The 57,671-nt window shown below is 34.9% G+C and carries 42 protein-coding genes (1 of these 42 only partly in view); 29 read left to right on the top strand and 13 right to left on the bottom strand.

Going from position 1 to position 57,671, the window contains the following annotated elements; all coding sequences use genetic code 11:
* From AC1Q7L_RS20175 to AC1Q7L_RS20165, 3 genes are all read right to left on the bottom strand, one after another.
* Positions 1 to 850 carry the 5' portion of a beta-helix domain-containing protein gene (locus AC1Q7L_RS20175; protein ID WP_492307536.1) on the bottom strand. 317 nt of this gene lie to the left of the window's left edge, so the window shows 850 of its 1,167 coding nt (coding positions 1-850); the start codon lies at positions 848 to 850; its stop codon lies off the left edge, out of view.
* Positions 851 to 1,145: 295 nt separating this feature from the next.
* Positions 1,146 to 2,357 (bottom strand): beta-helix domain-containing protein, encoded by a 1,212-nt coding sequence (locus tag AC1Q7L_RS20170; protein ID WP_492307537.1) that lies wholly within the window; start codon positions 2,355 to 2,357, stop codon positions 1,146 to 1,148.
* 24 nt (positions 2,358 to 2,381) lie between these two features.
* On the bottom strand, positions 2,382 to 4,850 hold the full coding sequence (locus AC1Q7L_RS20165; protein ID WP_492307538.1) for a TonB-dependent receptor domain-containing protein: 2,469 nt from the start codon (positions 4,848 to 4,850) through the stop codon (positions 2,382 to 2,384).
* Between the two features lie 186 nt (positions 4,851 to 5,036).
* Between AC1Q7L_RS20165 and AC1Q7L_RS20160 the strand changes: the two genes are divergently transcribed.
* The 4 genes from AC1Q7L_RS20160 to AC1Q7L_RS20145 all read left to right on the top strand — a co-directional run bounded on the left by AC1Q7L_RS20160 (position 5,037) and on the right by AC1Q7L_RS20145 (position 9,529).
* Positions 5,037 to 5,717, top strand: a complete 681-nt coding sequence (locus AC1Q7L_RS20160; RefSeq protein ID WP_410692435.1) for a response regulator transcription factor — start codon at positions 5,037 to 5,039, stop codon at positions 5,715 to 5,717.
* Between the two features lie 45 nt (positions 5,718 to 5,762).
* Complete coding sequence (locus AC1Q7L_RS20155) at positions 5,763 to 6,794, top strand: sensor histidine kinase (RefSeq protein WP_410692436.1); 1,032 nt, start codon at positions 5,763 to 5,765, stop codon at positions 6,792 to 6,794.
* A 134-nt stretch (positions 6,795 to 6,928) separates the two neighbouring features.
* Entirely contained in the window at positions 6,929 to 7,525 is a 597-nt protein-coding gene (locus AC1Q7L_RS20150; RefSeq protein WP_066759753.1) for an IS1096 element passenger TnpR family protein, read from the top strand.
* 654 nt (positions 7,526 to 8,179) lie between these two features.
* Positions 8,180 to 9,529, top strand: coding sequence for an alpha-amylase family glycosyl hydrolase (locus AC1Q7L_RS20145; protein ID WP_492307539.1), 1,350 nt, complete (start codon positions 8,180 to 8,182; stop codon positions 9,527 to 9,529).
* A gap of 74 nt (positions 9,530 to 9,603) precedes the next feature.
* Here the strand turns inward: AC1Q7L_RS20145 and AC1Q7L_RS20140 are convergent, their stop codons facing one another.
* The gene (locus tag AC1Q7L_RS20140; RefSeq protein WP_492307540.1) at positions 9,604 to 10,536 is read right to left on the bottom strand and encodes a phage tail-like protein; all 933 of its coding nucleotides are present in this window, start codon (positions 10,534 to 10,536) and stop codon (positions 9,604 to 9,606) included.
* Between the two features lie 275 nt (positions 10,537 to 10,811).
* On the opposite strand from AC1Q7L_RS20140, the gene AC1Q7L_RS20135 reads away from it, so the two are divergent.
* From AC1Q7L_RS20135 to AC1Q7L_RS20100, 8 genes are all read left to right on the top strand, one after another.
* Positions 10,812 to 11,252: a hypothetical protein gene (locus tag AC1Q7L_RS20135; RefSeq protein ID WP_492307541.1), complete on the top strand. Its 441-nt coding sequence runs from the start codon at positions 10,812 to 10,814 to the stop codon at positions 11,250 to 11,252.
* Between the two features lie 130 nt (positions 11,253 to 11,382).
* Positions 11,383 to 12,132 carry an SDR family NAD(P)-dependent oxidoreductase gene (locus tag AC1Q7L_RS20130; protein ID WP_492307542.1) on the top strand — a complete coding sequence of 250 codons (750 nt, stop codon included), beginning with the start codon at positions 11,383 to 11,385 and terminating at the stop codon, positions 12,130 to 12,132.
* A gap of 120 nt (positions 12,133 to 12,252) precedes the next feature.
* On the top strand, positions 12,253 to 13,047 hold the full coding sequence (locus AC1Q7L_RS20125) for a thymidylate synthase (protein WP_410692442.1): 795 nt from the start codon (positions 12,253 to 12,255) through the stop codon (positions 13,045 to 13,047).
* 84 nt (positions 13,048 to 13,131) lie between these two features.
* Positions 13,132 to 13,362 carry a hypothetical protein gene (locus AC1Q7L_RS20120; protein WP_492307543.1) on the top strand — a complete coding sequence of 77 codons (231 nt, stop codon included), beginning with the start codon at positions 13,132 to 13,134 and terminating at the stop codon, positions 13,360 to 13,362.
* Between the two features lie 13 nt (positions 13,363 to 13,375).
* Positions 13,376 to 15,886: a M1 family metallopeptidase gene (locus AC1Q7L_RS20115; RefSeq protein ID WP_492307544.1), complete on the top strand. Its 2,511-nt coding sequence runs from the start codon at positions 13,376 to 13,378 to the stop codon at positions 15,884 to 15,886.
* Positions 15,887 to 16,026: 140 nt separating this feature from the next.
* Positions 16,027 to 17,355 carry a hydroxymethylglutaryl-CoA synthase family protein gene (locus AC1Q7L_RS20110; protein WP_492307545.1) on the top strand — a complete coding sequence of 443 codons (1,329 nt, stop codon included), beginning with the start codon at positions 16,027 to 16,029 and terminating at the stop codon, positions 17,353 to 17,355.
* A gap of 475 nt (positions 17,356 to 17,830) precedes the next feature.
* Positions 17,831 to 20,644: a SusC/RagA family TonB-linked outer membrane protein gene (locus AC1Q7L_RS20105; protein WP_492307546.1), complete on the top strand. Its 2,814-nt coding sequence runs from the start codon at positions 17,831 to 17,833 to the stop codon at positions 20,642 to 20,644.
* Positions 20,645 to 20,661: 17 nt separating this feature from the next.
* Positions 20,662 to 22,143, top strand: coding sequence for a RagB/SusD family nutrient uptake outer membrane protein (locus AC1Q7L_RS20100; protein WP_492307547.1), 1,482 nt, complete (start codon positions 20,662 to 20,664; stop codon positions 22,141 to 22,143).
* A 56-nt stretch (positions 22,144 to 22,199) separates the two neighbouring features.
* On the opposite strand, the gene AC1Q7L_RS20095 is transcribed toward AC1Q7L_RS20100, so the two are convergent.
* Positions 22,200 to 23,117 carry an AraC family transcriptional regulator gene (locus AC1Q7L_RS20095; protein ID WP_492307548.1) on the bottom strand — a complete coding sequence of 306 codons (918 nt, stop codon included), beginning with the start codon at positions 23,115 to 23,117 and terminating at the stop codon, positions 22,200 to 22,202.
* A gap of 180 nt (positions 23,118 to 23,297) precedes the next feature.
* Between AC1Q7L_RS20095 and AC1Q7L_RS20090 the strand changes: the two genes are divergently transcribed.
* The 13 genes from AC1Q7L_RS20090 to AC1Q7L_RS20030 all read left to right on the top strand — a co-directional run bounded on the left by AC1Q7L_RS20090 (position 23,298) and on the right by AC1Q7L_RS20030 (position 43,682).
* A complete protein-coding gene (locus tag AC1Q7L_RS20090; RefSeq protein ID WP_492307549.1) occupies positions 23,298 to 24,827 on the top strand; it encodes an aldehyde dehydrogenase family protein in 1,530 nt (509 codons plus the stop codon).
* A 394-nt stretch (positions 24,828 to 25,221) separates the two neighbouring features.
* The gene (gene adhP / locus AC1Q7L_RS20085) at positions 25,222 to 26,259 is read left to right on the top strand and encodes an alcohol dehydrogenase AdhP (protein WP_492307550.1); all 1,038 of its coding nucleotides are present in this window, start codon (positions 25,222 to 25,224) and stop codon (positions 26,257 to 26,259) included.
* 487 nt (positions 26,260 to 26,746) lie between these two features.
* On the top strand, positions 26,747 to 28,366 hold the full coding sequence (locus tag AC1Q7L_RS20080) for a hypothetical protein (RefSeq protein ID WP_492307551.1): 1,620 nt from the start codon (positions 26,747 to 26,749) through the stop codon (positions 28,364 to 28,366).
* A gap of 514 nt (positions 28,367 to 28,880) precedes the next feature.
* A complete protein-coding gene (locus tag AC1Q7L_RS20075) occupies positions 28,881 to 29,492 on the top strand; it encodes a hypothetical protein (protein ID WP_492307552.1) in 612 nt (203 codons plus the stop codon).
* Positions 29,493 to 29,733: 241 nt separating this feature from the next.
* A complete protein-coding gene (locus AC1Q7L_RS20070) occupies positions 29,734 to 35,283 on the top strand; it encodes a beta strand repeat-containing protein (RefSeq protein WP_492307553.1) in 5,550 nt (1,849 codons plus the stop codon).
* Positions 35,284 to 35,359: 76 nt separating this feature from the next.
* Positions 35,360 to 35,881 carry a phage tail-like protein gene (locus tag AC1Q7L_RS20065; RefSeq protein WP_492307554.1) on the top strand — a complete coding sequence of 174 codons (522 nt, stop codon included), beginning with the start codon at positions 35,360 to 35,362 and terminating at the stop codon, positions 35,879 to 35,881.
* Positions 35,882 to 36,361: 480 nt separating this feature from the next.
* Entirely contained in the window at positions 36,362 to 38,209 is a 1,848-nt protein-coding gene (locus AC1Q7L_RS20060) for a phage tail-like protein (protein ID WP_492307555.1), read from the top strand.
* Between the two features lie 42 nt (positions 38,210 to 38,251).
* Positions 38,252 to 38,908 carry a phage tail-like protein gene (locus tag AC1Q7L_RS20055; protein ID WP_492307556.1) on the top strand — a complete coding sequence of 219 codons (657 nt, stop codon included), beginning with the start codon at positions 38,252 to 38,254 and terminating at the stop codon, positions 38,906 to 38,908.
* A gap of 194 nt (positions 38,909 to 39,102) precedes the next feature.
* Positions 39,103 to 41,151, top strand: coding sequence for a phage tail-like protein (locus tag AC1Q7L_RS20050; protein ID WP_492307557.1), 2,049 nt, complete (start codon positions 39,103 to 39,105; stop codon positions 41,149 to 41,151).
* Positions 41,152 to 41,205: 54 nt separating this feature from the next.
* A complete protein-coding gene (locus tag AC1Q7L_RS20045) occupies positions 41,206 to 41,706 on the top strand; it encodes a transposase (protein WP_492307558.1) in 501 nt (166 codons plus the stop codon).
* An 82-nt stretch (positions 41,707 to 41,788) separates the two neighbouring features.
* Entirely contained in the window at positions 41,789 to 42,115 is a 327-nt protein-coding gene (locus AC1Q7L_RS20040; protein WP_492307559.1) for a helix-turn-helix domain-containing protein, read from the top strand.
* Positions 42,116 to 42,231: 116 nt separating this feature from the next.
* Positions 42,232 to 42,987: an SDR family oxidoreductase gene (locus AC1Q7L_RS20035; RefSeq protein WP_492307560.1), complete on the top strand. Its 756-nt coding sequence runs from the start codon at positions 42,232 to 42,234 to the stop codon at positions 42,985 to 42,987.
* Between the two features lie 311 nt (positions 42,988 to 43,298).
* A complete protein-coding gene (locus tag AC1Q7L_RS20030; RefSeq protein WP_492307561.1) occupies positions 43,299 to 43,682 on the top strand; it encodes a DUF779 domain-containing protein in 384 nt (127 codons plus the stop codon).
* Between the two features lie 168 nt (positions 43,683 to 43,850).
* On the opposite strand, the gene AC1Q7L_RS20025 is transcribed toward AC1Q7L_RS20030, so the two are convergent.
* Positions 43,851 to 45,050, bottom strand: a complete 1,200-nt coding sequence (locus tag AC1Q7L_RS20025) for a dicarboxylate/amino acid:cation symporter (protein WP_492307562.1) — start codon at positions 45,048 to 45,050, stop codon at positions 43,851 to 43,853.
* A gap of 93 nt (positions 45,051 to 45,143) precedes the next feature.
* Here AC1Q7L_RS20025 and AC1Q7L_RS20020 point away from each other — a divergent pair, with 93 nt between their 5' ends.
* The 3 genes from AC1Q7L_RS20020 (at position 45,144) to AC1Q7L_RS20010 (ending at position 46,983) form a co-directional block, all read left to right on the top strand.
* The gene (locus AC1Q7L_RS20020) at positions 45,144 to 46,061 is read left to right on the top strand and encodes a DnaJ C-terminal domain-containing protein (RefSeq protein ID WP_492307563.1); all 918 of its coding nucleotides are present in this window, start codon (positions 45,144 to 45,146) and stop codon (positions 46,059 to 46,061) included.
* A gap of 3 nt (positions 46,062 to 46,064) precedes the next feature.
* Positions 46,065 to 46,367, top strand: coding sequence for a chaperone modulator CbpM (locus AC1Q7L_RS20015; RefSeq protein WP_492307564.1), 303 nt, complete (start codon positions 46,065 to 46,067; stop codon positions 46,365 to 46,367).
* A gap of 88 nt (positions 46,368 to 46,455) precedes the next feature.
* Positions 46,456 to 46,983, top strand: a complete 528-nt coding sequence (locus AC1Q7L_RS20010; protein ID WP_492307565.1) for a hypothetical protein — start codon at positions 46,456 to 46,458, stop codon at positions 46,981 to 46,983.
* Between the two features lie 50 nt (positions 46,984 to 47,033).
* Here the strand turns inward: AC1Q7L_RS20010 and AC1Q7L_RS20005 are convergent, their stop codons facing one another.
* Positions 47,034 to 48,017: a PLP-dependent cysteine synthase family protein gene (locus tag AC1Q7L_RS20005; protein ID WP_066756066.1), complete on the bottom strand. Its 984-nt coding sequence runs from the start codon at positions 48,015 to 48,017 to the stop codon at positions 47,034 to 47,036.
* 473 nt (positions 48,018 to 48,490) lie between these two features.
* A complete protein-coding gene (locus AC1Q7L_RS20000) occupies positions 48,491 to 49,720 on the bottom strand; it encodes an ABC transporter permease (protein WP_492307566.1) in 1,230 nt (409 codons plus the stop codon).
* A gap of 4 nt (positions 49,721 to 49,724) precedes the next feature.
* Here AC1Q7L_RS20000 and AC1Q7L_RS19995 point away from each other — a divergent pair, with 4 nt between their 5' ends.
* The gene (locus AC1Q7L_RS19995) at positions 49,725 to 50,921 is read left to right on the top strand and encodes an exo-beta-N-acetylmuramidase NamZ family protein (RefSeq protein ID WP_492307567.1); all 1,197 of its coding nucleotides are present in this window, start codon (positions 49,725 to 49,727) and stop codon (positions 50,919 to 50,921) included.
* Positions 50,922 to 51,014: 93 nt separating this feature from the next.
* Here AC1Q7L_RS19995 and AC1Q7L_RS19990 read toward each other — a convergent pair whose 3' ends face one another.
* The 5 genes from AC1Q7L_RS19990 to AC1Q7L_RS19970 form a co-directional block, all read right to left on the bottom strand.
* Complete coding sequence (locus AC1Q7L_RS19990; RefSeq protein ID WP_066756071.1) at positions 51,015 to 51,221, bottom strand: hypothetical protein; 207 nt, start codon at positions 51,219 to 51,221, stop codon at positions 51,015 to 51,017.
* Between the two features lie 5 nt (positions 51,222 to 51,226).
* Complete coding sequence (locus AC1Q7L_RS19985) at positions 51,227 to 51,808, bottom strand: DUF3575 domain-containing protein (RefSeq protein ID WP_492307652.1); 582 nt, start codon at positions 51,806 to 51,808, stop codon at positions 51,227 to 51,229.
* A 12-nt stretch (positions 51,809 to 51,820) separates the two neighbouring features.
* On the bottom strand, positions 51,821 to 52,996 hold the full coding sequence (locus AC1Q7L_RS19980) for a thioredoxin fold domain-containing protein (protein ID WP_492307568.1): 1,176 nt from the start codon (positions 52,994 to 52,996) through the stop codon (positions 51,821 to 51,823).
* A 273-nt stretch (positions 52,997 to 53,269) separates the two neighbouring features.
* On the bottom strand, positions 53,270 to 55,597 hold the full coding sequence (locus AC1Q7L_RS19975; protein ID WP_492307569.1) for a T9SS type A sorting domain-containing protein: 2,328 nt from the start codon (positions 55,595 to 55,597) through the stop codon (positions 53,270 to 53,272).
* Positions 55,598 to 55,708: 111 nt separating this feature from the next.
* Positions 55,709 to 57,346, bottom strand: a complete 1,638-nt coding sequence (locus AC1Q7L_RS19970) for a tetratricopeptide repeat protein (RefSeq protein ID WP_492307570.1) — start codon at positions 57,344 to 57,346, stop codon at positions 55,709 to 55,711.
* Between the last annotated feature and the right edge of the window lie 325 nt (positions 57,347 to 57,671).

Genomic DNA, 57,671 nt, shown 5'->3' with positions numbered 1-57,671 from the left:
CAATGAAAGTTACATTTTTGATGGTTGGATTGGATCTTGGCGTTGCATCCGGATTGGTTGCGTTATTACTGCCTTTGATTCCTGTATTTCCGGTTCCGTTGGCTCTTCTTTTTGTGTAGATTCCGGTTGCAGTTCCGTTCCAGCCGTCTGTCCATTCGAAAGCGTCGTCTTCATTGCCTAAAGAAACAATGTTGGAAAGACTTACTGTTCCACCATAAATTTGAATACCATCGTCTGAACCATTAAGCAAAGCAATATTGTTTACTACCGTTGCGTTACCAACACCGAATAAAGACAGCCCGTTGAATTCTGTAGTCCCTGTAAAAATGGCTCCTGCATATTCAATTCTTACAAAGGATAAAGATCCCGAATTATCAGTTGCTAATGTTCCTCCATACGTTGCATTTCCTAATTCGGATGTTGCAGTTGTTCCTGTATTGATTGGCGCTTTACCGCAAATAACGATTCCGCCCCAGCTTCCCGGAGTGGCAGCACTTGAAGTGAATAAAACCGGAGATCCCGCGGTTCCGTTTGCAAAGAGCTGACCGCCCTGTTCAACGGTAACATAACAAGAAGCTCCACTGATGGCAACAATTCTTGTTCCGGCCGGAATGACAAGTTTTCCGCCATCTTTAATAATGACAGATCCTGTTAATTTATATACTTTGGTAGGGTCTAACGTTACCGTTTGCCCGCTTGGAACTTCACCTTTGAAATTATTAAAATCTACAGCAATCCCCACAGGAGTTATTGTTGGAGTTTCATCATCATCTTTACTGCAAGAATATATTGTAAACGTAGTGCTGATGAACAAAGCTGCGGCAATTAATTTTAAGTAGTTCCTTTTCATATATTTTTAGATTTTGTACTGATCTTTTATTTAATAATAATCTTTGTTAGCCTTAATTCTTTCGAAAGTGATAGCTTTTTAAAAATTTAAAGATTTAATGTTCAAATATAAGAATAAGCAATTAAAAATTCGAAATTATAACTTTTCAATTTATTTTCCGAATCGAAATTTAATGTTGTTGATAATTTATTATAATTTAAATGTTCAACAGAATTTTAATAATAAAAAATACCCTTGGAAAAAATATTTTCCCAAGGGTATTTGATTTTGATATGAAGAAACTAATTACTATTTTTTAGTTCATAGAATCAGCTACGTCGAAACTAGATAAACCAGTCCAACCTTTTGCCCATTCTGGCAAAGCAGTTCCGTTTCCGGCACCTAATGCAGAAGCATTTTCAGTGAAGATTCCAGAGATATCTACAGCCGTCTGCGCTGTGTTTTTAGCTTTAGACTTAGTTGTAACGTTTACAAATCTTACATTTTTAACATAAGAACCGCTTTGGAACCAGCTTAAAGTTCTGTCTGTTTCAAGATCTAAACCTGTAGAATAGTTTGCTAAAACGATATTGTCAAACTGACCATTTGATCCAGCTCTTACTTTTAACCCGTTAGATTCAGGACCTGCAGTATTTCCTAAGAAAGTTGCGTTAGTGATCGTTGGGTTAGAAGCACCGTTTCCGAAAGTTGTATTAGGGTTTGTATCCTGAGTATCAGCTTCGATACCCCTGTTTCCAGGCTCAGTATTTGTCTGATATTGTTTTTTTCTAGCAACATATAAGAAACTAGCACTTCCTTTGTAACCTTCTGTCCAGTCAAAACCGTCATCTCCAACTCCTGTTACTACAATGTGATCTACATTCGGGCTACCTCCGAAACACTCAACACCGTCATCAGCACCGTCTGTTACGTATACATAAGAAATTGTAGTTCCGCTACCAACACCGAATAAAGAAAGTCCGTTGAATTCTTTTTCAGGGTTATATTTGAATCCACTGTCTTTGATTACTACATATTTAATAACACCAGAGTTATCGTTGTTATCCGAACCTCCGTATGTCATATCACCTAATTCTGAAGTAGACGTTCCCGCAGCACTTCTGTTTGTTGGAGCATTACCTAAAAGTACAATACCTCCCCAGTGACCTTGCTTGTGCGAAGTTCCTTCAAATAAAACAGGGCTAGAAGCTGTACCGTTGATGTAAAGTTTACCACCTCTGTCTACGATAAGATAATTTGCACCTTCAGCTACGGTAATTCTTGTACCTGCAGGGATGATAAGGCTTGCACCGTTCTCTACTAAAACTTTTCCAGTGATCGTATATACTTTTGTTGGGTCTAAAGTTACGCTCGTTCCTGCAGCAATTTTTCCTTGAAAGTTATTTGGGTCTACAGCAGATGCTGTGTCCTCCGTATCGTCATCAGAAGTACTACAAGAGATTGCGGTTGATGAAAATGCCGCAGCTAATGATAAGAAAAGAGCAGCTTTAAAAAATGTCTTTTTCATAACTATTATTAGATTTATATTTTATTAAAATTTATATGATAAGCTTAATCCAACCTGACGACCCATTGTATAGTCTCTGTTGATAAGTGTTTGAGTTTTGTTTTCCTGCTCGATTTTGTTGTGAGGATTTAACAGGTTTTTAGCAGAAATACCAATTCCTATTTTGTCTAATGTAAAGTTTAGGTTAAGATCCAAAAGATCTCTGGCAGCTTCGTAAAAGTTTCCGATTTCTGTAGTTCCTATAGAATAAAGGTTTTTCCCGATATGAGAATAAACTACTACAAAGTCTAGGCTATTTAAGTTATTGCTCCATTTGTAGTTATACCCTAAGTTTACGTTGGCGATAAAATCTGCAGCTCCCTGAAGATCAGCTTTAGGATTAGTGAACACAACTCTTTTACCTCGGTTTTCTTTTGCAATCTGATCCTCAGATTTAAACTTCTGCTCAGAATGCATATACGTTCCATTGATGAAAGTATAGATTTTAGAAGTATTCCAAGAATAAATATCTTTTCTCACTTCAACCTCTGCTCCTACGATATATCCGTAGTCTGAAAGGTTAAAATAAGTCATATCACTTGGTGCAGAACTTGCGTAAGTAGTTCTTGCAATCGGGTTTTTAATATACTTCCCGAAAGCTGCTACTGAAATAAGCTCACCCGATTTAGGAAATAATTCCCATTTCAAATCTGCATTATAGTTATCAGATGGAGTAAGCTCCTGGTTACCGTATACATTCGTATTTACATCATAATATGCAATCGGAGAAAGTTCTTTGGCTTGAGGAAGCGTGTATGTTTTAGAGACAGATAATCTTAAATTTTGTTTGTCACTAAGACTGTATTTAGCATTCAAGGCTGGTAAGAATTTGTTGTATTGCTTATTCTTTTTACCTTTTTGTAAAACAGAGTCAAACCAGTTTAACTGCATGTCGATATAATCGAAACGACCACCAACTTGTACAATAAATTTATCAGTAAGATTAATATCTACATTCGCTAGTCCTGACTGAATATTTTGCTTTATATTAAAATAGAAAGGGTCAAATAGCTTTGAACTTGGCTGGAATGTCTGATAAGAGAATAAACTATTGTTTCCGGCATTAATAAATCCATCGATATTATTAGGATCTATCTGAGGCGAAAGACTGAAGTTCATACCAATCGTTGTGTTGTCGAATTTTCTGTCCTTATATTGCCCGTCGTATCCTACAGTTATTTTAAATTTATCTAAAGTTTTAGAAAGGTAAGCATGACCTAAAACCGTATTTTCTTTTAACTCATCAAAATACCTGTGATTATTGATTGCACTTCCTGTAATAAGCTGCATTGTAGAAGCATCAATCGTATTCTGCAAACGATCCGGTCTTTTGCTGTTTAGCATATTGTAACCAACTGCCCAATCTGCATTCCAGGTATCACCAAGCTTATGAGTACCAAATAATTGGTTGATCCAAGTACTTGTAATCTTGTTGTCTCCTCTGTTGATGATCACATTTTTGTCGACATCATAAGAATATCCAGTGAATATTTTAGCAGTCTGCTCAGAAGAATGGATGAAATTTGAAGTGAAATTAATTTTATTATTAGCATTGAATTTATATCCTAAATTAACCAATGCTGTTGTATTAGTCTTATATTTAGAACGCTCAACATCAAATTTTTTGTTTGGAGTATTATCTGCAAAGTAGAATCCTTCCTGCCCTTTACTGTATTCGTAAGAGTTTTCAAATCCTGCATACGCAAAGAATGAGAATTTTCCGAAGCTTGCTCCTCCTTCAATATTTACATCTGTATTGAATGGGTTATCAGCATTTTTAAAGTTCCATTTTGATGTGAATGGATAAGCCTGATAAGGATTTCCTTTGTTGAATTTAGTTTCCTTGAATCCGAAGAATCCCGGAGCTCCATCCTGTAGCTTGAAATTGTTATTATCAAACGTCTGAAGGTTAATGCTGCTTCCTAAACCTATCTTAAAATAAGGCTTTCCTGTAAATTCTTTTGAAACAATACTTATACTTGCTCCTCCGAAGTCACCCAGCATTTTCGGGTTATAAACTTTATCCAATGAAATATATTCAATCATTGAAGTTTTGAAAATCGAAAGATCAACGTTTCTGTTTTCCGGATCATCCGATGGGATTGGCAGTCCGTTCAAGGTTGTGCTGTTATATCTATCACCAAGACCTCTTACGAAGATCTGTCCGCTTCCTTCCTGTTTTATTGTTCCGGTAGCTTTCGTTACCGCCGTTGCAGCATCTCCTACACCTTGTTTGGCAAGCTGTACAGAACCTACACGTTCTATTACTTCAACAGACTTTTTTTGGAAATTAATAAGGTTCGCTTCCGTTCCTTTCTTAGTAGATCCTTTGATTACAACTCCTTCAATCTTTTTTTCGTTCTTGATGGTGTCTTTTTTCGTGTCTTGTGCGTATATTACTGCTCCTGACGTTGTCAAAAACAAAACTGCGATACTCAGTTTTCTAAAATTCATTTCTTTTACTATATTCTTTCGGTGCAAAGGAATAAAACATTAGTGGTGAAAATGGTTTAGCGAAATTTAAATTTTCCTTAACTAAACATTAACAAAATGCCATTATTGTTAACTTTATGTGAACGATAGTTTATTTATTAATCTATGCTTTAAAAATTGTTAACTTTGACTCAGTAAAAATTAAAAATGAACCAAAAGAAAATACTCTTAATAGACGATGAACTGGATATTTTAGAGATCCTGTCTTATAACTTAGAAAAGGAAGGTTATGATATCTCCACTGCTACCAATGGTAATGAAGGGATTGAGAAAGCTAAACAAATTATTCCGGATCTTATCTTATTAGATGTAATGATGCCGGAAAAAGACGGTATCGAAACTTGTCAGGAACTTCGTAAAATAAAAGAACTTCATAAAACACTGATTGTTTTCCTTTCTGCAAGAAGCGAGGAGTTCTCACAGTTAGCAGGTTTTCAGGCAGGAGCGAATGATTACATCGTAAAACTAATCAAACCGAAAATTCTTATTTCTAAAGTTAATGCTTTATTACAGTTAACTTCTCAGGTTTCAGATAATGCTAAATTAATTGAAATTGGAGATTTAATTATTGATAAAGATAACTTCAGAGTATCAAAAGCTGGGCAGCAGTTCTTACTTCCGAAAAAAGAATTCGATCTTCTTTATCTTTTAGCTTCAAATACAGAGAAAGTATTTAAAAGAGAAGAGATTCTGGAGAAAGTTTGGGGGAATGATGTTATCGTTGGAGAAAGAACGATCGATGTTCACATTAGAAGACTAAGAGAAAAACTGGGAATTAATACCATTCAGACTCTAAAAGGGATTGGGTATAAGCTGATCGTTTTATAGCTTAAAAAACCTAACTTTACATAAACCAATAAAAACTTTGTAAAATTGAAATTTTACAGACTTACCCTCGTCGCATCATGTCTATTGACATTGGTGATGTTCTTTCTAGTAATCGTTTTTGATTCACTAAAGGATATCTATTACAAAACCCCATTCTTTAAAATTGGACTGTTTATATGTCTCATCCTTATTTTTATCATTAATTATTTGGTTTTAGAACTATTGTTTAATTATTATGGTAAAAAACAGGTTCGTGGACTTTCTTTGCTTTTGCCGCAGGAAATTGTTCATGATAACGATGAAAATATTACCATTAAAGAATTGGGAGAAAGATTTTCAGATCTTAATCAGCAAAAAGTCACTGAACTTGATATGATGAAAGAAATGGAAAGCTACCGTAAAGAATACATCGGAAACGTTTCTCATGAGCTTAAAACGCCACTTTTTTCCATTCAGGGATATGTGGAGACGTTGAGAGATGGCGGAGTCGATAATCTTACGATTCGTGATAAATATTTAGAAAGAATAGATATTTCGGTTGAAAGATTAATTGCCATCGTTACAGATCTGGATATGATCAACAGACTTGAAGCGGGAGAAATTAACCTTACTGTTTCCAGATTTGATGTCAATTTATTGATTAAAGAAATTTTCGATCTCCTAGACCTCGAAGCTGAAAAACACAACACAACATTACAAATTCAGACCTTAAATCCTCAGATTTTTGTGGATGCCGATAAACAGAAGATCTCGCAGGTTTTTATCAATTTAGTTTCTAATGCGATTCATTACGCGAACAGACAGGAAGCAAAAGTTGTTGTAAAGACAAGCGTTCTGAAAAATAAAGTTCTGATAGAGGTCATCGATAACGGAATGGGAATAAAATCAGAAGTTTTATCAAGAATTTTTGAGAGATTCTACCGTGTAGAAACCAGCAGAAGTAGAAGAGAGGGTGGTTCAGGATTAGGATTGGCCATCGTAAAGCATATCCTTGAGGCTCATAACGAAAACATTACGGTAGAGAGTGTCTATCTCGAAGGTACGAAGTTCAGTTTTATGCTTGAGAAAAGTAAATAATTTCTGCAAAATGTAAGAAAAAAAAATATTTTAAAAAATTCATAAATATTTTTTTGTCACATGTCATTTATTATATATTTGCAACAGAGATTAATCATAATAACAAAGGCAAAAAAGTAATTTATAAAACTGATATGGTTTACAAAATCCGCGTAATATTAGATGCAAAAGAAGATATTTTCCGTGATATCGAAGTTAAAGGAAAACAGACGCTATGGAACTTACACTTAGGAATTAAAAGTGCGTTCAGCCTTCAGGGCGAGGAACTATCAACTTTTAATTTATTGGAAGATGACGGTACAATCGTAAAAACTGTTCCGTTAGAAGATATGAGTGATGATGGTGATGGGGAGATTATGTCGGATGTATACATTGATGAGGCGTTTGAAAGTGCAGGTAAAAAGGCGCAGTTCCAATACGGATTTCTGGATCTTTGGGAATTCTTCTGTGAGCTTGTTGAGGTGATCGACGAGACAAAAGGAGTTAATTATCCGATCACAGTCTACAGATTTGGAAACGTTCCGTTGAAAGCACCAAGCAAAAACGGAAGTGCAGGAGGTAAAAAGAAATCTGCAATGCCTTTAATGGAGGACGATTTTGCTTTCGAGGACGACTTTGCAGGAGGAAGCAGTTTTGCAGATGAAGATGATGACAACTTCGATGATGAGGAAGAAGAAAACTATGACGACGATGTTTTCGATGATGAAGATGACAACGACGACGAAAGATAATACTTAAAATATACAGCCCTGAATGAAAATTCGGGGCTTTTTTTATTCAAAAAATCAACGTAATATTTGTCATTCCGACGAAGGAGGAATCTGTCACATGATAAACTTCCAGCTTCCTTCTTCTAACTTTCTTTCTTTCTTTCTTTCTTTCTTTCTTTCTTTTTCAGGAGCTATTTCCCGCTATCCACTCATACTCCTCACGCCAACGCGCTCCAACACCATTCCCTCCAACTCCCCAACTCCTTGTTGCGGGGTAACCGTTACTATCGTGGCTAGGGTATTGTCGCCTTTTTCAATTTTTCCCGTCATTGCGAGGAGTGTAACGACGAAGCAATCTCAAAACAATAAGATAACAGACACTTTGTCATTCGTAAGAATCTAAACATGGAATCTCAAAAAAGCTATTAATTAACAAAGATTGCTTCGTCGCTACGCTCCTCGCAATGACCCCAATCTTCGCTGAGTGAAACGCCTTTGCGATCTTAAAAACACAACGAAAATCAAAAAAAACCTTGCGAGCCTTGCGTTAAAAAAAATAAAATTCACCTATTTACTTCTTCATTTCACTAAAAAAATTCACTTTCAAAGCAAAATTCACCATTAACAATTCACTCACTTACATTACGATTCATTATTTTTGTTAAAACTTGATTAATGAAAAAATTATTTTTACTCGCTGTAATTGGTCTGGGAATTGTTTCCTGTACCACTCAAAATATAAATAAAAACACTATGGATTTGCCGAAAGAATGGAAACACTCTACTAATATTTACGAAGTCAACGTCAGACAATATACCAAGGAAGGAACTTTTAAAGCATTCGAAAAAGAAATGCCGCGCTTAAAATCAATGGGAGTAAAAACGCTTTGGTTCATGCCGATCACTCCGATTGCTCAGGAAAAGAAAAAAGGAAGTTTGGGAAGTCCGTATGCGGCATCAGATTACACTTCAATCAACCCTGAATTTGGAACGCTTAACGATTTCAAACATATGGTGAACGAAGCTCACAGATTGGGATTCAAAGTTATCATCGACTGGGTTGCGAATCATACAGGCTGGGATCATGTCTGGACAAAAACACATCCAGAATTTTATTTAAAAGATCCGGACGGAAAATTCCACATCGCATCCGGAATGGATGATATCATCGAATTAGATTATAAAAATCAGGAAATGCGTAAAGCAATGATCGATGCTATGAAATTTTGGGTTAAAGAAACCAATATTGATGGTTTCAGATGTGATCTTGCTTCTTGGGTAGAAGTCGATTTTTGGCAGCAGGCTCGCCCTGAAGTTGAAACTGTAAAGCCACTTTTTTGGCTAGGCGAATTTGATGAACTGGAAACTCCAGAATACGGAAAAGTTTTCGATGCAAGTTATTCTTGGTCTTGGATGCACAAATCTGCCGATTATTACAATAAAAATCTGCCCTTGCAGGATTTAAAAGATCTGTTGATTAAGTACTCAAACATTGGAGATTCTTCCATGAGAGCTTGGTTTACAACAAACCATGACGAAAATTCATGGAACGGAACAGAATACGAAAAATACGGAGTAATCACAAAACCAATGGCTGTATTTTCTGCAACTTGGAACGGCGTTCCATTATTATATTCCGGACAGGAACTTCCCAATATGAAAAGACTGGAATTCTTTGAAAAAGATGTTATAAAATGGACAAATATCTATCAGGTTTCAGATTTTTATAAAACGTTGTTAAGTTTAAAATCATCAAATCCGGCACTAAGAGGAGGTGATTCAAATGTTGGAACCCATCTTTTAAACACAACAGCAAACGATAAAATTTTAGCTTACATTAGAAAAAATGGAAAAGATGAGGTCTTAGTTGTCTTAAATATGTCAAAAGAGCCTGTAAACTTTAGTATTCAGGATGAAAATCTTTCAGGAAGTTTTAAAAATGTTTTTGACGGCTCAAAAATAGACTTCACCAACGGAAAAGATTTCAATTTCAAAGTTTCAGATTACGCTGTATTTGAAAAATAAATTAAAACAGTAGCCAAAAAGTAAAAAAAGCGGACAATTAATGTCCGCTTTCATTATTTTATCAAATCAAAAAATTACAAAGCCTGTAATTTAACATTATCAACAACCCAAAGTTCTGTTGAAGCATTGTTTTTTGCCCCAATTCTTACTTTCAATTGGCTTGAATTCGGAATTCCCGTTACAGACAATTTTGTAATCGCCTGTGCACCTGTAAGTGTAATACCTGAACCTGTTGCTGTATTGGATGAAGCTACCGTAATTCCTGATGCAGAATAGATATTTGTTCCTGTTCCAGTTCCTGAAAATGCCCATCTGGTATTGGTTGCTGTTGAAGAGTTTCCTCCTGTCAATGTCAGTTTTGTATTGTAATTGGCACCGCCATCGGTACTTATTTCTACCGTTATAACATCATTGTTCTCAACACCATTACCTGTACTTCCAATAGAAAATGCAGCAACATCAAAACTCAATGTGATATTACTCGTGTAAGTAGAAGCGTCAACAGTATTAAATTCTATATAAGAATTCGTTCCGCTACTGTTATTGTTTGAGTATCCGAAGCCTCTTGATCCATCAGAAAATAAACTTGATGAAGCGGGAGCATCTCCTGTTACCGTAGAGCCGGTTGTAAAATTAAAACTTGAAGGTGCGAATCCTGTAGTTGTATAGTTTACAGAATCACCGGTTTCAAAACTTTGTGTAAAAATAGTTCCTGTTAATAATGAACCTCCGCCTCCGGTTCCTTCAAATCCTAAATTCTGCCATTTTGTTCCGTCCCAGCCTAAGAATTTCTTTTGGTCTTTATCAAAAACAATAAGTCCTTCACTTGCTGAAGTAGAAAGACTTGTAACAGCGCTCGATGCTAATCTTGGAACGATAAGTCCTTTAGTATCAGATTGTACATCAAGAGCAGAAGAGGTGTGTGGATTCGACGTATTTATTCCAACCTGTGCGAAAAATGTAGCATACATTAAAGTAAATGTAAGAAGAGATAATTTTTTTTTCATGTCGTTTTTTTTATTTAGTCGGCAAATATATATAATATAATTATTCGTTGTATTAATTATATATAAATTATTAATTAACTCTAATGATTGATTATAATTAATTTATTTTATTTAATTAATGAATAAATTGAAATTTTAGAATAGAATTTTGTATTATTCAAATTATGGTGAAAAATTATCTTTTCATAGTGATATTATGTTGACAAATTAAAAAAATGAAAAAAACAGATTTTTTAATGAAAATAAATACATTTGTGTGATGTCAAAATATGAAAATGGATAAATCTAAAATACTGGAGATCATAAAATTGAAGATCTCTGAGAAAATTCAAAACTTTGAAACCCTTATCGCTGAAACCAGAGCATCAAGCAACGATACAAAAAGCTCAATGGGGGATAAATATGAAACGGGAAGAGAAATGTTGCAACAGGAGATCAATAATCTTCAAAGGCAACTGAATGAAATTTTAAATCAACAAGCTATTGTTCAGAAAATAAATGCGGAACTATCTTCGAAAGTTCAAAACGGAGCGTTGGTACAAACAGATAAAGGATTATTTTATATTTCAGCATCGCTGGGAGAAATCGTTTGTGATAATCAAAAAATTATGACTGTCTCTGCTGAATCCCCTTTAGTGAAAGCAATGTATGCTAAGAAAGCTGGAGAAACATTTGCTATAAATAATATTCATCAAACGATTGAGAATATCTGGTAAGCTAAATTTAAATTAACATTTCTCTTTAAAAAATTAAGAAAACTTTATTGCTTACTTTTGAAGCATTAAGAATTTTCATCGTAACTTAGACATAAATATTTAATAAAAAATCATATAAAATTTTATCAATATGGGAATTTTAGATAATAAAGTGGCTATAGTTACAGGAGCAGGTTCAGGAATCGGTTTGGCTATTGCGCTTACATATGCAAAAGAGGGTGCGAAAGTTATTGTTTCAGACATCAATGAAGAACATGGAAAACAGGCTGTAGAGCAGATAAAATCGGAAGGTGGTGAAGCGTACTTTGTAAAAGCAGATACATCGAATCCTACAGAAGTTGAGGCTTTAGTGAAAACAACCGCAGAAATATACGGAAGATTAGATGTCATCTGCAACAATGCAGGAATTGGTGGCGAGCCGGCTTTCACAGGGGATTACAATCTGGATAGTTGGAGAAAAGTTTTAAGTGTAAACTTAGACGGAGTTTTCTACGGTTGTAAATATGCAATCCAGCAAATGGAGAAAAATGGAGGTGGAGTTATTGTTAATATTGCCTCTATCCACGGGACGGTTGCGGCACCGCTTTCATCAGCTTATACAACTGCAAAACATGCTGTGGTAGGATTAACAAAAAATATCGGAGCAGAATACGGGCAGAAAGGAATTCGTTGTAATTCAGTCGGTCCCGCATACATTGAAACACCATTGTTAGATAGTGCAAGTGGAGATATGAAAGAAGCTTTGATTGCAAAACACCCAATGGGAAGATTAGGAAAACCACAGGAAGTGGCAGAATTGGTATTATTCTTAAGCTCTGAAAAATCTTCATTCATGACAGGTGGATATTATCTTGTGGATGGTGGATACACAGCGATTTAAGTAAAATTCACTGCAAATAATATACAGCATCTATGAGAATAGATGCTTTTTTTATGACCTATGATAATAAAAAATCGCTTATATTTTTCTAAATTTGAACCATCAAAATAGCTTTTCAAAATGCAAAATTACTTAGAACTTTTACAACATATTTTAGACAACGGAACCGATAAAACTGACAGAACAGGCACCGGAACAAGAAGCGTTTTCGGATATCAGCTGAGATATGATCTTTCGAAAGGTTTTCCTTTGGTGACAACTAAAAAAGTGCATTTGAAGTCTATTATTTATGAACTTCTTTGGTTCTTGAAAGGCGATACCAACGTTAAATATTTAAATGACAATGGAGTAAGCATCTGGGACGAATGGGCAAACGAAAATGGTGATCTCGGTCCTGTTTACGGAGCGCAATGGAGAAGTTGGAACGGTGCGGATGGAAAAATTGTAGATCAGATTACTGATGTTATCGATCAGATCAAAAAAAATCCAGATTCTAGAAGATTGATCGTTTCTGCATGGAATGTTGCTGAAATTCCAAATATGGCTTTGGCACCTTGCCACGCTTTATTTCAGTTTTATGTAGCAGATGGAAAATTATCACTTCAATTATATCAGAGAAGCGCCGATGTTTTCTTGGGCGTTCCTTTTAATATTGCGAGTTATGCTTTGTTATTAATGATGGTTGCACAGGTTTGTGATCTTGAAGTTGGGGATTATGTCCATAGTTTTGGAGATGTTCATATTTACAATAATCATTTTGAGCAGGTAAACAGGCAACTTTCAAGAGAAACAAGACCACTTCCGACAATGAAATTAAATCCGGAAATTAAAGATATTTTTGATTTTAATTTTGAAGATTTTACACTAGAAAATTATGATCCGCATCCAGGAATTAAAGCGCCTGTTGCGATTTAATTAAAAATAAAATATAAATGAAAGTGAAGCCTACAAACTTCACTTTTTTTGTAACTTTCAAAGCAAATTTTACACTTATCAAATATGAAATATCTAAAAATCAATATTGAGGAAAACGCAGATGCAGAAAAGCTAAAAGAAGTTTTATTTCAGGTAAAAGGAGTGGATTCAATAGAAATCATTGATGATGAAAACCCGGAAAGTGAACTGAAGAAAGCTTTCAATAAAACGAAAGAACAGTTTAAAAAAGGAGATTACGAAACGGTAGTTAATGATATTTTCGATATTCTAACAAAAAATAATTCTAAAAAATAATTAATAAATAAAGATGAAAAAGGCCATTTTATCGATTGCTATACTTGGAATTTTCTTTTCCGCAAATGTATCGGCACAAACCGAAACTTCGGGCAGAGAAAAGGTGTACAGAGCGACTCATACCAAAGTAACGGAACTGAAACACACCAAGCTAAAAGTAAATTTCGATTATCAGAAGGAACAGATGAACGGGGAAGAATGGTTAACGGCTTCACCTTATTTTTATCCTACCAACGAATTAACGCTTGATGCAAAGGGAATGTTGATTCATGAGGTAGCTTTAGATATCAACGGTAAAAAATCTCCTTTAAAATACGATTATAAAAATGATGTTTTAAAGATCAGTTTAGATAAGACCTATCAGAAAAATCAGGATTATACGGTTTATATTAAATATACTTCTCGCCCGAATGAGGTGAAACAGGAGGGAAGTGCAGCTATTAATGATGCAAAAGGGTTGTATTTCATTAATGCACAAGGAAAAGACCCCGATATGCCGACTCAAATTTGGACGCAGGGAGAAACAGAATCTTCTTCTGCTTGGTTCCCGACAATTGATAAACCGAATCAAAAGTCTACTCAGGAAATTTACATGACGGTTCCTGATAAATATGTCACGCTTTCAAACGGAATTATGAAAGATTCTCAAAAAGAATCTAACGGATTGAGAACCGACCATTGGGTGATGGATAAAAGACATTCAACCTACCTTTTCTTCATGGGAGTGGGCGAATATGCGATCGTGAAAGACAAATGGAAAAATATTCCTGTAGATTATTATATTGAAAAGGAATACGAACCATACGCAAAACAGATCTACGGAAATACTCCAGAAATGATCGAGTTTTTCTCGAAAAAAATGGGCTACGATTATCCTTGGGCAAAATATGCACAAATTTCAGGAAGAGATTACGTAAGTGGAGCGATGGAAAATACAACAGCGACTCTTCATGGAAGTGATATTCTACAAAAACCTGGACAATTAATTGATGAAAATACTTGGGAAGACACAATCGCCCACGAATTATTTCACCATTGGTTTGGAGATTTAGTAACTGCAGAAAGTTGGAGTAATCTTACTGTAAATGAGTCTTTTGCCAACTATTCCGAATACCTTTGGAATGAATATAAGTATGGGAAAGATCAGGCCGATTATCATCAATTGGAAGATGTTAACAGATACATTCACAATCCTTCTGATTTCAAGAAAAACTTGGTGAGATTTAATTATGAATCTCGTGAAGATGTTTTCGATTTGGTGACTTATCAAAAAGGTGGCGGAATTCTTCACATGTTAAGAAACTACTTAGGTGACGATGCATTCTTCGCAGGAATGAATGATTATTTAAAAACCAATGAATATCAAAACGCAGAAGCGCATCAGTTAAGATTATCATTCGAAAAAGTTTCAGGAAAAGATCTGAATTGGTTCTTTAATCAATGGTATTTCGGAAACGGAAACCCGAAATTGAACTATTCATCTACTTTTGAACCTGTTAAAAAACAAGTTACGGTAACAATTAATCAAACTCAGGAGCAGCCATTTGAATTTCCTTTGGCGATTGATGTTTATGACAATGGAAAGCCAAAAAGATACAATGTTTGGGTAAATGCTGAAGCGAAAAATACATTCAATTTTGATGTTTCAAAAGCACCAGAGTTAATTAATATTAATGCAGATGGTGTTTTAGTAGCAGATATTACGGATACAAAGACTCCTGAGCAATATTTAATGCAGTTCACGAATTCAAAAGAATTCAAAAACAGATATGCTGCTTTGAACGGGATTAAAGATCAGGTTGGAAAGAATCCTGCTGCAACAAAATTATTGGCTGCGGGAATAAAAGATCCATATTTCAGAGTGAGAATGAAAGCTTTGGAATTAATGGATTTGACCAATCCTGAACAAATGAAAACGTTAGGATCTGATGTTGAAAAAATAGCATCAAACGATCCGAAAACCTTAACTCAGGCCTCGGCTATTGCAGCTTTAGCAAAAACGAAAGATAAAAAATACCTTCCGATTTTTGAAAAAGGAGTGAATGCTGTTTCTAATGCAGTGAGAGGAAACTCGTTGGGAGCTATTTCGGCAATTGACCCATCAAGAATGGCTTCTTTGGCCGATAAAATTGATTTAAGTGGTGCTTCAGAAGATCTGTTGACGCAAATGTTACCGATCGTTGTCAAAAATAAAGTGACTTCTCAAATGGCTAATATTGCTCCGATTGCAGCATTTTATCCTTTCGTTAAATTCCAAAATCCAGAATTGGGGAAATCTGCAGAAGAAGGATTCAACTGGATTATGTCTTCCGACAATTTAAAAGCAACTGAAAGTATCACTAAAATGATAGGTCATGCAAAAAGCCAAATGGGAGATAATCCACAGGCAAAAATGATGATCTCTCAGATATTGAAGGATGGTTTAAGCAAAAAAATGGAATTGTTAAAACAAAATCCTCAAAAAGCATCAAGTATCAATCCTCAAATTGATGCTTTGAATAAAGCGATCGAAGATTTTAAATAATAAAAACAAAATATAAATTTTTAAAGCATCTCATTTTGGGATGCTTTTTTATTTTAAATATAATTAATGATAAAAAATAGGTGATTAACAACCATTTTTTTGAATTATCTTTTATAATTTAGTATTAAAATTACAGAATTATGACTTTTGGAATCGAGGCAGCTAGCTATTATGTACCGTCTTTATATTTGGAAATTAAAGATTTAGCAGAAAAAAGAGGAATTGAACCCGCAAAATTGGAAAAAGGATTAGGGTTACATAAAATGGGGTTTCCGGATGTTCATGAAGATGCAGCTACTTTCGCAGCAGAAGCTTTATTAAAATTAATAAAAGATTATACGATTAATCCAAAAGATATTGCCAGAATTTATCTGGGTACAGAAAGTGCATTAGATGCAGCAAAACCAACCGCTTCTTACGCAATGCAAATGGTCGAAAAGGTCTTAGAAAGTGAATTTGGAGAAAGATGCTTCCGAAATTGTGATGTTGTTGATATGACTTTCGCATGTGTTGGAGCAGTAGATGCTTTACATAATTCGCTGGATTTTGTGAGAGTAAATCCTAATAAAAAAGCAATCGTGATCGCCAGTGATTATGCTAAATACGAATTAGCTTCTTCAGGCGAATATACGCAGGGCGGTGGCGCGGTTTCATTATTAATTTCTTCAAAACCTGATTTGTTGGAAATTGAAAATAATTGGGGAGTAGCTACTGAAAGTGTGTTCGATTTTTTCAAACCAAGACGTCAATATAAAAAAGAAGATTTAACAAATGCTTCAGAAACTTTTCCGGATAAAATTGAAATTTTTACGGATGAACCAGTTTTTGATGGACAGTATTCAAACCAATGTTATCAGGACAGAATTAGAGAAGCTTACCATCATTATAAAGAAATTACAGGGAAGAACAAGCCTTATGAAAATTGGAAATACCTGATTTTCCATCTTCCTTATGCCTTCCACGGCAAAAGAGTTTTCACTGAAATTTACAGCTTGGAAAACGGACTTCCGTATGAAACTCCAGAGGAACAAAAAGCGGTAGCGAAATCCGAAAATTATATTCAGTTTATTAATGATACAATAGAGAAATCGCAACGTGCATCCTCCGAAATCGGAAATATGTACACCGCTTCAATTTTTATGGCGTTACTTTCAGCATTACAGACTTCTTTTAATGAAAATGAAGAATTAAAAGATTCTGAAATTGGGTTTCTAGGCTACGGAAGCGGATCAAAATCTAAAGTTTTCGCCGGAAAAGTTTCTGAAAATTGGAAAAATGTTGTTTCAGAATGGGATCTATTTGAAAATCTTAAAAACAGAAAATCTATTGATTTTGAAACCTATGAAAAGCTTCATAGAAAGCAATTAGAAGAATCTGTTAATCAAGATTACAAAGGATTTGGGTTGCAATCTGTTGAATCGGAAAGTCCTGTTTTGAAAGGAGCGAGGTATTATCACTATCAGAAATAAGAATTAATTATCATAAAATTCAACTGCCACTTCTTAATGAGGTGGTTTTTTATGTTCTGATTTTAACGGTTTTTATCAAAAATTATGAAATTTTTAAAAATAGAGTGTTTTATTTTCGAAATATTTGGTGTCATTATTTTTTATTAACAAGTCCCAACTTATGATTTAATTGATTTTTTACTTGAAAAGATATTATTTAATAAATATCCTATAAGCCAAATTGAAATTTATGAATTGAGTGAAAAAAAATAAAAATTAAAAAAAATTAGTTAAAAGTATTTTTTGAGCAAGATATTTTTAAGCCATTATGAAAAATACAATAGTTAATTGCCGAAATTTAGCTTTGGTTGAAGAATTTTAATAAATTTTAAGTTGTTGTAATTCAGTTTTTTACATTGTGTTTGTTAGTATTTATTAACAAATTTGCTTCCTTAAAAATACTAAATAAAAAAACATGAATGTGAAATTATGCATTATGACAACAGCTGTTTTATTTTTTACAGGACAGGTTGTAAGTGCTCAGAAAAAAACGAAGGATTCTATAAAAGAAGCCAGTATAGATGAAGTTGTAGTTACGGGATATCAGAAGAAAAGCAAGGATGAGGTTACTTCTGCAATCACCGTTGTATCTGGAAAAGCTTTATCTAATTTCTCTTCTTCAACGATGGGATCTAATGCTTTACAAGGAAAGGCTGCTGGTGTAGATATTTCTGCACTAAATGGTAAACCAGGTTCGGGATCAGCAATTAATGTTAGAGGTTTGGGGAATGTTACTACAAAAGTTGGTGCTTCAAATCCATTGTTTGTTATTGACGGTTTTGTTGTTGGAAATGATCAGAGAGCGCAGGATGTTTTCAACTCTATTAATCCGAGTGATTATGAAAATATTTCTATACTGAAAGATGCAGCTGCTGCAGCTATTTATGGTTCGCAGGGAGCAAATGGAGTTATTGTTTTAACTACAAAAAGCGGAAAATCAGGAAAACCAGTTATCACACTGAGTTCCAGAATAGGTTTCTCCGAGAAGATTAAAGATATTAACTTCAGAATGATGAATTCTGCTGAGAAAATTGATTACGAGAGAAAAATGTATGCTCTCGGTATTAGCGGATACACTGCATGGACAGATTCTAATACTTCTGCAGCTCTGGCTTTAGATCATGATTGGCAAAAAGATATTTTAAGAAGATCAGCAATTGAGTCTTATCAAGTTGGAATTAGAGGCGGAAATGAAAAATCTAAGTATACATTTTCACTAGGTTATGATTCTGATAACGGAATTGTCCAGAATATTCATGCTTACAAAAGATATACGGGTAGAATGAAATATGAAGCAGCTCCAACTGATAGATTGAATTTTGGAGTTTCTACCGGTGTTAATTACAGCATGTCTCAGGATATAAGGGACAGAAATAATGAACAGAATCCTTTTAGAGCAATGTATTCTTATAATCCATACGAACCAGTTTTTAATTTAGATGGAAGTTATAATTCTACGAAAAGAGGATTTCCTATTTTAGAAGCGCTCAAAAATAATCCTGAACGTAACAATTCTCTAATTTTTGATGGTAATATTTTTGCCCAATATAAAATTGTAAATGGGTTAAATTTTAAAACACAGCTTGGAGGATATTTTAATAATATAAGATGGAATAGAAAGGTTTTAAGAGGATCCTTTTTAGATAGATCTTTAGGAATAAATGGAAGTGTTGTGGAACAAAATCAAAATCGTTTCAGATATACAAATTCTAATACATTAAATTATACAAAAACATTTGGTAATCACAGTATTGATTTATTAGGTTTGGTAGAATATACCGAATTCCGAAATGATTATCTTAGTGCAACAGGTAGAAACTTGTCGTCGCCAACTTTAAATGAGCTGGATAATGCATCAACCCCTTTTGAAGTTAAAGGTTATGATGAACTTTACAGAACATTTTCTTACGGAGCTTTTTTAACTTATGATTTTGCTAAAAAGTATATTTTAACGGCATCTGTAAGACAAGATAAAGATTCTAGATTTGGGAAAAATAATGTACTGTCTGAACCATTCTGGTCAGTAAGTGGCGCATGGAATGTGACTAATGAAGAATTTTTGAAGGATAATACCATCTTATCACTATTGAAGTTAAGGGCATCCATTGGTACCAGAGGATATAATAATATTGACCTTAATTTAAATAATACATTAATGTCCGGAAGTAGCTATGGCTCTTTTCCTACTATTGCTCCTAATATAATTTATGGAAATCCAGACTTAAAGTGGGAAGTCACAAAATCACAAAACTATGGAGCTGAATTCGGATTTTTAAATAATAGAGTAAGAGGAACTGTAGATTATTTTATTGATCAAAAAAAGGATTTCATATTTACTGTTCCTAATTTTAGCTCAGAAGGAGGAGCTTATGCTACCAATATTAATGCAGGTGACTTAAAAAATAAAGGTCTTGAAATTAGCTTATCTGCAGATATCATAAAATCTGCAGGCTTTAATTGGAGTATCAGAGCAAATACAAGTTTAATGGACTACAAACTTGTTAAACTACGAAATGGCGAAACTGAAAGAACTGTTGGTACAATAAATCAGCTTAAAGAAGGTGAAGAACCGTTTTCATTCTATTTAGTGAGAAGCGCAGGCATTAATCCCGACAATGGGAATGAAATTTATTATACTAAAAACGGAGGTACAACTGAAATATATAATTCTAATGATGCTGTTTTATTACAGGGTAAATCACCACTTCCTAAACTATACGGAGGCTTTGGAACTACTTTATCTTATAACGGATTTGATGTACAGGCAGATTTTACTTATAAATCTGGTAATTATACTTACAATTATATGGCTCTTAATATGTTGAATTATCCTAATGGAGCTACGAATAATATGAGATCTGATGCTGTTAATTATTGGACGACTCCAGGGCAGACAAATGTATTACCAAGACCTAATACTACAACCAATGCACCTGGAGGAATTACAGGAGTACAAACTACTGACAGGTTCTTGCAAGATGCATCTTATATCAGATTAAGAAATGTAAGTATCGGATATACGTTAGACAAAAGAATATTGGGTGAGTCATTCCCTGTAAACAAAATTAGAGTTTCATTATCAGGACAGAACTTAGCTACTTGGACGAAATTTGAAGGAGATCCGGAAATATCAATTGGTTCAGGAGAAAATCAGACAGCTGCAGGACAAACATTTATAAATGGTGCATTTGCATTATATAGTTATCCTGCGGTAAAAACATATTTATTTGGAATTGAAGTAGAATTTTAAAACACATATTAAAACTTATGAAAAAAATAATCAATATATCATTATTATCACTTGCATCTTTTCTTTCATTACAATGCAGCGATGAAAGATTTGATATTCTTCCTAATAGTCAGGATGCACCCGAAATCATCTTTACAACAGAAGCTAACTATAGATTAGTTTTAGATGGAGCTTATGATGCTTTTAAAAGTCCGACATATTATAATGGTGATACAGGAAGTTCTATTATTTTGGGAGATGTATTGGCCGACAATCTTATCTTAAATACTCAGGGAAGGCAGACGAATAAAGCGGCTTATGAATGGTCATATACCCCAATTACACCAGCGGTTACCTCATTGTATTCATCTGCATATTTTGTAATTTCCAGAGCAAATATTGTTTTAGATAATCTAAATAAAGTTCCCTATACAGACTATATGAAGAATATTGAAGCTGAAGCAAAGGCAGTGAGAGCAATTGCACATTTTGATTTGGTGAGAGCATATTCAAAAATACCTACACAAAGCAGTGATGCATCTTCTTCGTTGGGAATAGCTTATGTAACCACTTTTGATCCGGGTATTAAGCCATCAAGAGATGCTACAGTAACAATTACATATGATAAGATCATTGCAGATTTACAAGATGCATTAGCGAAAATAAATACAACCAATGGAACAATTGGAAGATTAAATAAGACTTCTATTATGGGGTTTTTATCAAGAGTCTATTTATATAAAGGAGATTATGATAAAGCAATACAGTACGGCGAGCAGTGTATTTTAGCAAGTCCATCAGTAGGAGCAAATGCTAATTTTGTAAATGTTTGGAGAGATGCATCTGATGATGGAGAATTATTCACAATATTAAATGCAAATGTTAGTAATGATAACGTAAATGTGGGAGTTGCTTATAATCAAAACTCTGTAAATCCCGCAGGTATTCGTTCAGAATATAATGTAAATTATGATTTGTTTACCAAATATGGTTCTACTGATATTAGAAAGGAGGCATATGTTCTTACATTTAATTATGTAACGACACTTTATAATCACGTAATTAAGTATAGAACAAGAGCTGGTTCTCCTGCACCTCCTGCTCAGGTAGTTGATGTTAAATTCCTAAGATCTGCTGAGGTTTATCTTAATGTTGCAGAAGCTTATATGAAATCTGCAACTCCAAATCAGGCAAGAGCACTTCAATTACTTAATACTTTAAGAACTCAGAGATACGCATCATATGTACCAGGAGCAGAAACAGGAACAGCTTTATTAAATGCAATCTATTACGAAAGAAGATTAGAATTAGCATTTGAAAATGACAGATTCTGGACGATAAAGAGATTAGGACAATCAGTTGTAAGATCAGATTATGGCTCATCTGTTGACGGAGGTGGTGGCGATGCTCCTACAGGCGCGTTGAAAACATTACCTGCAAATAATTTTAGATTTGTATTACCAATTCCTCAGGATGCAATTAATCTAAATCCAAACATGGTTCAGAACCCTGGTTATTAAACATAATATTCAAACAATTTTTTTAAGCTCTGCAAAAATGCAGGGCTTTTTTTTATTTAAAGTATAACCTTATCCTGAAAACTTTTCGGAGTTACACCAACTAATTGCTTAAATACTCTCGTAAAATAATTAGTATCAGAAAATCCTGTCTGATAAGCAGTTTCCTTAATACTGTTCTGGCTCGCCAATAATTCCTTTGCTTTATTAATCCTTTCTTGCAAAATAAATTCATTCGGAGAAGTTCCTAGCTCGTCTTTAAACATTTTAAAGAAATTGGATTTACTTACATAAGCCAACTTAGCAATACTGTCAATTGATAATTTTTGATGAAGATTATTTTTAATATAATCCACTGCAAAACCAATTCTGGATTTATTTTTAGCAATATTTTTCTCAACCATACTTCTTGCTTGGGTTTGCATGAGTCTAATCAACAACTCTTTCAAAGCAAAATCTGCCATAATATCCTTTTGAGAATTATCGTCCATCGCGATTCTCATGATATTGTTGGTTGCAGAAGTAAGAGATTGATTATTAAAAAGAAAATACTCATCAAGCTGAATATTCCATTGTGAAGTTTCGTCAACTTTTGGTAAATGATAATTTAAATGATTTAAAGAATTCTCGATAAATTCTGGATTAAGGCTTAAAGAAATGCATTGTGACGGAGTTTCATCGGCTTCAGGAAAATCAATCACCATTGTTTCTCCGGGGGCAACCAAAATACTTTCTCCCGGAAAATAGTCGAAATAACTCGTTTTATTATCCAGTTTCATATGTTTTTTGCCACGGAGCATGGCTGTAAAAGCGATATTTTCAAAATGAAGTTTTACATCAAAAGCAGTCTTGTGAGTTTCATAGATACTAAATTCACAATTGTTTAGATTAAATTTCGTTTGATTTTCAATTAAGTTTAAAAGCTGATTCTCCGTCTTTAATTCAGGAGTATTTAATAAAAATTTATTATCATTCATTTCTAAACATTTTTTATTGCCACTTCTATCAAATATAGAAATTTATACGCTATGCAGTTGTTAATAAAACTATAAAATTAACCATCTGCACTATTTTGATGTTTTTTTGTAGGATTATGCTATACGTTTGTGCTAGGTAAGTGTAATTTGGTTGAACAGAAAAATTAAAATTATACTAATATGAGCACTACTACAGAACAAAAATCAGACACGACTTTACAGTGGCCTGAATTCAAAAGCAAATACGATAACTATATTGACGGAAAATTTACAGCTCCTGTCAATAGTCAATATTTTGACGTAGTTTCTCCGGTTGACGGCAAAAATTTCACGCAGGCAGCACATTCATCTAAAGAAGATCTAGAATTGGCTGTCAACGCAGCGGAAAAAGCATTTCAGACTTGGAAAGACACTTCTTCAACGCAAAGAAGTATTATTTTAAACAAAATTGCAGACAGGATCGAGGAAAATCTTGAATATTTAGCAACCGTTGAAACCATTGATAATGGTAAAGCAGTAAGAGAAACTTTGGCAGCAGATTTACCTTTAGCGATCGATCATTTCAGATATTTTGCTTCGGTGATCAGAGCAGATGAAGGTTCTCACAACGAATTAGATAAAGATACTGTTTCATTGATCGTTCATGAGCCACTTGGAGTAATCGCTCAAATCATTCCATGGAATTTTCCTTTATTAATGGCAATCTGGAAACTTGCCCCGGCTTTAGCGGCAGGAAACTGTGTAGTTTTAAAACCGGCAGAAAGCACCCCAATTTCTATCATGGTTTTAATGGAAATCATCGGAGATTTGCTTCCAAATGGAGTAGTGAACATCGTTAACGGTTTCGGGGCAGAATTGGGAAGAGCGTTGGTTACGAATCCAAAAGTGAATAAAGCGGCATTCACAGGTTCTACGGCTACAGGTCGTCTGGTAATGCAATATGCAACAGAAAATATCATTCCTGTGACATTAGAATTAGGTGGAAAATCTCCAAATGTTTTCTTTAGTTCAGTGATGGATGCAGACGATGCATTTTTAGACAAAGCAATCGAAGGTGCGGTTCTTTTTGCTCTAAATCAGGGTGAAATCTGTACTTGTCCGTCGAGATTATTGGTTCAGGAAGACATTGCAGATGCATTTATTGCAAAAGTGATCGAAAGAGTAAAAGCCATCAAAGTCGGAAATCCTCTTGATAAAACGGTGATGATGGGAGCTCAGGCGTCTCAGATTCAAAAAGATAAAATTCTTTCTTACATCAAATTAGGAAAAGAAGAAGGTGCTGAGGTTCTTGTCGGAGGTGAAGTGAATCATGTTGGAGAAGGTCTTGAAAACGGATATTACATCCAGCCAACGATCTTCAAAGGAAACAACAGAATGAGAATTTTTCAGGAAGAGATTTTCGGACCTGTTTTGGCGTTCACGACTTTCAAAGATGAAGAAGAAGGAATCAAAATTGCGAATGATACAATTTATGGTCTTGGAGCAGGAGTTTGGACGAGAGATGCGCATCAGTTATACAACGTTCCGCGCCAGATCCAAGCGGGAAGAGTTTGGGTCAATCAATACCATTCTTATCCTGCAGGAGCACCTTTCGGAGGTTATAAACAGTCAGGAATCGGTCGCGAAAACCACAAAATGATGTTAGATCACTACCGTCAGACCAAAAACATGTTGATTTCTTACAACAAAAACAAATTAGGTTTCTTTTAATTTTAAATATTAGGGCGTGCCCGTTTGCCTCAGCTTAGGCCGAGGCAAAACGGTCGGGCTATCCAGGGCTCCACTTCGTTTCGGTACTCCGCTTCGCTCCGCACTATCGTTTTTCAAACGAGACCCTTCCTATCCCTCACGCAAAAAGTACGTTTATTTTCACTTATTTGGTATTTTCCGGATGAGCAGGATATCTTATGAGCCTTGTCAAGGTTCAAAACCTTGACAAGGCTTAAAAAATTAAGATAAAACCTTTTGCGACCTTATTTAAGTGAAACGCCTTTGCGGACTTAAAATATACAGTTTACTGACAAAAAATCTTAGCGTCCTTTGCGTTAAAATAATTATCAATTTAAATTAAACAAACTAAGAACTAACTCAAAAAAATCAAAATATGATCCCAAAAACAATGAAAGCCGCAGTTGTTCAAGGCTATGGACAACCGCTACAAATCCAGGAAGTTCCTGTAAAAGTACCGGGAAGATATGAAGTATTGGTAAAAGTAATTGCCTGTGGTGTTTGCCACACAGATTTACATGCTGTAGACGGCGACTGGCCTGCAAAACCCAAAATGCCATTAATTCCCGGTCATGAAGGAGTCGGAATTGTCGTAGCCTGCGGACCGGAAGCGATGGTAAAAGAAGGAGATGCAGTTGGAGTTCCGTGGCTGTATTCTGCTTGTGGCTGTTGTGATTATTGTATCACTGGTTGGGAAACATTGTGTCATGCTCAGCAGAATGGCGGATATAGCGTTGATGGTGGTTTTGCAGAATATGTGATTGCAGATTCAAGATATGTCGGACATTTAAAATCAGATGTCAACTTTTTAGAAATTGCCCCAATTCTTTGCGCGGGAGTAACCGTTTATAAAGGCTTAAAAGAAACCGAAACAAAGCCTGGAGAATGGGTGGCTATTTCAGGAATTGGCGGATTGGGGCACGTTGCCGTACAATATGCAAAAGCAATGGGAATGCATGTTGCTGCAATTGATGTTTCAGATGATAAATTAGAATTAGCAAAAAAATTAGGAGCAGATTTAGTGGTCAATGCAAAAAACACAGATCCTGGAGAATATCTACATAAGGAAGTCGGCGGAATGCACGGCGCATTGATCACAGCTGTTTCTCCAATAGCTTTCAAACAGGGAATTGATGTTCTTAGAAGAAAAGGAACAATAGCTTTAAATGGTCTTCCTCCCGGTTCTTTTGAGTTACCAATTTTTGAAACAGTATTGAAAAGAATCACAGTAAGAGGTTCAATCGTTGGAACAAGAAAAGATCTTCAGGAAGCATTGGATTTTGCGAATGAAGGATTGGTGAAGGCAACGGTAACTTCAGCAAAATTAGAAGACATCAACGAAGTTTTCGATAAAATGAAAGCAGGGCAAATTGATGGCAGGATCGTTCTCGATATTGCGGGAAGTGAAAGTTAAATTATATTGAGTTTAAGAAGTCCGGTAGAGTTTTTCTCCGGACTTTTCTTTGATAAATATTCATTGTGTTTTGTGCGAAATTGGGATTTTCTTACCTCTTTTTCCACTATATTGAAAGGACTTAATTCTTATAATCTTTGACTGTAAAAGTTTGAAAGAGATCAGAAAAAATTACAGTTTAGAGTTGAAGATGCAAGCAATATCTTTAAGTGAACAGTGAGGCAATGTATCTTTAGTAGCTAAAGAATCGGGGATTAAGTAAAAAGTTTTGACCATTTATATAGAAAGTTGAAATTTTTACTTTTTACTATATTAAATATAAAATAAAGTAAATTGTAACTGATTATTTGATGAAAAATTTTCTATTATAAATTGTATTCACTAATAATTGATAATTAAAATGAATTTTTCTGCTAATATTCCATCATTATTGTATTTTTGGCTTTCTTTTTAATCAAGCAAAAAACTAACTGAAAACCATACCCCCATGAACACGAAACTCTACTTATTGTTTATTCTGTTTTCGTTCAAAGTCTTATGGGCACAAAATGTGGAACCTGCGGGCAATACTCCTGAGACAAAAGCTATCGACAAAGAATTAAACAAAATTCTTAAAGACAGTAAAACATTTATTGACCCAAAACATGAGCCACAACTTTTAAAATTAAAATCTGAATCACAAAAATATGCTTACGAAGACGGCGTTCTGCGTAGCGGTGATTATTTAATGGGGTTGTATATGGGGATAGAAAAAGATAAGAAAGTAATAGATCTCGGAAACGAACTAAAAAAAACGGCAAAAAATAAAAAAGATACATACGGCCATATATCCAATATTTATAGACGAAATGCATTAGTATTAGGATATTTTGGACTACCTGATGCAAGTCTAATGGATTTTAGAAAAGCAATTAGCTACGCATCAGAAATTGAAAATAATGATAAAAAAAGAAGATCACTTGCATATACTTATGAAAATATGAATATCTACTATGAAAGTAGAAAAAAAGAAAAAGGTACAATTGACTCCATGTATAGTAATTACATGAAAAGTCTTGAAATGGCAAAAATGATAAGTAACAGAGGAAACATTGTATCTATTGATGAAAAATATGACCTTATCGCTTATAACAATATGCAAGTAGCCATACTATATCTGGATGATATACAAAAAAAAGACAGATTAAGTTTGGCAGAAAAGCATCTTTTGGATGCGTTGGAAATTTATGAAAACAAAAAACTTAACACTGATCCGGTAAACAAAGCACAAACCTATAATGTCATATCTAGACTGTATCTTGAAGAAAAGAAAACAGAAAAATCGATTGAATATAGTGTAAAAGCACTAAAATTTGAAAAACAACATAGCAATCCCAACACAAGGCTGCAATCTTATAAACTTCTTCTTGAAGCTTATTTAGAAAAGGATGATAATGAAAATTCAAAATTTTATCAATCTGCATATACCATTCTTAATGACAGCTTATATTCCGAAGAAAGGAAAGCATCTAATTCTACCATGAAGAAAATGGTCGCTCAAATTGATACGGAAAATAAGGAAAATTATAAAAACCTATGGATCATTACAGGAGCTTTCATATTAATTGCAGGATTAGCAACAATTATTCTTTGGCGAAGAAACAATAAAAAGCTGCATAAGAACTACGAGTTGATGATAGACAAAATTAAAAATGAATCAGTACCTCATACGATAGAAACCAATACAGTACCCAAAAATTTAATCTCATCTGATACGGAAAAAAGAATTCTTGATCAATTGGAAGCTTTTGAAAATTCAGAAGAGTTTCTTAAGCCCAATCTCACCATCAGTTTGCTTTCTACTCAGCTAAATACAAATGCCAAATATCTTTCTGAAATCATAAAGAATCACAAATCTCATAGTTTTAGCAGTTATAGCAATAGTTTAAAGATTGACTATATCGTTCATAAACTCTATAATGAACCAAAGTATCGAAGCTATAAAATAAGTCATCTTGCGGAAATCTGCGGATATGCATCGCCACAGGTCTTTTTTGTAGCTTTTAAAAAAATAAATGGAGTAACACCCGCTTATTTTATTCAGAAACTTAATGAAGACAACATCTAATTTTATTCAGCAAGGATAAAATAAAAAATCTTTTTATCTATAATTTTATCATTTCGAAAACAAATCAATTTTTTGATCTCATTGTAAATCTTCTACATTCAGTCTCTAAAACACAGAATAATTATATGTAGAATTTTTGCTCACAATCATGTTAATATTAAAATCATAAATCCATTGCCTGTTGCGATGGATTTTTTATTTAGATTCCTTAAAAAACAATTGATATTTTTAATTTTAAGAAATTGTTGTTGTACAACTTTACTAGAATGTACTATAATTTCATATCCGTTCTTGATTAAACTAATCATTTTTTCCATTGACAGTTATTTCGTTAAAACAGATAAAGCACTGCAAATCAATTGTATTTATTTGTAAAACAATAATTTTTATCAGAATTACAGAATTGCTTATAGCATCTTTTATTTAACCATAAAATATCACTGTAATATTGTCCAAGATTCCAATAAGGATATTTCCTCTTACTTATTGAAATAAAATCATAAAAACTAAAACTGTGAATGATGCAAAAGGACAAGAATCCAATTTTCCCAAACGTGGCACAAATTACCACGGGAAATTTGGTTTCTTTTTTTCATTATTTCTAATTCTTATTTCTAATTCTGTTTTCGCTTTTCCAGACAAGGCTTCCTCTGAAAATGTTGTAGACTCTTCTATTGTATCCTCGGTTGATCAAACAGCAGCAACGGTAATTCGTGTTGCAGAAGGAACCAGCGTATATGGAATAGAAAATTTTTCACAAACATTTAAACCCTTATCCTCTTCCATTAGTAAAGGTTATAAGAAACATGTGAAGAAAAAAGTAAAAGCAGTTGTAAAGGCGAAAAAGGAAGTTCAGATTGAAAATAAAATTCCAAAGCCGGAAATCACAACACACATATCAAAAGATCCGTCAGACAGTTCTTTTCAAACAGGCGGTGATTCTATTAAAGTTGGAACTATTACAATCAACAATACTTTCAAATCTGCTGAGTTGATCCAAACGTATGATTTTGCAATTTCTAATTTATATAATAAAAAGTTCTACTACACATATTCTTTTCCTTTTATAAAGAGTATTACAGACCGGTATAATTTTACAAGGCCTCCACCTGCCATACTATCTTAATTCATAATTAAATGGAAAATCTGCCAAACTTTATAAATCTTTCTTCTAATAGATTTATTTTATAAGGTTGAAGAGAATATTAATCTCTAATTAATTTTTTCATTTGAGATACTTGCTGTCATTCATAAAGCACATCTCAAGAGAAAATTTGCACACAATTTTCCACGGAATTTTTTCTAATTCAGGTTTAAAGTTAATTACACTTAATCTGAAATGTATAACCAAAATAAATATCGAAAATATGATCCCTCAATATTTTCTAAGAATAATAAGCATTGCATTAATTTGCACAATTGTTCCAATATTCGGACAGTCGCCGGGAGGAGTTACTCCTGCTGCCTGGTACAAAGCTGATGCTTCGGGTACATTGTTTTCAGACGCCGGAGTTACCGGCTCAGCTAATAACTCGACAGTATATCAATGGAATGATGCTCAAGGTAACGGATTCAATCTTTTGCAGGCAACTGCCGGATTACGCCCTACATTTTCAAATAGTACCACGTTAGCAAACTTTAATCCCACTGTTACATTTCAGAGTAAATGGATGGAGTTCCAACCTGGAGCTGGAGTAAATATCATAGACCGTACAAATGGAACATTATTTACGGCAGGATATCTAAATACATTAACACAAGGTGGTATTTTCGGATTCGATTCTACTATGGATTATCCGGGATTACATACTTCTAACAATGGACTGAATAATTTATTGTTTTTTACCGGAGGTCCGGGTTATCAAGGAGTAACTAATAATAGTTTTCAAAGTAATTTTTATTTCACCGCAGGTGCAAACTGGCAAAATGGAGCGGGTACAAATGCTTCATATGCAGCCTCTACAGTATCTCTCAATGGTAGTAGAACAGATTACTCTGGAAGTCAGCTACAAAATGCTGTTCTTGATGTCAATGCAAGAGATATCCGCGTAGGTGGAGATACCAATTATGGTTCTATAAACGGCCAGGTAAACGAAATGTTGATCTTTGAGAATAGACTTAATGCTGATGAAATGGATCGGGTTGAGTCTTATTTGGCAATAAAGTATGGAACTACTTATGCTCAGGGAACCAGAGATTATAAAAATTCAGCTAGTGGTGTAGTCTGGAGTGCTTCAGGAAATACAGGCTATAACAATAATATTGCAGGTATTGCTAGAGACGCTACGGGATTGAACCAAAAACAGTCTTGGAGTACGAATTCGGGCAAGCAAGTATTAATTTCAACAACCGGATTAGCAAATACTAATGTGGCGAATGCAACTTCTCTTAATAATGGACAGTATTTAATCTGGGGAGATAATGGTTTAAAACAAAGTCTTGCTGTTCCTATTAGTGGAATTACAGGAGTTAACTATCGTTTCGAATCTATCTGGAAAGCTCAGAATACAGGAAGTGTTGGTACGGTACGTATTGCTTGGCCATCAGGATTAACTAATTTAAGACTTATTCAGAGTGCTGACGCGGTGATTAACAATACAGATACAGTAACGGATATGTCTGTCAATACTCAGACTGTAAATGGTGTTATCTATAATTATGCAGATGTAACATTGGCAAATGGCCAGTATTTTACCTTTGCAGCGTATGTGCAGACTCCTGGAGGAGTTGCTTTACCAGCAGTATGGCTAAGAGCAAACGATGGAACCAACACAACTACAACAGGAAGTAATGTAACTTCATGGGTCAACTATGGCCTATCTGGCGGTAAAGCAGTACAGGCTTATACAGGATCTCCTGTTTTTCAGAATGCAATTCATAATTTTAATCCTTCTGTTACAGATAATACTTTATCAACACATGATGGATTAGTTTTGGCTGATGTTTTCCCGGACTTTTCACACAGAGACTTGAGTACTTTTGTATTGCAGAGTCAGGCTAATCTTGCACAACAACTAACGATGGTGTCTTTTGGGAATAATGTTGTTCCGGGAAGCAGCTTAGATGTGCCCTGGTTTGCGAGTCAATCTGCAACTGAATCCTATTTCTTCTGGCAGGACAATTATCAGGCAACGCCTAACTATCCTAATTCTTTAGCGAGATTTAGTAATATCCCTACCATTAATTCTTATTATCTGCCAAAATGGATATCTGGAACCCATACCACTACTTTGAGTATGAATGGAGCTACATCAACTGCATCCGGAGGTGTGAATGCTAACAGGGGAATTGGGAATAATTTATTTATCCATGAAGATGGTGGTACAAATAACTCTTCAGGAGGAAATATCTCAGAAGTTATCAGTTTCGACAGAGTATTGACCGATACAGAAAAACTACAGGTGAATTCTTATTTAGGGATTAAGTATGGTATTACCCTTACAAATGCATTGGGCACTTTACCAACTGATTATCTGAATCGTTCTGCAACAGTTGTATGGAATTCAACAACTAACACCGGATATAACAGCAACATTGTCGGGATCGCGAGAGAAGATGACGGAGCATTAAATCAAAAACAATCTAAAAGTGTCAATGACGGACAAAAACTAATTATTGGGGCGGGAAATTCCTTAGCCGATACAAATGCCCTTAATACAAATAGCTTAACGAACGGTCAATTCTTAATAGTCGGAGATAATGGTTTAAAGCAAGGTCTTTCTGTAGCTTTAGCTAATCCTGCAGCTCCCGGAGGAGCTACTAGTTATCGTTTTGCTTCTATTTGGAAAGTACAAAATACATCAAGTGTAGGAACTGTTACAGTGGCTTGGCCTTCGACAGGGATGCAAGGATTTCATTTAGTCCGTTCTACTGATGCAACAATAGATGCTGCGGATACATTTATTCCAATGTCTGGAACAACAACAGTTAATGGTGTTACGTATAACACAGCAACCGTAACATTTGGTGATGGAAATTATTTTACTTTCGCTGCATACGTTCATGCTCCGGGAGGTGTACTTTCTTCACTTTGGTACAGAGCTGATAAAGGGGTCGCTCCAGCAACTGGCGCAGTAACAACTTGGACAGATTACTCAGCAGGTAAAGTACCTGTTATACCTACATTATCAAGCAGTACATCTGCTCCGACCTCAGTGACCGGAACCGGACTTAATCTAAACTTTAATCCAGGAGTAACATTTGTACCTGCAAATGCTTTAGGAAACACAAGTGTTCTAAATTCTCTTTCAGGAGCAAATTACACAGTCTATACAAGCACTACTCCGGTTACAGGAAATAACTGGGATAGAATTATGGGATTAAATTATTCAAATCTAACAGGGGGTAACTCTTATGATAGTCCCGGACTTGGTGCCGATAATGTAATAGTTAGAACTAATACAGCAGCAGCTCCTTTATTTAGTACAGTTGCTACAGGGTATAGATATAATCAGCTTACAAATACTACAATTGTAAGAAACAGTTTTACCAATACATTATTTACAAGAGCGTTCAATGGAGCTGTTCCTGCAGGAAACGTTACTTATTCCAGCGTAACAACAGGTCCAGATGGAGGAATTATATTGGGAAGAAATGCAAATGCCGGCGGTGATGATGATGGAGCCGGAATGACCATGTCTGAAACTATTGTTTTTGATGGTACACTTTCTGCAAATGATGTCAACAAGGTTGATTCATACCTGGCCATAAAAGGAGGTATTACATTAAATACTGCCAATACTCCAAATTATTTAAGCAGTAGTTCTACGAATGTATGGAATGGTTCCGTGAACACTGGCTACAATAATAATATTTTTGGTATCGCATATGATTATGTCTCTGATTTACATCAAAAACAGTCAAAAAGCATTAATGATGGGCAGAAATTAATTATCGGTGCCGGAGGTGCATTGGCAAATACAAATGCTTTAAACATAAACACTTTAACAGACGGACAATTCCTAATGGTAGGAGACAATGGATTAAAACAAAGTCTTACAATTCCTATCAGTGGAATTACAGGGGTTAATTATCGTTTCGAATCTATCTGGAAAACTCAGAATACAGGAACTGTTGGAACGGTACGGATTATTTGGCCTGCAGGTTTAACTGCGCTTAGACTGATTCAGAGTGCTGATGTTGTAATTGATAATACAGATACGGTAACAGATATGTCCCTAAATACTCAGACAGTGAATGGTGTTACTTATAACTATGCAGAGGTAACATTGGTAAATGGACAGTATTTCACTTTCGCGGCATTTGGACATGCTCCGGGAGGTGTTATCAACGGACTAAGCCAGTGGTACAGAGCAGATATTGATGCTGCTAATACCGGGAACAGTACAGACGTAACTTCTTGGAAAGATTATTTTGCAGGTACAGTTTCAGCTCAGATTGCAGGAAAAGCATTACCGAAATATAAAGTTGGAGATGTTACTTCTTTCAACTACAATCCGGGAGTTAGTTTTACAGCAATTACTCAGACATTGGGTAATAATACTACGCAAACAATTACCAATACGAGCAATGATATATTTACACTTACTAAGAGCGGAATAACATCCCCTTCAAGTCCAAACCCTCACTTCTTCAGTATAACGGCAAATAATGCGACAACTGATGCTTCGTCTTGGGATTATTTAGGATTTCTACCAAGTACTGTGATAGAAAGAAGACCTGTAGGAGGCGGAACACAATTACCTGGTTCAGGATTAGATTATTCTGCAACAATTCCTAGTATAATGTATAATACATTCACCAATACAACTTTAGCAAGAGGGCTGAATGGTGCAGCTAATGTTGGTACAGTAAATACCGGAGCAATGGGTCTTGCATTAGGAGGTCATGTATTTGGTGATACCCGTTGGACTGGCAATACCAGCGATAACGGAGGTATTATAGGAGATATCGGTGAAACCATCATCTACGGTGGCGGAAATATTACCACAGCAGAAAGAAGAAAAGTTGATACTTATCTTGCCATTAAATATGGTATTACATTGGGACGTGTTGCAACAGATCATTACATAGCAACAGAAGGAAGTACAGTTTGGAGTGGTGCGCTAAATACAACTTATAATAATAACGTATTTGGTGTCGCTAAAGATAATATTGAGGCATTTGATCAAAAAGTATCAAAAAGTGTCAATGCGGGTACAATACTTACGGTTGCTACTACTAATAATTTTGTATTACCAAACCTTGATGCAAGCCGTAGTGCATTTACAAATGATGTTACTTACTTTTTGTTGGGAGATAATAATATTACAACGACACCACTTGCAAACCTTACAGTCTCTTCAGCACTTTATAGAAGAATTGCAAGAACATGGCTGTCTCAACGTACCAATACTCTCGGAGGTTTATACTTCGAAAGTAACCTTGTTGCTTACACAGGAATTGGAACTACTCTGGGGAAAACTGTCTTTATGTTGATTGCAGATGATCCTGCTTTTACCACTAATGTAAAAGTTGTATCAGGTACAAGCACAGGATCCGGTAAATGGGTCTTTAACAATAGTTTTGACACAGACAACACTGCCAGATATATCACTTTCGCAGAAGGAGATGCTCTTACAGCATGTTACAAGCCTGGTGCTGTGGCAAGTGTAGGTAATCCTGCATTGATCAGTAAAGTAGGTATTAGTTCTCTTGACAGAGCGGGTGCGGCAGGCGATAACTGGCCTGCAGTGCGTACAGGAGCATGGTTGGTGTTAGAAGCTAAAACAAAAGGTTTTGTTCCGAACAGATTGGCATTTTCAGCAGGAAATCCTGTAGGTATTGCACCTGCGAATTTTGTAGAAGGAATGTTGGTATATGATATTACTAATAAGTGTATGAAAATGTACACTTCACAGGATGGAGGTACTACTTACGGATGGTACTGTTTAACGACACAGACTTGTCCGGACTAGATATTAATTAGTTATGGTTGGGGGTTGAGGAATTCATGTCTCAGCCTCCTTTTTATTAAACATAAACTCAATAGCAATGAAAAAAATAATAACATTATTAATGGTTTCTTTTTCCACTTATTGTATCCATGCGCAGATTGGAATCAGTAAAGCGAGTGTGTCAAACGGATCTGTTTCTCTGGAATTTGGTGATACAGAAAACAGAGGACTTATTCTCCCATACGTCACAGATAAAACCGGGATCACGGAAAATGGAACAGTAATCTACGATACCACAGATCATAAAGTAAAATACCTGAAAGATAACAGCTGGTTCGACCTAAGTGTTGATACTACCGGAACAGCCGATCTAAGTATTCAGGGAAATGATAAGACAGAGCAGCCCGGAGCTAAAGTTACGATTTACACAACAGGAGGTACGGATAATACGCCGGGAATACTTGTATTAGGAGACACCAATAAAGCAATGGTCTTACCAAAAGTGGCAAGTCCACATCTTAACATCATTAATCCGAGTGCGGGAATGATGGTATATGATACTACAAAAAGACAGCTTGCCGTATACAACGGTACAGTTTGGTCTTTCTGGAAACCATAAAAACTCAAGGGAAAAAGGAAGGCATTTTTCAGTCTTCCTTCTTCTATTTTAAAATAAAAAAACAACACAAAAACAAAAAAATTATGACGAACTACACTACAATGTATCTCTTCTGATACAGTTTTAAAAAAGAAATCTTAGCAGATTTATATAGAAGTATGAAACAAACAATTTATGATGAGGTCGCATTTCTGTTTAGGATTCACAATATATGCTGAAATATCATTTTAGTATACCACCAGATTACTTTGTCACTATTATTATAGTTTACAAAGCTGATGCTACTGTAAGAATATAATCTGTATATCATTTAAAGAATAAACATACGCTTGTATTCTTCTGTCAAACAAATTTTTCCGGCTCTATACAATGTATGATAACAATACTGCGGTTATTTCTATAAAAGATTTAAAAGCAGCATTCATGGGAAAATTATATAAATTCTGAAACAACAAAAAAATATAAAAATAGCATACATATATGAAAAACACATTACTATTAGCTACGGTGGTTTTTTCCTTTTTGATGACAAGAGTATCAGGTCAGATCGGAATCAATACACCAACCCCCCATACAAGTGCAGATCTTGAATTGGGGTCTAACAATAAAGCACTTTATCTTAATAGAGTAGCCAATACAGGAGCTGTGGCAAATCCTCAAGTAGGGATGATTATTTATGATGTAACAAACAATTGTATAAAAGCCTATCAGGGTATTCCGGCGCTATGGTCTGATTGCTTCAGCGGAACGGCGGTAGCTTCCGGAACAATAACTTCTCTTACCTGTAGTTCTGCAACGCTGAATCCTGCGGGAGTTGCACAGGGACAGCCCTATTCCGGGACACTTACAGTACCTTATAATGGAGGGGATGGTGGCTATTATCCTGCACAAACCATAGCATCAACAGGAATTACCGGACTAACGGCGACTTTGCAGGCTGGTCTATTTGCAACAGGAAATGGAAGTCTTCATTTGTCAGTAAGTGGTACTCCATCTGCTTCGGGAACAGCTTCTTTTCCTATCAGTATAGGCGGGCAAACGTGTACTGTATCGCTCCCTGTTACTGCAAATTCTTCAGGAGTATTACCGGGTTCTATCACTTTAATGCAGAACAGAAAATATTGGATGATCTCCCTATATGATCAGGATTATCTCCCATACACAGCCCCTACAGGACCCGCGACTACCAATACGGTAAACGCAGACGGAGTGAATGAAGCCACATTATTAAATCTACAGGGAACTATCACCACTACTGGTATTACCGTAAGTATCCCTGTGGATAATGCTTCGGGAAGCGGAAACATCAATGCCTGGAGCAGTATTATTACCGTTCCGGCATCTCTCACTCAGGATGGAATCTCTCGCCAATTGGAGCTTCTGTGGGCATCACAAGCCTACACTGGCGCTACAACTTCTATTACAGCAACTATAAGATCTATTGGCGGTACACTTAATGTAAAGCAGTTAGATCTTAATGCAGGCCTTGGTACCGATTATCTGGGAATATTACTGGGAATGTTTCAGTATCCTTATAACAGCACAGGAGCATTAACGAATTATGAACTGAGAGATATCCCGGGTATCCCCGACAGAATGTTTGGATTGCAGGATAATGGAGGAGCGGGTACCCAAAATAGGCACAATTTCCTCTATCTCCCGGTATTGGCAGAAGATGGAAAAATATGGCTGAATAATAATTTGGGGGCTACCTATTCCCTAGTGGGAAATGCCAATTTTAATCCTCTTCAGCAAGCTACGGCAGGCAATGATTTCAGAGCATTCGGAAGCTGTTTCGAATGGGGCAGAAAGCCTGATGGACATGAGCTGATGAACTGGACGAATGGATCCAGTGGCACAGGGGTAAATACCGTGAGTACTGTAAAAAGTGATAATCCTACCCACGCACAATTTATCTATACTACTACAGGAAATGCTACTTCGGATTGGAGGGTAAACCTGGATAATACATTATGGCAAAGTGAATCGAGTGCCAACAACCCTTGTCCACGCGGTTTCAGAGTGCCTGCGACTTTTGAAGTGAATAACTGGATGGCGAGAGCACGTGTAACAGGCGAAGGATTTAACAACTCTGGATACAATACGGCACTTAAGATGTCTTTAGAGCCTACGCGTGCAGGAAATTCGGCAACATTTGGAGACTTTGGAGGATATTGGAGTTCTACCACCACAACAGCTGTAGCTCCGGCAGCAGGGTATATTTATGTCATGATTTATGAATTTTCAGCCGGTGCATCACAAGATGCAAGACCTTATGAAAATAGTACACGTATGAATGGCCATGCTGTGAGATGTATTCAAAATTAGGACAGTGATTTATTTAGCTAATAATACCAAATAATTAAGAAAATGATGTTTAAACAGTTGATAAAAACATTAGCATTTTTGGTGAGTGCCATGATGTATAGCCAAATAGGGGTGAAGACAGAAACGCCTCATGAAAGTGCGGATCTGGATCTTGCCTCTAATAATAAGGCCCTGTATCTTAACAGGGTAGCCAATACCGGAGTAATTGCCAATCCTCAACCGGGAATGATGATATATGATCTGACGGATAAATGTGTAAAAGGGTATCAGGGATCTCCCCCGGCATGGTCAGAATGTTTCAGAAGCAGTGCAAGCGCCAAAGCAGCCCAACTTATAAAAATAGGATACACAAAGGACGGATGGGATTTTGTGAATAACAATAATTTATTGATCAGCCAGCTGGAGTCTGCGTTGAAATATAATCTCGCGGAAAAACTAAAGAAAACGAAAAGTTTTACCCTGTCAGATGTAAATGTGGACTTGTCTAATACAGATTTATCTGCGGTTGATCTTAAAAGTAAATATGATGTTGTTATTTCAGATAAAGATTGGTTCTCTCCTGATGATGCCATGAAGATGAATGCTTATATAGGCTTAGGGGGAATAGTGATTAATGCAAAGAAAACTGATAAAAATGCGATGGGTTACAGTTTAGAACATGTTCAGAAAATAAAGGGATCTAATAAGAGCATTAAATAGTCTGATAAGCAACCATCAGTACACTATTATAATTCGAATTTATAATGCAAAACTAAATAACTAATATTTTTTTAGAGTAATCATCACTAAAAAGGGGTGCTCTGATTTTAACAAACCATGAAAATATTATTTCAATGGAAACTTGAGTACAAGTATAAAAACAAGCAATATTTAAAAACAAAATTCTAATACTAATGAAAAAATTTACATTACTAGCAGGAGCGCTTATCTTAGTAAGTGCAACAGTTTCAGCCCAGATCGGAGTAAACACAGCAACTCCTAAAACAACAATGGACGTAAGTGCCAAGCGTGATACAGGAGGCAATATAACGGATAATACCCAGATATTGGGGCTTCAGGCTCCACGTCTTACCCGTGCTGAGCTTACAGCCAATACCGCAACGTATGCAGCGGATCAGAGAGGTGCTTTGATCTATATTACCGATATATCAGGAGGTGATACATCTGGACAAAGAGTTAATATCAACGAAGCTGGATATTATTCTTTTGACGGAAATGTATGGCAGAAAGTATTATATAAAAATATATATAATTCTGATGGCTCTTTAGTAGGAGCTGGAGCTTCTCGAACAATGACATTGAATGGTAAAGAATTTAATATTACTGGACCAAATCAAAGGACTTCGTGGAGCACGACGGGTGTTCTGTACCAGGAAAACCGTCAGGGTTCTGGAGGAAATGGTGCAATTGTAATTTCCGGAGGGAACAGTTCTAACTTGTTTTTACAACAGTTTTATAATGGACCTGCACAAATTCAGGCTGCTTCTAATTCCACCTCTCTGGATATAGGAACAAATGGCTCTACTGCTTCTGCCCCGCTTACCATAAGCACAAGTATAGGAGGAGGTGCATTAGCGACGGAAAAGATGCGTATCACCGGAGAAGGCAATGTCGGGATAACGACTACCAATCCTCAAGTTACATTAGATGTTGCAGGAACTCCTGCTACTGCTACTATTCTGGACGGTATAAGAGCTCCAAGGTTAACAGGAAGCCAGATGAGAGCTAAAACATATACAAACAACCAGTTAGCTGCAATAGTTTATGCAACAGCAGCTGATACGGCTCCGGCAGGGCAGACTATTAACGTTACTTCTGCAGGATATTATTATTTTGACGGAACTGCATGGCAGAAAATGAAAATAAATGATGTGAATATTTATAACAATAACGGATCATTAACAAGCAGCAGAACTTTAACCAATAATGGATTTTCGCTAACTTTTGCCGGTGCTGAACAGTCTACAATCTGGTATAATGACGGAGGAATAAACCAAAGAGGATTTGGCAATGGTAAGAGAGGAAGTATTATTATAGCATCTGATGATAATAATAGTAACGGAATAAACTCTAATCTTCAATTGTTTCAGGATCCGGAGAGCGCAAGTCAAATAGTATCAACAAGTGATTCCCGTGGATTTTATTTAGGGACTAGTTATACTACAACTACTGCCCCTCTTATATTTACAACAAGTGCAGGCTCAAGTGCGGTCGGTACAGAAAAAATGAGAATAACAGGGGAAGGAAATGTTGCTATTAATACATCTCCTCCTACCGAAAGACTTGATGTCAACGGAAATACCCGTCTAAGAGTTCTTCCTTTAAACGGAACAGCTAATGCAATTTATACTCAAGGTGGCGGAGGTGCTTCTGCAACTCAAAACCAAACTTTTACAGCGACAAGGACGGTAGTTGCTGATGCGAATGGTGTATTAGGATATGTTACTGGTCTTCCAACAACTGCCGGTTCAGGTGGTGGTACTATAAATATCGGGGAAACTCTATCAAGAGTTTACACTGTTCCTGCTGCTACAGCAAATGCGAGTTCTTTTAACCTGAAAACTTATGTTACTGCAAACAGTCTTTCTGCTTTACCTCAATTAGACGGGTTAGAAATGAATTTACAGGGAGTAAGCTCATCATATTATGATCCTAGAGTCTATAATGTTGCGACGGGTACACAATTGGTAAGTTATCAGACCTTTGCAACTCAGGTAAATGAAAATGAAACTTCTCTTAACAATAGTTTGACATCAGGAAACTTTGTACAGGTTGATGCCAACAATATTGTATTCTGGACTAATTCTGCTGCAGAAGTTATTACAACCAATTTACAGGTTCAGGTGGATCCTGTTACCTACAGATGGTATGAATTCAAATGGTGGTGTATGGAAGTTGGTACTGAAAAGAAAATATTTCTTTCTGTGACTAGAAAAGGCTAATTATAGTTATTAATAGTTTTAAAAAAGCAAAAGGAATTCCCGTAAGTTTCTTAAATGCAGATACAAATTCAGATTTTGAATGAAAACCAGAAATTAAATGAAGATATAACAGATAAAATAAAAAACTATTTTAAAATGGACTTTAAGAATATACACATAGGTAACCTGATTGAAAAGCGAGTACAAGAGACAAATATCGACATCTTTCGGATATGTAAATTTTTAGGATGTGAGCAACAAGATATTGAAAAAATGTATGCGTCAACAAGCATTGATTCTAGTATTTTGTTAAGATGGAGTAAACTGCTGGAATATGATTTTTTTAGAATCTATTCTCAACACCTTTTGTTTTATTCTTCAAATCAAAAAGAGATGAAATCTAAAGAAACATCTTTACCACAGTTTAGAAAAAACATATACACAAAAGAAATTATAGATTTTATTCTTGATTCTCTAAAGTCTGGTGAAAAAACAAAACAACAGATTATGGAAGGTTATAGAATCCCCAAAACAACCTTATACAAATGGATAAGCAAATCTGATGAGGTACAATAACATCTCAGCATCAAAAGATACAAATTGCAGATGTAGTTTTCACTAAAAAAATCAACCATAGCCTAAGAAAGAATTTACAAAAATGAAAAATAGTAAACCTGATTATCAAAGAATATTTGAAGATATTATCATAAAAAAATATCCGGAAAGAAAAGATGAATTCAAAAATTATCTTGAGAAGAAGCAATTTTCGATCATGGATGTTATTACCCTCAATTCCAAAATATTTAATCTAAAGGATAAAGATACTTTGGCTTTTAATCAAAAACGTAAATCTTACGATCAAAAAACTATTTTAAAAATATTGGATTACCAGCAAAAACAAATGCTGAATAATACTCAGCTGGCAAATTATTTTAATCTAAGTAGGAATACGGTAACCAAGTGGCGGAAATTATATGCGAAATAGAATTATTTCTTTAAACTAAACTAATATTTGTGGATTAACAAAAAGGAAAGTAATAAAATACTTTTCAGCTAAAAATTAAACAAAATTATAATATTAACTAAAACAAAATTTAAAAAATGACAACACACAATTTGACAGGAAAAGTAGTTTTGATCGCCGGAGGAGGTAAAAACTTAGGTGGATTATTAAGTAAAAATTTTGCAGTAAAAGGAGCTAAGATTGCAATTCACTACAACAGCGAAAGCTCAAGAGAAGAGAGCGAAAAAACATTAGCAGAAATACAGGCTTTGGGAGCTGAGGCGTTTTTGTTTCAGGGAGATCTAACAAATGTTGAAAATATCACCAAATTCTTTGACGAAACCAAAGCTAAGTTTGGAGCTATAGATATTGCAATCAATACAGTGGGTATGGTATTAAAGAAGCCATTTACAGAAACCACAGAAGCAGAATATGATATCATGTCTGATGTGAATTCAAAGGTAGCTTATTTCTTCCTTCAGGAAGCCGGAAAAAAGGTAAGCGATGGAGGTAAAATATGTACTATCGTAACTTCACTTCTTGCTGCTTACACAGGACTATATTCTACTTACGCAGGTATGAAAGCGCCTGTAGAGCATTTCACAAGAGCAGCATCAAAAGAATTTGGAGCACGAGGAATTTCTGTGACAGCAGTTGCCCCCGGCCCTATGGATACCCCTTTTTTCTATGGCCAAGAGGCTGATGATGCTGTTGCATATCACAAATCAGCTGCAGCTTTGGGTGGGTTAACAGATATTAAAGACATTGCTCCACTGGTAGAGTTTTTGGTAACTGATGGCTGGTGGATTACAGGGCAAACCATTTTTGCAAATGGTGGATATACTACAAGATAGTAATAATTTGTAAGCCTTTTTTTGTTATTATAGATGCTGAATCGGATTAGATCCATTCAGCATTTATATTTTTAATCTTCATTTAAAAAATGTTAGTAAAAATTATCAATTCTATGTTCATATTTATTGCATTTCTTTTTAGGGATAAATTTCTTTTATGTGTAACAAGATATAAATTGGTTAATAAAAATGGGTTCCATTATTTTTTAATAATATAACTTGTAATCGGGTATTATTCTATATAAAATGAAAAATAAACATAATTTACACTATATATTTTTTAACTTTAATAAATCCAATAAAATAAAAAAATGGAAACAAAAATATCCAGAGTATCAGTCACAGAAAAAGCGCTAGAAGTTATTTGGGAGCTAGAAAGAAAATATGGCGATCTCATGTTCTACCAAGCCGGAGGATGTTGCGAAGGAACCCAACCTCAATGTTTCGAAAAAGGAGGATTTTATCCAAGAATGAATGATGCAATGATCGGAACTATTAACGGTCACGAATTCTGGATCGACCGCGATTTATTTGAATACTGGAAATATTCTCACTTTACATTGGATGTTGTGGATGGTTTCGGGCCAGGCGGATTTTCATTAGAAACACCTTTAGGAAAAACTTTTAAAGTAGAATACAAGCTTTTCACTCCTGAAGAATTTAAAAACTTAGAACCTGTAAAACGCAGTGAATAAAAATCTGCTCAACCCGCAAAAACCGAGAGACAAAAAAATCTGTGCAAATTCGTGAAAATCTGTGGTTAAAAGTCTCCACAGATTTCATAAATAACACAGATATTTGCGTTTAAATTATTTGTGGAAATTCGTGAAAAATATTCGTGAGATTTGTGTTTAAACAAAAAATCAAGTCTTCACAAACCGATTCACAAACATCGAGGCCACAACTTGCCCAACCGCATTTAAAACTGTTGCCAAAGGGTCAACCAATGTTCCAATAATCATCACCGCTGGAATGGCTTCCTGAGGTAATTTATAAACCGAGATCATCAGCATTTCGCCAATATATCCACCATTTGGAATTCCACCTGCAACGATACTTACAAAAACAGTAATTCCTAATGCTAAAAGTAGATTCATCGGATCAAAAAAATCTCTTCCGATAATTAAGAAAGCAACATAAATTTTAATAATCGAAGACATTGAGGAACCATTTTTATGTAAAGTCGTCCCAATCGGAATCACAAGATTAGCAATAGAACTTGGAATACCAATTTTAGAGGCAGCCTGTAAATTGGCGGGCATTGTGGCAAAGCTGCTACACGTACTTAAAGCGGTAAGAGTAGGGTATATTGCATTTTTCCAGAAACTTTTTACTCCATTTTGTCCGTTTGCCATAAAAGCATACAGTGAAAAAAATACTAGGAAATAAACAATTCCTGCAATATAATATAAGCCTAAAGGTTTAGCGTAAAATCCGAAAAGTTGAGGTCCTAAAGTCGCGACCTGATAAGCAAAATAAGCTCCCAAACCAATCGGGGCTACTTTCATAATTAATAAAAGTAATTCCTTCATCACTTCATATCCTGATGCAATAAAAGATCTGAAAGCCTGTCCTTTTTCTCCCGCTTTTCTAGCCGAAAATCCGGTCATGAAAGCAAAAATTAAAAGAGCCAGCATATTTTGTCTTGAAAAAAGCTGAGTAAATTCTCCCACGGTAAAGAAGCCGACAATTCTATTTCCCCAACTGTCGTTATTAGCCGCTTCTTCCACAATTTCTTTACTTCCCGAAACTCCGGAAACAGGAAATAGGTAAACAACACAAATGGTAAAAATAGCGGCTGTTAAAATGAAAAAAAGAAAAGTAAAAACCATCGTCAGCATGATTTTGCCAAATTTCGATTGCTGTTCCAAGGAAGCAATAGAATTAGAGACGGCAAAAAACACCAACGGAACTACACTTACAAAAAGAAGATTCAGGAAAATATCTCCCAAAGGTTTTATGTAATCAACAAAATTGGGAGCAACGATTCCGATAATGCTTCCAACAGTGATCCCGAGGAGTAAAAGGATAATTCCTGAGTAGTTTTTAAACACTTCTTTCATGCAGGTTTTTTATCAAAGATAGTTTTATTTTTAACATTCCGTTATATTATTTTCAGGCATAAATTTGTTAAATTTGAGTAAATAATCGTTTTTATGGCTTATATAGATTACTATAAAATTTTAGGCGTAGATAAAAGCGCGACGCAGGATGAGATTAAGAAAGCGTACCGAAAACAGGCAAGAAAACTTCATCCTGACCTTAATCCCAACGACAAAGAAGCGGAAAAAAAATTCAAGGAGCTGAATGAAGCCAATGAAGTTCTCAGTAATCCCAAAAATCGTACAAAGTATGATAAATACGGTGAAAACTGGAAGCATGGTGAAGAATACGAAAAGGCTCAGCAACAACAAAGACAATATCAAAATCAGGGTGGCAATTATGGTGGTGGATTTTCCGGTGCTGATTTTGGCGAAGGTGAAGATTTTTCAGACTTTTTCCAAAGTATGTTTGGTGGAGAAGGTGGTGGTTTTGGCAGAAGTTCAAGAGGAAGTGCATCAGGAAAATTTAAAGGTCAGGATGTTCATGCAGAACTGAATTTAAATTTAAGAGATGCCGCAACAACTCATCCGCAAACTTTTGATATTAATGGCAAAAAAGTAAGAATTACGATTCCTGCAGGAGTGTATGACGGACAGCAAATTAAGTTAAAAGGCCACGGAAATCCTGGAGCAAATGGTGGTCCGAGTGGGGATTTATACATCACTTTCAATATTCCCGCTGATTCTGATTTTGAAAGAATTGGAGATGATTTAAAGACAAAAGTTTCGATTGATCTGTACACCGCCGTTTTAGGTGGCGACGTAAAAGTAAATACGTTGGATGGAAGTGTCAACCTCAAAGTAAAACCCGAAACACAAAGCGGAACTACGGTGAGATTGAAAGGAAAAGGTTTTCCTGTATACAAAAAAGAAGGACAATTTGGTGATCTGTTTGTGACTTATGAAGTAAAATTACCGACAAATCTTACAGAAAAGCAAAAAGAACTTTTTGAACAACTTAAAAATTCCTAGGCTATGAGTGAAAGAATATCGCGAGAAGAGCTCGTAAAAATATACAATATTGAGATCACTTTTTTTGATGAATTGGTAGATTCGGGTTTGTTGACTATTCAGACTGAAAATGAAATTCGTTATCTGATGTATGAAGATCTGCCGGTTTTTGAAAGATTTACCAATTGGCATTATGATCTGGAAATTAATCTTCCCGGTTTAGAAGTCATTCATGATATGCTTCGTAAAATGGAAGATTTAAAACGTAAAAATCGTGAATTAATGAACAAACTTTCCAGAATAAGCAATAAATATGAAGATGGATAATTTGTCAATATTTAAGGAGTTCCAAAGGAACGACTTAATTCAGGATAGGATGAAAATCCTATCTTTGTAAATATTAGATCAAATTATTATGAATGAAGAAAAGGTTATTGTATTAAAACCTAAAAGACAGGATTTCGAAGAAATTTATTTCAATGGTAATCAGGGAAGTTTATTTTTTTCGCAGACCACTAAAGGGAAAACGGTTACAACCATTGTTGTAGGATTGATTTTGTTGATTCTCTTTTGTTTTAAAGGTGATTTAAGCAAAGAAAAATTTGGGATTTTATATTTTGTAAGCTTTTTATTTCTGCTTTGTGCGGTTTATCTTTCTTTAAGTATCAACAAAGTTTCAAAATGGAAAAAACAGGTTAACGAATATTTAAAATCACTGGAAAATTCTAAAATCTATGAATTGAGATTTAATGATGAAATTTTCAATGTCAATCTTAATCATCAGGAAGAATTAAGCAAATGGGAAGATTTTAAGTATTTTGAATCAAATAACGAATTTATTTCTCTGGAAGGAAAATTCAATTATATGTTTCCACGAAAATCAATGAGCGAAAAAGAGTACAGCTTATTGAAGCAAGTATTTAAGAAAAATATCAAACAATAAAAAAATCAGAGTAAATTTTACTCTGATTTTTGTTTTTATAATGAAATTGATTAATCCAACCAACCCATTTCTTTCATCCATTCGTCGTTGTAGATTTTCCCTACATATCTTGAACCGTGGTCGTGTAAAAGAACAACAATTACATCATCTTTCGTAAACTGATCTTTCATCTGAATCAAAGAAGCAATCGCACTTCCCGCAGAATATCCGCAGAAAATTCCTTCTTCTTTAGCTAATTTTCTAGCGTAGATTGCTCCGTCTTTATCAGTCACTTTTTCGAAATGATCAATTACAGACATATCATAGTTTTCAGGAATAATGTCTTCACCAATTCCTTCTGTGATGTACGTGTAAGCGTGATCATAATGTAATTCACCCGTTTCGTGGAATTCCTTCAAAATAGAACCATAAGTATCAACACCAATCACTTTAATGTTTGGATTTCTCTCTTTAAAGAAAGTTCCACAACCTGTAACGGTACCTCCTGTTCCGGCTCCGGCTACAAAGTGAGTTAATTGTCCGTCAGTCTGTTCCCAGATTTCAGGTGCAGTAGACTCGTAATGTGCTGTTCTGTTTGATAAATTATCGTATTGATTAACGTACCATCCGTTTTCTGTTTCCGTTGCCAATCTCTTAGAAACCGAATAGTAAGAACGCGGATCTGTAGGCTTAACGTCTGTCGGACAAACGATTACTTCAGCACCTACCGCACGAAGAATATCACATTTTTCTTTTGACTGTTTAGCGTTTGTTACAAAAATACATTTGTAACCTTTGATGATGGCAGCAAGAGCCAATCCCATCCCGGTATTTCCGGAAGTCCCTTCAATAATGGTTCCGCCGGGTTTTAGTCTCCCATCTTTTTCAGCATCTTCAATCATTTTCAGAGCCATTCTGTCTTTCACAGAATTCCCAGGATTGAAGGTCTCAACCTTTGCCAAAACTAATGCCGGAAAATCTTCACCCAAAACCTTATTAAGCTTTACAAGTGGTGTATTTCCAATAGTTTCAAGGATGTTTTTTGCGTATTTCATAAATGTTTTTTATATGCGGTGCAAAGATACAGCTTTCAGATAATTAACGATTATGATTTGGATATTATTAAGTGAATTCTCAATGGTAAATTTTGAAAGCCGAATAAATTATTACTTATTACCAATTATTTATTACTCATTTTTCGGGAGCTATTTCCCGCTTTCCGCACTCGCTATTTTGCAGGTTTCGGCGGCGGCAAAGCCGCCGCCGAAACCTGCAAAATGAGCTCAAACAGATGCTGCAATCGGGGCTAGGATATTTGTCACCATTATTCCTATTTGTCTTTGCGAGAAGCGCAGCGACGAAGCAATCTCTTTAAAAATTAAAGCATTAATTTCAACATTCTCTTTGTCATTCCGTAGGAATCTCAACGGTTGAAAGACTAATGCGACTCTAAATTCCTCCGAAATGACAAACTGAGTGCAAAGTAAAATTCACAATTACCTAGCAAAGCTAAATTGACAATTCATTTTTAATTATACTTAATCGCCTTAACCGGAGAAATCTTACTAATCAAATAACTCGGAATAATCAAAGCCAATCCGGAAATGATTAGTATTCCAACAGAAATTGAAATAATCGCAATCGGATTCAGATCAACAGGAACAGTACTCACGTAATAATTCTCTGGATTTAATTTAATAATTCCAAAAAACTTCTGTAATAAAATCAATCCAAGACCAATAATGTTTCCATATAAAAGTCCGGGAATCATTATGATCAAGGTATAGTTGATGAAAGTCGCTCTGATCTGAGAATTGCTTGCTCCTAAAGTTTTAAGTAAACCAATAGAATTCGTTCTTTCAATAATAAGAATCAAAAGAACCATAATAATATTAATGACAACTACAACCAGCATAATAACGATGATCAATGCAATATTGGTGTCGAAAATACTGATCCAATCAGTGATTTGAGGAAATTTTTCAGTTGCTTTTTCTGCGTAGTTTTTGTAGCCGATTAACTTTTCGATTTCAGGGAAATCACTGTCGATATCGTTTACATTTTTCAGGAAAATATCAATTCCACCAATTTCATTAGGTTTCATATCCTGAATTTTTCTTACATGATTGATTCCGCCAATAACGAACTGTTCATCAATCATTTTGATATCAGTCTTATAAATTCCGACAACTTCAAATTTTCTGTAAATTGGCTTCTGATCTGCTTTCGAAAATATCGTAACAATGCTGTCTTTAACCTTTAAATGAAGATCATTTGCTATTTTTTGAGAAATAGTAACGCCGTTATTATATCCTATTTCTGTAATTTTTGGGGTAGTTCCTGCAACAAGGAATTTCTTGAATCTCAAACTGTCAAAATCCTTTCCAACACCTTTGAAAATAATTCCCGCAAAGTTATGTTCGTTACGCATAATTCCTGTAGTCATTGCATATTTCTGAACGGTTTCTACGTCAGGAATTTCTTTTATTTTAGGAATATCCAACCCCTGACTATCGAGCACGGAAGTATTGTAGGACGAGTTTGATCTTGTAGATTTTACAGTAATATGTCCGCTGAAATCTGCCAGTCTTTCTTTAATCGCTTTTTTGGATCCGAAACCTGTGGAAACCGTGATCAGTGAAACGATAATTCCTAAAGCCACAGAAAGTCTGCCTATGAAGATGATAACCCTTGAAAGGTTATTTTTGTTATCTTTGGAAAACGCTATTTTTCTAGAGAAATATAAAGGAAATTTCAAGCTTATGAATTTAGATTTCAAAATTAAAAATTTACTTCTGATTTGCCTAATTTTTTTAGGAGTATTCAATCAGTATTATTCTCAAACGGGTAATGTCGGTACTTTTAAAACCGGAGCAGACCGTCCTGAAGTATATTTGCCATTATTAAAGGGAAAAACAATCGGGATCGTAACCAACCAGACAGGTTTGATGAGTGATAAAACTCATCTGGTAGATTTTTTAGTTAAAAATAATATTAAGATAAAGTCAATTTTCGCTCCTGAACATGGTTTCAGAGGAGATGCTGATGCAGGTGAAAAGGTGAAAAATGGGGTAGATGTGAAAACAGGAATTCCCATCGTTTCTTTATACGGAAGCAATAAAAAACCAAAACCCGAGCAATTAAAAGGACTTGATATTGTAATTTTTGATATTCAGGATGTTGGGGCAAGATTTTACACTTATATTTCTACGCTTACCTATTTAATGGAAGCAGGAGCGGAAAATAATGTAGAGATCATGGTTTTAGACCGACCAAATCCACATGATGGTTATATAGATGGACCTGTTTTAAAGAAAAAATGGACAAGTTTTGTAGGAATGCATGAAGTTCCTGTCGTTTACGGATTGACAATCGGAGAATATGGAAAAATGGTGAACGGAGAAAAGTGGCTGAAAAATGGAGTTCAAGCAAAATATACTCTGATCCAGATGCAAAATTATCATAAGAAACTGCGTTATCCAATTTTAGATAAACCATCACCAAATTTACCGAACGATAAATCAATCAATTTATATCCAAGTTTATGTTTTTTTGAAGGAACTCAGGTTTCGGCAGGAAGAGGAACTGACTTACCTTTTCAGATTTATGGTTCACCTTGGACGAAAGATCTGCCTTATCAGTTTACTCCAAAACCCAATTTTGGTGCAAAAGATCCTTTCTTAAACGGTAAATTATGTTACGGTGAAAATCTTTCAAATTATCCAACAGATTTAAGAGAATTAAACCTTGAATGGGTCATTAAAGCCTATAAAAACTACAAAAATCCACAGCAGGATTTCTTCTTGAAAAACTTATGGTTTGATACTTTGGCTGGAACAGATGAGTTGAGAAAACAAATCATCGCAGGAAAATCGATCAAGGAAATCAAAGCTTCTTGGAAATCAGATTTAGATAAATTTGAGAAAATAAGATCGAAATACGTTGTTTACGAAAACTAGGGTTGGTGAATTGTAAATAGTCAATACGCTGCGCTTGTGAATTTTAAAATTTACGATTGACTAGCGAAGCTAAATTGACTATTCACCTTCTGGCTAGTCAAAATCCGGTGGCGGAGTTTTGTCATCTTTACCTTTATTCAAGATAAAAAGCCCGATGGTTAAGCCGATTACTCCTGCGCCCGCAATCATTAATGCACTTTGTAATTTGTCAGCCTGATCATTTCCAATAAAATTCATTAAAAAAAGAATAACAAAAGTGATCGCTGATATGATGATATGGTTTCTTCCGAAAAGTTTCATTGTTATTATTTTAATTTATAAGAGATCATAATTCCTCCTCTGTATGGGATAAGTTCACCGCTTTTGTTCCATTTTTGTTCACCGTCGTATCTTACAAAACTATCTGGTGGAACGTTTTCATATCCATGATAGAAACCTTGAGAAGTTCCTCCTCCTGCAAAAATATCAATATTCCATCTTTCTTTCCATTGAAATTGATAACCAACGGTAGCCCCAAGCATTAAACTAAATCCACGCTGAAATTTTTCTGTTCCGCTGTAATTCCATTTGGTAAGATCAAATACTCCGAAACCTCCGTTTACTCCTAAATACCAATGCTTAAAGGCTTCCTGAAAATAATATCTTCCTTCAAGATGTCCCATGTAAATCTGTGCATGTCTTCCTGCAAAAGATTTCCAAGGAGAGACAAAAACATCACCTTGTAAGGTGTATTTATGGCTTAACTGATATTCTAAGCCTACATTCAGCATTCCAACAGGAAGAAATAACGCATTTCCTTTTATGTATAAGCTTTTTTCGCTTTCCTGCTCCTGAGCACTTAGATTTCCTAATAAAGATAAGGTTAGGAATCCTGTGAGCAATTTAATTTTCAACATTTGTTATTTTATTTGTTTTAATAACCCTTCTGCCAGAGTAGAATCTTTTTGAGATTGAGAAGCTATATTTTTAGACATTTCAGCAAAGGTTTTTGCCATTTCATTATTTCCGGTTAAGAAATAAAGTCTTGCCAAAATATAGGTATTTTCCGAAGTTTCTCCTCTCATTACAGATTTTTCCGCCCATTCAAGAGCTTTCTTTAATGATGATGGAGTCTTTACGTGTTCAGAAAAGATCCATGCTGTTTTTAATAATTCGTTTGGTTCAAAAGCATCAGAATTTTTATAATATTCTAACGCTGTTTTTTCGTATTCAGGAAAATTCGCGTTTTGTTCGTAATAGGCTAATTTTGTCTGATTAAGCTTAGTCTGAGCATCCAATTTTCCAACCAAAGGCTCGGCTGTTTTCATGAAATATTCGTCGTTGATCTTTTTATTTTTATCATCAATAGACTCCTCAACAACTTTTGCTAATTTTAACTGATTATCAAATTCTTTGTAAGTTTCCTCAGGTAAAAATTTAATGATCTCAGCTTTTTTAGAAGAAAAAACTTTATAATTAGGATCTTCGGTGGACTTTAAAAAGAAGAATAAAAATCCGATATCATCTTTTGTAAGTTCATCCGTTTTCTTTTTATTTTCAAAATATCTTTCAGAGGCTTTTTTGGCGAAATCAAAATCAGTTGTTGAGTTTAATTTCATGATGTTAATCAAAAATTCAGCATCTTTTTCCCCTTTCGCAAAACGGTCTTTTAGAGAGCCTTTTTTGTTATTTGGTGAGTTCACTTCTTTGGCCATCGATAAGAAAAGACTTTCTTCCATATAACCAGAATTTTGAGAAACTAATTCTCCGTCACCATTTAAAAACAGATAAGTTGGATAAGAACGAACTCCATATTTCGTTGCGATTTCTCTTCCTTCACCTTTCTCCATATCAAATCTTGCACTCACAAAACTGGAATTGAAATAATCTCCGACAGATTTTTGAGTAAAAATATTTTTCTCCATCATTTTACATGGGCCACACCAAGAAGCATAAGCGTCTATAAAAACAATTTTGTTTTCTTTTTTTGCTTTAGCAACGAGATCTTTAAACGGCAACTCCTGAAACTTTATTGCTTCCTGAGCAAATGTAATGATAGTAGAGAATAAAAATAATCCAGAGATGATCTTCTTCATGTTCGATTTAAAATTAAAAAAGCGAATATACTTATTTTCAACGTAAACGGAGGATGAATAGTATTGAAAGTATGATTTGTTTTTATATATTAAAATGATAACTGAGGTATAAAATGTTATAAGATTTTAATGAAAATATAAAAAATGAACGGTTATTCTTCTTTTATTTACAATAATTGATTTTTTATTCTTTATTAATTAAAATTCAGGTATAATTAAAAAAACCGCCTTTGGGAGAGGCGGTTTAAGGATTGTAAAAAAACGTTAAAGAAGCTATTTTTTGATAACCTTTTTAATTATTGTTGGTGTATTTGCCTGATCTATTTTCAGAAGATAGACTCCTTTCGTTAAACCTGAAATATCTATACTTGATTTGTTTTCTGATGTTAGAACCAATTGTCCTGCTGTGCTGTAGATCGTTACTTTAAACTTCGTAGCATTTTTGCCTAATTTAATATTGATCACATCCTGAGCCGGATTCGGATAAATACTGATGTCATCTTTTACAATACCAGGATTTGAAGTTCCTAAGTTTGTGAAAGAAATAACATCTTTTAAAATACCTAAAGAATTAGTAGTTAAATAAACTTCAGCAGTTGTAGCATCTACAAAACGAGCTGTACCATCTAAAACTGTTGTGTTGAAATAGTTGGAAGCTGTTCTTTCCTGCCAGTTTGTTCCTCCGTTGCTGGTGTAGATAACCTTTGGAAGAGTAGATAAATACGTGTTGGTAATTCCTATGATCTGTCCGTTTTGTTTAGTTGAATGTTCAACTTTATTTACCATTCCGTCATAGATCTTAGACCATGTATTTCCTGCGTCAAGAGAAGTGTAGACACCATTTGAAGCAGCCATTGTGTACTGGCTAGTATTTAATGGATTCTGAACCAAACTTAAAGCAATATTCGGAAGTGTTAAGCCTTGCAAACCTGCTGTAATTTCCGTCCATGAAGTTCCGCTGTTTGTAGTTTTAAACAATCTGTTACCAACAGTTACCAATACTTCATTGGAGTTGTTTTGATTTACTTTAATTCCATAAATATAATCTTCATCATAAGGTAAAGTAATGATGTCGTTTACAGGACTTCCTGTATTTGTAAAGTCAGATTTTATCAAAGTTGCATTAACACCGTTGAAAGTTGCAATCCATGCAATGTTTTGATTAGCCGGATCTGTTTCTGCAGCTGTAAAACCAGTGTCATAAGTATTGTAAAGTGGCGTTACAGTAGCTCCGTAATCATCACTTACATTAATATTGTTACCCATAAAAGATGATTCATAGGTGTAGACTCTTCCTGCATGCTTTTTGTCGATATACATCAGCCCAATTTGTCCATCCATCGGGCTTTCGTTAAGAGGCATTACGTTGATTGGCGTTTCCTGATTGTTGGTAAGGTTTTTCACAGTGTAGCCATATTGCACTCCGTAAATTAACTTATCAACACTGTTGTCATTAATTACATTTATTTTTCCCATTCCATTAAAAAACGGATTTGCAATGGAAGTAAGTGTTACTCCTCTGTCTGATGAGAATTTTGGAAAACGATTGTTGGAAATGATAACATTGTTTAAATTATTCGGATCAAATGTAGCATCAATCCCATAAAAATAAGAGCTTCCGTCTGTTAAGCCTGCATGTGGAGTGGTAGTCCACGTTGTCCCGTCATTTGTTGTTACTGCGACTCTGTCGTCTGCTAAAACAATAACATGGCTCGGTTTATAGGGATTTATTTCAATTTTAGGAACATTTTTTAATCCTTGAGTACTGGTAGACCATGTAATACCGGTTTGTTCTGTCCATGTATTTCCTGCATCTGTAGACTTGTAAACCGCCTCATGCTGAGTTGGATATGTCCAAAGAACACCTGTTCCTGCGTAAATAATGTTCGGATTAACAGGATTGATAGCGATTGATTGTAGAATAAGTCCGTTAAGTTTTTCTGTCCAAGTTGCTCCTGCATCTGTTGATTTTAATAAACCTCCATCTACATTTCCGGGACCTCCGTTACGAACGATGTAAAGTTTTTGAGGGTCTGTAGGATCCATGATAGCATCGTTTACAAGAACATTTTCATAATTTGCAGCATCAAAAACCTTCGTCCAGGTAGTTCCGCCGTTGGTAGTTTTGAAAAATTTATCATTGTCACCTTTTGCAAACATGGTTGCAGTATTCATATTACCATTATCAAGAATAGAATAATTGCTAATACTTTCAACAGCTTCGTTGGGAGGCATATTGTATTCTTTTAAAATACTTAAAGTTGATAAATTCAATACAATAACCCTGTTTAGCGAACTTCCTAAACCGAAGTATTGAATAAAACTCAATGCTGTACCATTATTGGTAAGTCTCATTTGTGAAATGCTTGGTGCATATTCAGGGTAGGGAAGGGTGTATAAGACATTCCAGCTTGTTCCATTGTTGTTGGAGACCATGATGTGCTTATCAATATAAGTTGTTGCGTAAATTTTGTTGGGAACGGTTTTATCGTAAACAAAATTTCGTAACTGTCCATATTCCGGATTTCCTGCGAAACTTACCTGCGCGTAGGTAAACTGCAGAATCAGAATAAAAAATAAAGTAAATACTGTTTTCTTCATAATAACTGTTCTATTGATTAATAGACACAAATTTATTTTTTGAAAAAAACTTTAAGCTAAATCACGAGGGAATTAGTAAGACCAGACCGAGAAAAAACGTGACTTTTTTATTTAAATATTTGATAAATAACTATATAGGTCGTTTGAGTTGGTGAGATTCAATTTCTTTGAAACTCTTTCTTTTCTCTTTCTGCACGCTTCAATGGTGATATTGAAGATTGAAGAAATCTCTTTGGTGGAAAGATTCATATAAATGTAACTGATATATCGGATATCATTCAAAGTAAGATCTGGATGCTTTTCTTTTAAGTTGTCGATAAATTTACTGTTGATTTTTTCGAAGTGGGTTAAAAAATCATCATCATTGCTGTCTTCTTTGGTCAGAATTAATTTTAACTGATCCAATTGTTGAGAAAGCTTATCATTTTTAATGATTTCCGGATTTTTTTTCAGTTTAAGAATGTACTCCTCGATTTTATCATTTCTTTGAGCAATGTGGATGGCGTTTGCGGCTAATTTTCGGTTTCTGCTTTCCAGCTCGTTTTTGAGTTTTTCTTTTTCCAGAAGAGCTTCGGTTTCCTTTTCTTTGATCTGTTGTTCGAGTAAAAGGTTATCGTTTTCTTTATTTTTTAATTCTAAGGTGATAATTTGTTCGTTTCGTTCAGCAATGGTTCTTTTTTGTCGGTTTTTTAAATAAAGTGTTCTGAACAGCCAGCTTAATAAAGCTAAAAGCGAAATACAAAATGCGGCAACGTAAAATTTTAACCTTTTTTCGCTTTTAAGTTCTTTTTGTGAGTCCTGAAGTTTTAGTTTGATCTCACTGTTTTGGTACATCGCCTGATTTTTAATGGCATTAAGCGAATCTTTAACAATAATAACAGAATCCTTGTATTGTAAAGCCTTATCATAGTTTCCCAAACTAAAATATAGGTTTGAAAACTGATTGTAAATATCCTTTGTATTCGTATAATTCAGGTTTTCTTTTTGAGCCTGATTAACGTAGGAAATGGCTTTATCATTTTGTTTTTTGCCCAAATAAACTTTCGAAAGTATTAATAATGCCGAAATTCTGTGATCAATATATTCTTTGCTTTTTAGTTTTTGTAAAAGAGGTTCCAGAATATTGAGGGCTTTATCGAATTCGTTTCTTTCAACAAAATTTTTAGCTTCTGCGAGATCAAGATCGATGTCGATTCTTGCGTCATTTACCATTTTTAAAGCTTCTCTGGAGATTTTTATATATTCTAAGGCTTTATCGAGTTGATGGGTTGTGTTATAAAGATCGGCCAAACTGCTCGAATAAATCGCAATGCCAATTTGATCTTTATTGGCAACCGCAAGATCGTAGGCTCTTTTTTGATGCTTTTCAGATTCTTTATATTTTCCCTGTTGAAGATAAACGAGGGCGATGTTGTTTAAAACCGTCATTTCACGGTCGCTTTTCAAATATTTTACAGCAATGGAGTAGGCTTCCAAATAATAATCTAAGGCCGTACTGTAATCGGACATCTGGTAATAATTAAGTCCAATACAGTTTGTGGTGATAAATTGTTGTTGATATAGGCTGTTTTGCTCGGCAATTTTTTTGGCTTCGGCAAAAATTTCTAAAGAGGTAGAATGATCTTTTTTATATAAAGCATCAATTCCTTTTTTTATTAAAGCATCGCAATGCGCCGTCGTGTCATCTTTTTGGGCAAGAAGATGACCTGATGATAAAATAAACAAGAATAATAAAATAAGGTGCTTCATCGTAAATGTGTGCCTAAAAGTATTTTAATTAATGTATAAATCCCAATTTGCGATTAAAATTACATAAAAACTAGAAAACAGAGTCTAATCTTGATCTAGTTTAGAATCTTTAAATTTAAAATTGGGGCGCGCATATAAAAACCTACCTTCATTAAGATGGTCTATGGTTTCTCTGAGGATATATTTTAATTATAATTAGGAAGAATTTATCAAAGAAACATTTAGAAAGTTAGTTCTAAAATCTCACCGATTTTATTTTACTGAAAAATAATAATTAGGTTTAATGTTTAAATTAATATTTCCCTTTTAAAATGTAGAGTGTAGT

The organism is Chryseobacterium sp. GW823-FHT05E08, assembly GCF_058795655.1.
Note: the sequence above shows the minus strand (reverse complement) of the source record. Positions and strands in the feature narration are given on the sequence as shown.

What these genes read in the sequence shown, in the direction of transcription:
- AC1Q7L_RS19970 (WP_492307570.1), bottom strand. Translation starts at nt 57,346, where the DNA reads ATGAAGCACCTTATTTTATTATTCTTGTTTATTTTATCATCAGGTCAT.
- AC1Q7L_RS20035 (WP_492307560.1), top strand. Translation starts at nt 42,232, where the DNA reads ATGACAACACACAATTTGACAGGAAAAGTAGTTTTGATCGCCGGAGGA.
- AC1Q7L_RS20115 (WP_492307544.1), top strand. Translation starts at nt 13,376, where the DNA reads ATGAAAAAGGCCATTTTATCGATTGCTATACTTGGAATTTTCTTTTCC.
- AC1Q7L_RS20065 (WP_492307554.1), top strand. Translation starts at nt 35,360, where the DNA reads ATGAAAAAAATAATAACATTATTAATGGTTTCTTTTTCCACTTATTGT.
- AC1Q7L_RS20150 (WP_066759753.1), top strand. Translation starts at nt 6,929, where the DNA reads ATGGTTTACAAAATCCGCGTAATATTAGATGCAAAAGAAGATATTTTC.
- AC1Q7L_RS19990 (WP_066756071.1), bottom strand. Translation starts at nt 51,221, where the DNA reads ATGAAACTTTTCGGAAGAAACCATATCATCATATCAGCGATCACTTTT.
- adhP (WP_492307550.1), top strand. Translation starts at nt 25,222, where the DNA reads ATGATCCCAAAAACAATGAAAGCCGCAGTTGTTCAAGGCTATGGACAA.
- AC1Q7L_RS20025 (WP_492307562.1), bottom strand. Translation starts at nt 45,050, where the DNA reads ATGAAAGAAGTGTTTAAAAACTACTCAGGAATTATCCTTTTACTCCTC.
- AC1Q7L_RS20095 (WP_492307548.1), bottom strand. Translation starts at nt 23,117, where the DNA reads ATGAATGATAATAAATTTTTATTAAATACTCCTGAATTAAAGACGGAG.
- AC1Q7L_RS20020 (WP_492307563.1), top strand. Translation starts at nt 45,144, where the DNA reads ATGGCTTATATAGATTACTATAAAATTTTAGGCGTAGATAAAAGCGCG.
- AC1Q7L_RS19995 (WP_492307567.1), top strand. Translation starts at nt 49,725, where the DNA reads ATGAATTTAGATTTCAAAATTAAAAATTTACTTCTGATTTGCCTAATT.
- AC1Q7L_RS20080 (WP_492307551.1), top strand. Translation starts at nt 26,747, where the DNA reads ATGAACACGAAACTCTACTTATTGTTTATTCTGTTTTCGTTCAAAGTC.
- AC1Q7L_RS20040 (WP_492307559.1), top strand. Translation starts at nt 41,789, where the DNA reads ATGAAAAATAGTAAACCTGATTATCAAAGAATATTTGAAGATATTATC.
- AC1Q7L_RS20010 (WP_492307565.1), top strand. Translation starts at nt 46,456, where the DNA reads ATGAATGAAGAAAAGGTTATTGTATTAAAACCTAAAAGACAGGATTTC.
- AC1Q7L_RS20110 (WP_492307545.1), top strand. Translation starts at nt 16,027, where the DNA reads ATGACTTTTGGAATCGAGGCAGCTAGCTATTATGTACCGTCTTTATAT.
- AC1Q7L_RS20145 (WP_492307539.1), top strand. Translation starts at nt 8,180, where the DNA reads ATGAAAAAATTATTTTTACTCGCTGTAATTGGTCTGGGAATTGTTTCC.
- AC1Q7L_RS20060 (WP_492307555.1), top strand. Translation starts at nt 36,362, where the DNA reads ATGAAAAACACATTACTATTAGCTACGGTGGTTTTTTCCTTTTTGATG.
- AC1Q7L_RS20005 (WP_066756066.1), bottom strand. Translation starts at nt 48,017, where the DNA reads ATGAAATACGCAAAAAACATCCTTGAAACTATTGGAAATACACCACTT.
- AC1Q7L_RS20045 (WP_492307558.1), top strand. Translation starts at nt 41,206, where the DNA reads ATGCAGATACAAATTCAGATTTTGAATGAAAACCAGAAATTAAATGAA.
- AC1Q7L_RS19980 (WP_492307568.1), bottom strand. Translation starts at nt 52,996, where the DNA reads ATGAAGAAGATCATCTCTGGATTATTTTTATTCTCTACTATCATTACA.
- AC1Q7L_RS20160 (WP_410692435.1), top strand. Translation starts at nt 5,037, where the DNA reads ATGAACCAAAAGAAAATACTCTTAATAGACGATGAACTGGATATTTTA.
- AC1Q7L_RS20015 (WP_492307564.1), top strand. Translation starts at nt 46,065, where the DNA reads ATGAGTGAAAGAATATCGCGAGAAGAGCTCGTAAAAATATACAATATT.
- AC1Q7L_RS20055 (WP_492307556.1), top strand. Translation starts at nt 38,252, where the DNA reads ATGATGTTTAAACAGTTGATAAAAACATTAGCATTTTTGGTGAGTGCC.
- AC1Q7L_RS20050 (WP_492307557.1), top strand. Translation starts at nt 39,103, where the DNA reads ATGAAAAAATTTACATTACTAGCAGGAGCGCTTATCTTAGTAAGTGCA.
- AC1Q7L_RS20030 (WP_492307561.1), top strand. Translation starts at nt 43,299, where the DNA reads ATGGAAACAAAAATATCCAGAGTATCAGTCACAGAAAAAGCGCTAGAA.
- AC1Q7L_RS19975 (WP_492307569.1), bottom strand. Translation starts at nt 55,597, where the DNA reads ATGAAGAAAACAGTATTTACTTTATTTTTTATTCTGATTCTGCAGTTT.
- AC1Q7L_RS20140 (WP_492307540.1), bottom strand. Translation starts at nt 10,536, where the DNA reads ATGAAAAAAAAATTATCTCTTCTTACATTTACTTTAATGTATGCTACA.
- AC1Q7L_RS20105 (WP_492307546.1), top strand. Translation starts at nt 17,831, where the DNA reads ATGACAACAGCTGTTTTATTTTTTACAGGACAGGTTGTAAGTGCTCAG.
- AC1Q7L_RS20070 (WP_492307553.1), top strand. Translation starts at nt 29,734, where the DNA reads ATGATCCCTCAATATTTTCTAAGAATAATAAGCATTGCATTAATTTGC.
- AC1Q7L_RS20130 (WP_492307542.1), top strand. Translation starts at nt 11,383, where the DNA reads ATGGGAATTTTAGATAATAAAGTGGCTATAGTTACAGGAGCAGGTTCA.
- AC1Q7L_RS20100 (WP_492307547.1), top strand. Translation starts at nt 20,662, where the DNA reads ATGAAAAAAATAATCAATATATCATTATTATCACTTGCATCTTTTCTT.
- AC1Q7L_RS20090 (WP_492307549.1), top strand. Translation starts at nt 23,298, where the DNA reads ATGAGCACTACTACAGAACAAAAATCAGACACGACTTTACAGTGGCCT.
- AC1Q7L_RS20165 (WP_492307538.1), bottom strand. Translation starts at nt 4,850, where the DNA reads ATGAATTTTAGAAAACTGAGTATCGCAGTTTTGTTTTTGACAACGTCA.
- AC1Q7L_RS20125 (WP_410692442.1), top strand. Translation starts at nt 12,253, where the DNA reads ATGCAAAATTACTTAGAACTTTTACAACATATTTTAGACAACGGAACC.
- AC1Q7L_RS20120 (WP_492307543.1), top strand. Translation starts at nt 13,132, where the DNA reads ATGAAATATCTAAAAATCAATATTGAGGAAAACGCAGATGCAGAAAAG.
- AC1Q7L_RS20135 (WP_492307541.1), top strand. Translation starts at nt 10,812, where the DNA reads ATGGATAAATCTAAAATACTGGAGATCATAAAATTGAAGATCTCTGAG.
- AC1Q7L_RS20170 (WP_492307537.1), bottom strand. Translation starts at nt 2,357, where the DNA reads ATGAAAAAGACATTTTTTAAAGCTGCTCTTTTCTTATCATTAGCTGCG.